Below are 56,089 nucleotides of genomic sequence, written 5' to 3' on the forward strand. Positions count from 1 at the left end.
AACAACGAGGTGCAGGTCATCTACCCGCAGCCGCAGGTCGACCTCGTGCAGCAGGTGCAGAACATCCCCGGCGTCTCGCAGTACCAGGGGCTCGGGCTCACATGGGAGCACCTCGACCTGAACCTGCAGAACGAGTTCCTGAAGGACGAGCCACTGCGGGACGCGATCTTCGCGGCCACCAGCGTGCAATCGATCATCGACTCGACCGTCGGCCAGTTCAACGAGGACGTCACGCCGCTCAAGAGCCACATGTTCGTCCCCGGCATCGACGGCTACGAGGACTACCTGCCGCCGGAGCAGGGCAGCGGTGACGTCGAGCGCGCACGCCAGATCCTCACCGAGGCCGGCTACACGAACATCGCCGACGGCCAGCAGCTCACCAGGCCGGATGGTCGTGCCGTTCCGTCGTTCCGGATCCGCTACACCGTCGGCAACGCGATCCGCCAGACCACCGTGGAGCTGATCCAGGCGCAGCTGCGCCCGCTCGGTATCAACCTGGAGATCGTGCCGACCGACGACCTCGGGCAGACCACCGACAGCGGCGACTACGACATGATCGTCTTCGCGTGGGTGCAGACGCCTGCGTCGTTCAGCAACGCCGAGCAGACGTGGAACAGCACCTCGTCGCAGAACTTCGGGCAGTACCAGAACCCCGAGGTCGACCGGCTCATGCACGAGGCCGCCACCTCCACGGACCTGGCGGCCGCCCGTGACAAGCTCAACGAGGCCGGCCGGATCCTCGCCGAGGACGCCTACGTGCTGCCGCTCTACCAGAAGCCGACGATCATCGCGGCTCAGGACGAGGTGGCGAACGCCCGGAACAACTCCTCGCTCGACGGCCCCACCTACAACATGGAGGAGTGGGGCCTGCGGGCAGCAGGCTGAGTTCGTCCTCCCGGGGCGGCCGCGCTGTCACCGCGGTCGCCCCGGGAGCGGCGTAGCCTCCCGAGCACCCGCCGTACCCCACCACCCGGAAGATCCCCATGCTCGCCTTCGCCGTGCGGCGGATCGCGGTGTCTCTCCCGATCCTGCTGATCTCGACGTTCATCGTCTTCATGCTCGCGTCCCTTTCGGGGAACCCGCTGTCGCCGTTGCTGACGCGCAACCCGCCGCCCCCGCCGGAGTCGATCGCCCTCGAGGCGCAGCGGCTGCGCCTCGACCACCCGATCCTCGAGCGGTACTGGATGTGGCTCACCGGGCTCTTCCGCGGTGACTTCGGCCCGTCGGTCCAGTCGAACCTCGATATCGGTGCCGAGACCGCGGGCCGCTTCATGGTCACGATGCGCCTGATCGCGGTCGCGATGATCCTCGCGCTCGTGCTCGCCGTCGTGGTCGGCGTGATCAGCGCGGTGAAGCAGTACTCCAAGACCGACTACACGGCCACGTTCCTCGGCTTCCTGTTCCTCGCGATGCCGGCGTTCTGGCTCGCGATCCTGCTCAAACAGGCGGGGATCGACTTCAACAACGCCGTCGACGAGCAGGTCATCTACACGATCGGCGATTCCTCGGTGCCGCTCCCGCAGGGCTTCGGGGCGCAGGTCGCCGACATCGCTGGGCACATGGTCCTGCCGACGATCTCCCTCGCCCTGATCTCCTACGCGTCGTGGAGCCGCTATCAGCGCTCGTCGATGCTCGAGGTGATGAACAGCGACTACGTGCGGCTGGCCAGGGCGAAAGGGCTGTCGCGGCGCCGGGTGATGATCAAGCACGCCCTGCGCAACGCGCTGATCCCGCTCACCACCGTCACGGCCCTCGACCTCGCCTCGATCATCAGCGGCGCGGTGCTCACCGAGTCCGTGTTCCAGTGGCGCGGGATGGGTGACCTGCTGCTCAACGCGATCCGTACCGACGACGTGTACGTCGTGATGGCATGGCTGCTGGTCACCGCCACCGTGGTGATCGTGTTCAACCTGCTCGCCGACCTGCTCTACGCCGTCCTCGACCCCAGGATCCGCTATGCCTGATCCACTGGCGCCCGAGACGCCGGTGACGGCCCCGCAGGCCGGCCCCGGTACCCGGGCGGCGGCCGACCGCGAGTTCACCGTCGCCGAGCGCAGCCAGTTCCAGCTCGTGCTGCGCCGGTTCCTGCAGCACCGGCTCGCCGTGGGCAGCCTCGTCGTGCTCGTGCTGCTGATCCTGCTGGCCTATGTCGGCGGCGCCTTGTGGAAGTACGGCTTCGGCGAGTTCACCCCGGACAAGTCGGATGCACCGTCGCTCGACCACCCGTTCGGCACCGACGCCGCCGGCAAGGATCAGTTCGCGCAGGTGCTGCGCGGCACCCAGATCTCGCTGCAGATCGCCGTGCTCGTCGCGCTGTTCTCCACGGTCGTCGGCACGGTGTGGGGCGCGGTCGCCGGGTACTTCGGCGGGCTCACCGACACGATCCTCATGCGGATCTCCGACCTCGTCCTCACGCTGCCGCTGCTGGCCGTCGCGGCCATGCTCGCGCACAACTTCGGCGGCTCGTGGTGGCTGATCTCCGTGGTCATCGCCGGCCTGTACTGGGCGTACGTGTCCCGCGTGGCTCGCGGGGTGGTGCTGTCGCTGCGGGAGAAGGAGTTCATCGAGGCGGCCAAGGCGCTGGGCGCCAGCGACGCGCGGATCATCTTCCGGCACCTGGTGCCCAACGCGCTCGGGTCGATCATCGTGAACGCCACGGTGCTCGTGGCGATCGCGATCCTGCTGGAGACGTCGCTGTCGTACCTCGGCTTCGGCGTGCGCCCGCCGGACACGTCGCTCGGCATCCTCGTCAGCGAGGCGCAGACGGCGCTCACCACCCGGCCGTGGCTGTTCTACTTCCCGGGCCTGTTCATCATCTTGATCGCCCTGACCATCAACTTCGTCGGCGACGGCCTGCGGGACGCGCTCGACCCGCAGCAGACGAAGGTGCGCGCATGACCCCGGAGGAGGATCTGCTGGCGGTGGCGCAGACCGACGGCGAGACCGCCCGCTCATCTCACGACGTGGTGCTGGAGGTCGACGGCCTCACCGTCGGGTTCCTCACTGACGACGGCCTCGTCCAGGCCGTCCGCGGCGTGAGCTACCAGCTGCGCCGGGGCGAGGTGCTGGGCATCGTCGGCGAGTCGGGCTCGGGGAAGTCGGTCACGTCGATGGCCGTGATGGGGCTCCTGCCCGGATCGGCGAAGGTCGCGGGATCCGTGCGGTACGGCGGCAAGGAGCTCCTCGGCGCCCCGGACGCGGAGCTGGCGAAGATCCGCGGCCGCCGCATCGCGATGATCTTCCAGGACCCGATGACTTCGCTGAACCCGGTCTACACCGTCGGGTACCAGATCGCGGAGGCCGTGCGCGCCCACCACGACATCAGCAAGGCCGCCGCGCTGAAGCGGGCGGGTGAGCTGCTGGAGATCGTGCGCATCCCCAACGCGAAGGCGCGGCTGGCCAGCTACCCGCACGAGCTCTCCGGCGGCATGCGGCAGCGCGTCGTCATCGCGATCGCGATGGCCAACGACCCGGACGTGATCATCGCCGACGAGCCGACCACGGCACTCGACGTGACCGTGCAGGCGCAGATCCTCGACGCGCTCGACACCGCCCGCGAGGAGACCGGTGCCGCGATGGTGCTGATCACCCACGACCTCGGCGTGATCGCCGGGCGGGCCGACCGCGTCCTCGTGATGTACGCGGGCAGGCTCGTCGAGAGCGGCAGCGCGGAGGACGTCTTCTACACCCCGCGCATGCCGTACTCGCTCGGGCTGCTGGGCAGCCTGCCGCGGCTCGACCGCCCGTCGGAGCGACTCACCCCGATCCCCGGCGCACCGCCGTCGCTGGTCAACATGCCTCCCGGGTGCCCGTTCACCCCGCGCTGCCCGCTGGCCCGGGAAGTGTGCGACGAGGTGGAACCGCCGCTGGAGCCCACCACTGGCCCGGACCACACGGCCGCGTGCCACTTCTCCGATGAGCTGACGGGAGCCGAGGCAGGACAGCTCTTCCGCACGACTGTCGCCGACACCGCGGCGCTCGCCGAGTTCGTGCGCGAGACCGCCGATCTCGAATCGCAGGACAACGCATGACCGCCGCTTCCGTCGCCGCGCCGCCCGTGCTGAGCGTGCGCAACCTCGTCAAGCACTTCCCCGTGCGCTCCCGCGGGCTGCTGCGCCGCCAGGTCGGGGAGGTGCACGCGGTCTGCGGCGTCTCGTTCGAGCTCGCCGAGCGCGAGACCCTCGGCCTCGTCGGCGAGTCGGGGTGCGGCAAGAGCACCACGGCGCGCGTGCTGCTGAACCTGCAGCCCGCCACGTCGGGGGAGGTGTACTACGAGGGCCGCGAGCTCACGGCGCTCTCGCGCTCCGAGATGCGGTCGCTGCGCCGCGACCTGCAGATCGTGTTCCAGGACCCGTACGCGTCGCTCGACCCGCGGATGCCGGTGAACGAGATCATCGCCGAGCCGCTGCGCATCCACGGCCGCTACGGCGACGAGGGCCGCGCCGTCGTGCGCGACCTGCTGCGCACGGTCGGCCTGAAGCCCGAGCACGGCAACCGGTTCCCGCACGAGTTCTCCGGCGGCCAGCGCCAGCGCATCGGCGTGGCGCGGGCGCTCGCGCTGCGGCCCAAGGTGCTCGTGCTCGACGAGCCGGTGTCCGCGCTGGACGTCTCCATCCAGGCCGGCGTGCTCAACCTGCTCGACGAGCTGCAGTCCGAGCTGGGCCTGTCCTACCTGTTCGTCTCGCACGACCTGTCGGTGGTGCGCCACATCGCCGACCGCATCGCGGTGATGTACCTGGGCACGATCGTCGAGACGGGCACCTCCCACGAGCTGTTCGAGGGCCCTGCCCACCCCTACACCCAGGCGCTGATCTCCGCCATCCCGCTCCCGGACCCGCGCAAGGAGCGCGCCCGCGAGCGGATCACCGTGGTCGGCGACGTGCCGAGCCCGGCCGACCCGCCCAGCGGCTGCCGCTTCCGGACCCGCTGCCCGAAGTTCGCGAACGAGCTCACCGAGTCCGAGCGCACGGCGTGCGTCGAGCAGCCTCCCGAGCTGATCGACCGAGGCCACGGCCACCCCGCGGCCTGCCACTACGCGGAGCGCAAGAGCCTGCTCTGACCAGGCTTGCACCGGGAGCGCGCCTGCCCCGGGCTTCACACGGACAAGATCGCGGCGAGTGGTGTGAGCGCGACAGGGCTACGGTCGCCATGGTGGGTGAGCGGGAGTCACTCGGGGCGCAGCTGCGGCGCGCGCGGCTGCGCCGGTTCGTCGGCCGCTCCGGCGAGGTCGAACTGCTGCGGCACGCCCTCGACGGCCGGTCCGCGGCCGGAGATACCGGCGAGCTCGCCCCGTTCCGGGTGCTGTTCCTGCACGGTCCGGGCGGGGTCGGCAAGTCCACCCTGATCGACGTGTTCGCGGACGTGGCAGAGACCGAGGGCGCGCGGGTGGTCCGCATCGACGCCCGACTCGTCCCGCCGACCCGGGCCGCCGTCCTCGACGCGCTCGGCGACCGGCTCGCCGCCCACGACCCGCCGGTCCTGCTCGTCGACACCTTCGAGCTGCTGCAGCCCCTCGAGGACTGGGTGCGCGACGAGCTGCTGGTCTCCCTTCCCCACGACGCTCTCGTCGTGATCGCCGGCCGGCACCCGCCGGGTTCGCGCTGGCTGGCCGACCCGGCCTGGCGGGACCTGCTGCGGGTGGTCTGCCTGCGCAATCTCACTCCCGACGACACCCGCGCCTATCTCGCGGTCGAGGGGATCCCGCCGCAGCTGAACGACCGCCTCCAGAGCCTCAGCCACGGGCACCCGCTCACGCTGTCGCTGCTGGTCGACGCCGTGCGCCGGCGCGGCGTCACGGCCGTGTCCGCCTCGCTGCTCGACGTACCCGATCTCGTCGGGACACTGCTCGCGCACATCGTGGACGCTGCGCCGAGCCCGCTGCACCGAGCCGCGCTCGAGGCAGCGGCGTACGCGCGGTTCACCACCGAGGACCTGTTGCGCGCCGTGCTCGACGCCGGGGACGCCGCGGGTGAGCTGTTCGGTTGGCTGCGCGGGCTGCCGTTCGTCGAGGAGGGGCCATACGGGCTGTACCCGCATGACCTCGTGCGCGACCTGCTCGACGCGGACCTGCGCTGGCGCGACCGCCACGGCTACGCCCAGTTGCATCGCCGGATCCGGGCCGAGGTCGTGACCATGGCCGAACGAGCCGGAGAGACCGACCGGTTGCACCGGGTCGCAGACCTGATGTTCCTCGCGCGCACGCACCCGCCCATGGCGCGGTACTTCGAACGCTTCGACATGGGCATCGACCGCATCGACCACGTTCAACCCGCGGATCGGGAGCCGATCCTGGCGATGACCCGCCGGCACCAGGGCCTCGAGCAGGCCGAGCTGGTCGAGTACTGGCTGCAGCGGCAGCCGGATGGCTTCCGGGTCTTCCGGGGGCCGGAGCGCGACGTCGCCGGGTACGCCGGGCGGCTGGCGCTGCACGAGGCCACCGGGGCCGATCTCGACCGCGATCCCGGGGCGCGGGCGATGTTGGCCTACGCCCAGCGGCACGGCCCGCCGCGGCCGGGAGAGCAGGTGCTTGCGTCGCGGTTCTTCCTCGACGCCGAGTACGGGCACGGGCCGTCCGCATCCCTCGGCCTGATGACGGTCTGGTTCGTCGAGGACGTCGTCGGCCAGCACAGGTGGGCGTGGGACTTCATCGGGACGTACGAGGACGAGCACCTCTGGGCGCCGGTCATGGACTACATCGACTTCGGCCGGGCCCCCGAGGCCGACTACCTGATCGGCCGGCGCCGGTACGTCGTGTTCGCCCACGACTGGCGGCGCCCCGGGCTGCGGGAGTGGCTGGACCGCACCGCGGACCGCGAGCTCGGCCTGCCCACCGCGCCGCCACACCCGCACACGTCCGAGGTCGTGCTCTCGCAGCCCGAGTTCGCCGCGGCCGTCCGGGCCGCGTTGCACGACCTGCACTCCCCCGACGCGCTCAGCCGCAACCCGCTGCTGCGCTCCCGGCTCGTCCGGGACCGAGCCTGCGGTGGGGAGGCCACGTCCGCCCTCCGCGACCTGATCATCGAGGCCGTCGAGACGCTGCGCGCCGATCCTCGCGAGCATGGCCTCTTCGACGTCGTCAACCGAACTTTCCTGCGCCCCGCTCCGACCCAGGAGCGAGCCGCCGAGATGCTGCACCTGTCCTTCAGCACCTACCGCCGCCACCGCAACCGCGCCGTCGACCGAATCGTCGAGTGGATGTGGCGGCGCGAGCTGCACGGCCCCACTCCGTGAGCCGATCGCCTGAGAGCTGACCAGCGAATGGACAGCATCCGGCCTCCTGCCTGAACACCGCCACGGCGCATCGTCGGCCCTCCCGACACGAGGAGGTGCTCGATGCCACGCAACGGACACGCCGTCGTCCTGGGTGCCTGGATCGCCGGCCTGCTGGCCGCCCGGGTGCTCACCGACTCCCACGACCGCGTCACGGTCATCGAACGGGACCGGATCCCCGCCGCGGACGACCCGCGACGCGGTGTGCCGCAAGGCGGTCACACGCACGGCCTCATGCCCCGCGGCGCACACGCGGTCGACCAGCTCCTCCCCGGCGTCCTCGACGAGCTGACCCGTGCCGGTGCCGTCCCCGTCGAGCCGCTCGTGGACATCCGCGCCGTCATCGGAGGCCGGCGCCTGCTGCGCACGCCGATCGGCGCCGCCGCCGTGCAGGCGACCAGGCCGTTCCTGGAACGGCACATCCGCGAGCGGGTCCGGACGCTGTCCGGTGTCGAGCTGCTCGCCGGCTGCGACGTCGTCGGCCTGCTCGCCGACGGGACCGGCACCCGCATCACCGGCGTGCGGGTACTGCGTCGTGACGCGGGCAGCGCGGTGGAGTCCGTCCCGGCCGAGCTCGTCGTCGACGCCACCGGGCGCGCCTCCCGCACTCCGGTCTGGCTGGAGGCCCTCGGCTTCGACCGCCCTGTCGAGGACCGCCCGAGGATCGACCTCGGCTACGCCTCCCGCCATCTCCGGTTGGCCCCCGGAGCGGACGTCGAGGCGTCGGTCATGGTCGGAGCGGTTCCAGGAAACGCCCGTGGCATGGCCTTCAACGCGGTCGAGGGCGGGCTAAGGCTGCTCACCCTCGCCGGGATAGGCCGCGCGAACCACCCACCCGCCGATGACGAGGGCTTCCTCGAGTTCGCCGCCGCCGTCGCCCCACCGGACGTGGCCGCCGCGATCCGGGCGGCCGAGCCGACGTCCGGGATCACCCACTACCGCTTTCCCGCCTACCAGCGACGGCACTACCGGCGGCTGCGCCGGTTCCCGGACGGGCTGCTCGTCGCCGGTGACGCTGTGTGCAGCTTCAACCCGATCTACGCCCAGGGCATGACCGTCGCCGCCGTGGAGGCGCTCGAGCTGCGCCGGTGCCTCGCCGATGGCCGCGCCGGGCTCGCCCGCCGCTACTTCGCCGCCGTCGACCGGATCGTGCATCGGGCGTGGCAGATGAGCCTCGGATCCGACCTCGCCCTCCCGGAGGTCGCGGGGAAGCGGACGCTCGGGATCCGGTTGATGAACGCCTACATGGCCCGCCTGCTCGTCCTTGCGGAGCGGGACCCGGTCGTCGCGCGGCAGTTCGGTCGTGTCATCGGCCTGCTCGACGCCCCGACCGCGCTGACCCGGCCTGCAATCCTGCGCCGCGTCCTGTCGGCCCGCGGCGAGCCGGCACCCGGGCGCAATGCGATCGGCCCGGCTACCGCCGGCGACGTAAGCCAGGTGTCGCCGTGAGCAGGACGTGCCCACGGGGCCACTTCCCCATCCTGGCATCCACCTCGAACGACAGGAGTGAGCGATGAACACATCCACCCGGGCCCTGTCCCGCAGCACACCCGGCGTCGGCGTGCTCGCCGCCATCGGCTTCCTCGGCGCCTACCTCGCGGTGGGCCCGGTGTCCGGGGCGTTCGCCGACGGGGAGCTGCCGCTGCCCGGTTCCCCCGCCTCGGAGGTGGCCGCCTTCTACGCGGCCAACCCGACCGCCGTCGCGATCACCGCCGGGCTGCAGATCGTCTCGGTGGCCTGCTTCGCGGTGTTCGTCGCCGGACTCGCCCCCGCCCTACGTGCGGCGGGCGCCGCGTGGCTGCCGCCGGTCGGCTACCTGTCCACGGCCGCCATGGTGGTCTCGTCCGCGCTGTCCGGGACGCTCGCCGTGCTCGCGCCGTCGGCGAGCGACACGACCGTCACGGTCCTGCGCCAGGGGAGCTTCTACGCCGGTGGTGTCGCCAACGTCGTCCTGCTCGGCCTCTTCGTGTTCGGCTCGGCCCTTGTGCTCGGCCGGGAGCGGTTGTTCCGCACGCCGAGCCGCTGGTTCGGCTTCGTCTCCGGCACGCTCGCCGTGCTGTCGGTGCTGTCGTTGGCCATCTACTACGCCAACCTGTTCCTGCCGGTCGGTCGCGTGCTGTCGATGGCTTGGACGATCGTCGCCGCCATTGTCGTGCTCCGCCGGGTGAAGGCGGAGAGCCGATGACCCGGGTGACCACCCGGCGAGTTCGGCGCTCACACCGGGCTGCGCCCCGCCGGTATCGAGCAGCGATCCGCAAGCCATGAAGGTTTCTGCAACTCTTACACAGACCAGGAGACGCACCGTGGAATCGGTCGAGCTTTCGCACGGAGTTGTGAATTTCCGGGCCGCCGGTCCCGCCGACGCGGCCGCACCGCCGGTTCTCTTCGTCCACCCGTTCTTGATGGACGGGTCGCTCTGGTCGGGTGTTGCCGACCTGCTCGCGGCGCAGGGCATTCGCTCCTACGCGCCGGACTGGCCGCTCGGCTCCCACCGCACCCCCATGAAGCCGGGAACCGACCAGTCACCGCGCGGGATCGCCAATCAGATCCTGCTGTTCATCGAGGCACTCGATCTGCACGGTGTCACGCTCGTGGGTGGCGACACCGGTGGCGCGCTGTGCCAGTTCCTGCTCGACACGGACCCGAGTCGGATCGGCCGGGTCGTCCTCACGAACTGCGACGCGTTCGACACATTCCCGCCCTTCCCGTTCAACGTGATGTTCTCCCTGCTCAAGGGCGAGATCAGAATGAAGATCAACCTGCAGCCGATGCGGTGGCGCGCCTTCCGGCACTCACCCATGGGACTGGGACTGCTCGCCAACAAGCTCGACCCCGCACAGACCCGGGCCTGGATCGCGCCGAGCCTCGAGAACAAGGCGATCCGCAAGGACGCCGTCGAGTTCCTGCGAGCGGCCAAGCGCAAGGACCTGCTCGACGTGTCGACCCGACTCGACCGGTTCGCCGGCCCGGTCACCATCGTGTGGGGCACCGCCGACCGCGCCTTCACGACCAAGCTCGGCCGCCGCCTGCAGCGCGCCTTCGGCAATGCCCGCTTCGTGGAGGTCCCGAAGGCCAGGACACTCGTATCGCTCGATGCCCCCGAACAACTCGCCGACGCCATCACCGCCACCACGGCGTCGTAGCACGCGAGAGCAGGCAGAACTGATGCGATATTGCTCTGACGCCACTACTGCTGATCACGAATGAAGAGTGACAGGGGTAGTAGGCCCCCTGCGAGGGGAGCCCACACCGCTGTCGGCTGCCGCCCGCTGCGACCACGCTCGCGGTATGACAACGATCGAGATCGCGAGCTCGGCCCGCGACAGCCGGCACGCGCACCCCGGGCGAGCGCTCACCCCGGACCTGGCTCGCGGGGCGATGCTGTTGTTCATCGCGCTCGCCAACAGCGCGAACGTGGTGTTCGCGAGCCAGCCAGGGCTCGACCCCACCCCGGCCGGAGCCGGGAGGATCCTGAACTTCCTCCTCGCCGCGTTCGTCGACAGCCGTGCGTATCCGGTCTTCGCGGTGATGTTCGGGTACGGCCTCGTCCAGCTGGCGCGACGACGTGGGGGCGGAGTCGGGGACGCAAGGCGGGTCCTGCTGCGCCGCAACGGGTGGCTGGTCGGGTTCGGGTTGGTGCACGCCGCGCTGCTGTACTTCGGTGACTTCCTCGCCGCGTACGGCATCGTCGGGATCATCGCCACGCTGCTCCTGCTGAACCGCGGCGACCGGTTCCATCGCGCCGTCCTCTGGGTCTGGGGTGCGCAGCTGGTCTACGTGATCGTCCTGGCCGCTCTGCTCGTCGCGCGGCTCGCTGCCGACACCGGGGGGCACGCGGTGCTGCAGAACTCCCCCAACCCGTCGCTCGCCGCCCCCACCTACCTCCAGTCGGCCGTGGAGCGCCTCGCCGAGTGGCCGGTGCACACCGCGACGGTCATCCCGTTCATCATCGTCGTGTGGCTGGGCATGTGGGCCGCGCGGCGTCGCCTCCTCGAGGACCCGGCTCAGCACCGCAGTCTCCTGGCCTGGACCGCGGCCGTCTGCCTGACCGTGACGGTGGCGGGAGGCCTGCCTTACGCGCTGCTGTCCGCCGGGGTTCTCGACGTGAGCCCGGCCGCCGTCGAGCAGATGGCGATCCTGCACGCCGTGAGCGGTGGCTACGGAGGCCCGGGTTACGTCGCCCTGATCGCGCTCGTCGGAATGTGGCTGTCCACCAGGGACGCCGCGAGCCCGGTGGGACGGGCCACCGCGGCCGTCAGCGCCCTGGGGCGCCGTTCGCTCTCGGGCTACCTGTTCCAGTCCGTCGTCTGGGCGGTTCTGCTGGCCCCGTGGGGCATGGCGCTCGGTGGGCCTGCCGGGGATGCGTTCGTCGCCGCGGGCATCGCGGTCCTCACGTGGGCTGCCTCGGTGGCCGCCGCGTCCTGGCTGGAGGAACGGGGAATGGCGGGCCCTGCCGAGCGGGTGCTGCGCCGGCTCACCTACGGCCGTCGCCCCGCGAACCACACCGCCCGTTCCTGAGGATCCGAACAGTGGCACCATCCGGGGTGCTGTGTCGGCGGGGGGAGACGACGATGACGCGCGGCCGGTCATCCGTGCCCCCCGCCATACCTCTGCGCGCCGCCCTGGAGAATCGATCGCTGCGGTGGGAGATCGGGCTCGCGCTGGCTGCCGGCACCGCGGCGACCGTCATCTGGGCCATCGGCGGTAGCGACCCGGAATGGCTGCGCTGGGTCTGGTTCGGCTTGATCACCGCCATGGCGGCCGACATCGGGTTGCGCCTTGCCTGGCGCACGCCGTCCGGCAGGCGCCGGTGGTTCGCCGTCCACGTCGCCGTTTTCTCCGTGCTCGCCCCGCTCGAGATCGTCGTCTGGCTGCTCACCGGCGGTGGCTTCTTCTGGCCGGTCTGGCCGTTGCTGATCCTCACCGCCGCCTTGAGCACGCACGCCTGGATCCTCTCCCGGCTCCCGCCGTCGCGTGAGCAGGAGCTCGCCCGCCGCGTGGAGACGCTCACCCGGACCAGACGCGGTGCCGTCGACCACCAGGCTGCCGCGCTGCGTCGGATCGAACGCGATCTCCACGACGGCGCCCAGGCCCGGCTCGTGTCGCTGCGCGTGACCCTCGGGCTGGCCGAGCAGCTCGTCCGCACCGACCCGGACGCGGCACTTTCGCTCCTCGCGGAGAGCCGCGGCACCGCGGGGTCGGCACTCGAGGACCTGCGCGCCGTCATGCAGCAGATCCATCCCCCTGTCCTGGCCGACCGCGGTCTCGCCGGCGCCATCGACGCACTGGCGCTCGACCTGCCGATGCCGGTCACCGTGCACACCGAGCTTCCTGTGCAGCTGCCCGACGCCGTGGAGGTCGCGGCGTACTTCGCGGTGGCCGAGTGCCTGACGAACGTCGTGAAGCACAGCGACGCGAGCACCGCGGCGGTGACGGTGACCCTCGCCGACGGGGTGCTCACGGCCCGGGTCACCGATGACGGTTGCGGGGGTGCGTCCGTGGCGAAGGGGTCGGGGCTGCGCGGTGTCGCGGAACGCGTCGAGGTGTTCGACGGGCGCGTCGTCGTCGACAGCCCGCCCGGAGGCCCGACCGCGGTGACGATCACGATCAGGTGCGACGAGAAAGGGTAGGGGTGGCGTGCGGATCGTATTGGCCGAGGATCTCGGACTGCTGCGCGACGGGCTCGTCCGGCTCTTCGAGTCGCGCGGGATCGAGGTGGTCGCCGCGGTCGACAACGGGCCGCAGCTGCTGCACGAGCTGCTGACCCGGCGGCCCGACCTGGCCGTCGTCGACGTCCGGCTCCCGCCCACCTTCACGGACGAGGGTCTGCGGGCCGCCCTGGAGGCCCGTAGGCAGCTTCCGGAGCTGCCGGTCATGGTGCTGTCCCAGTACGTCGAGCAGCTCTACGCCCGTGAGCTCCTCGCCGACACGCGGGGCGGCATCGGGTACCTGCTCAAGGACCGGGTGTCGGACTTCGACGAGTTCCTCGACGCGGTCCACCGGGTGGCAGGCGGCGGAACCGCGCTCGACCCGACCGTCGTCGCGAAGCTGCTGGGCCGCCAGCTCCGCGATCCGGGCCTCCAGCGCCTCACCGACCGCGAGCTCGAGGTGCTCGCGCTCATGGCGCAGGGACGCTCCAACGCCGCCATCGGCGAGGCGCTCGTCATCACGGAGAAGTCGGTGGGCAAGCACACCAACTCGATCTTCGCGAAGCTGGGGCTGACCATCGCCCCCGACGCCAACCGCCGCGTGCTCGCCGTTCTCGCCTAACTCCAGCAGCCACCTGCCGCCGCCCCGCGGTAGCCCGCACCCCCGGTGCGGCCGGGGGTGGTAGACCCCCCACGTCGGGAGTCCACGCTGCTGCCGCGGCCCCTTCCACCAGGCGAAGCTCTAGTCATGACGAACATCGACCACATCACCACAGCACCGACCCACACGAGCCCGGTGTACCAGGGCCTGCGCAGCCGGTTGAGGCGCAACGCCGCAGTCGCACTGGCCGCAGGCTCCGGCCTGACCCTGATCTGGATGCTCACCGGAGGTGGGACCTTCTGGCCGGTGTGGGCCTGGATCGGCCTCGGCGGCGCGCTCGCCGCGGACGCGGGGCTGCGCCTGGCATTGCGGACGCCGCCCGGCATGCCCCGCTGGATCGCCATCGGCACGGTCGCCTGCGCGGTGCTCGCCGGGGTCGAGATCGCCGTCTGGGCGTTCGCGGGCGGCGGCTACTTCTGGCCGATGTGGGCACTGCTGATCCTGGCCGCGGCTCTGATCGTGCGTACCCGCGCCGTCGCGAGCGCGTGATCCGCAGGCCCCGGAGATGTGGCGCCACCCGCACCGCGGGTGGCGCCGGCGCTCGCGCTGCGACCCTCCTAGCTGACGAAGGTGCCGTTGGTCAGGCGTGCCATCATCGCGAACCTGCGCCGGCTCGGCGCGGGCACCGGACTCGCTCGCACGCTCGGGGTCCTCGAGCTCCTGGGCGTACTCGCCAACCAGAGCACAACCAGATCCAGGTTCTCGCTGGGTGCGCCGGACGGCGGGCCTCGTACTGGACGTACTCGGCCCGTCGGCCGGTGCGGCCAGCGTGGGCCTGGGCCGCCGAACTATTCGGCGGACTTCCGGCGGGGGACACTAGCCCGGTGCCTCCCCTGGCGAGGTCGTTTCAGCTCGGCAGCAGGTGCTGCTCCTCCGCGTGATGACAGGCGCTCGGGTGGTGCCCGCTGCCGCGAACGACGAGGGCGGGCTCCTCGTCCGCGCAGATCTCCGTGGCCTTCCAGCACCGGGTGCGGAAGCGGCAGCCGCTGGGCGGGTCCACCGGGCTCGGGACGTCGCCCGTGAGCCGGATCCGGGCCCGCGCGGCGCGCACGGCCGGGTCGGGAACCGGCACGGCCGAGAGCAACGCCTGCGTGTACGGATGGGCCGGGCGGTTGTAGATCTCGTCCTCCGTGCCGATCTCCACGATCTTGCCCAGGTACATGACGGCCACCCGGTCGGACAGGTGGCGCACCACGGAGAGGTCGTGGGCGATGAAGAGGTAGGAGAGGCCGAACTCGCGCTGCAGCTCGTCCATCAGGTTCATCACCTGGGCCTGGATCGACACGTCGAGCGCCGATACCGGCTCGTCGCAGACGATCACCTCGGGCTTCAGCGCGAGCGCGCGGGCGATCCCGATGCGCTGGCGCTGGCCCCCGGAGAACTGGTGTGGGTAGCGGTTGATGTGCTCCGGGTTGAGCCCGACGACGTCGAGGAGCTCCTGCACCTTCTTGCGCCGCGCGCCCTTCGGGGCGACGTCGGGGTGGATGTCGAACGGCTCACCGACGATGTCGCCGACGGTCATGCGCGGGTTCAGCGACGTGTACGGGTCCTGCAGCACGATCTGGATCGACCGGCGCAGCGCCTGCAGCGCCTTGCCGCGCTTGGCGAAGACGTCCTCACCGCGGAAGCGGACCCGGCCCGAGGTCGGCGGCTCCAGCCGCATCAGCACCTGGGCCAGCGTCGACTTCCCGCAGCCGGACTCGCCGACCACACCGAGGGTCTCGCCCTTGCGCAGCTCGAACGACACGCCGTCGACGGCCCGCACGTGCCCGACGGTGCGCTTGAAGACGATGCCGACCTGTACCGGGAAGTGCTTGACGAGGTTCTCGACCTCCAGAATGGGTGTCATCGCGCCACCAGCTCCTCGGCGAACAGGCACGCGGACGACCGGCCGCCGGGCAGCACCTCGAGCGGCGGTACGACATCGGAGCAGATATCGGCTGCCATCGGGCACCGCGGGTGGAACGGGCAGCCGGGCGGGATCCGGGTGAGGCTCGGCGGCAGGCCGCGGATGGCCCTGAGGGTGGTGCCCTTCGTGTCGACCCGCGGGATCGACTCCAGGAGCGACCGGGTGTACGGGTGGCACGGGTTGGCGTAGAGCGAGTGCACGTCCGCGTGCTCGACGATCCGGCCCGCGTACATCACGGCGATCCGGTCGGCCACCTCCGCGACCACGCCGAGATCGTGCGTGATCAGGATCAGGCCCATGTGCCGCTCTGCCTGGATCTCGGCGAGCAGGTCCATGATCTGGGCCTGCACGGTGACGTCGAGCGCGGTGGTCGGCTCGTCGGCGATGAGGACGTCGGGGTCGAGCGCGAGCGACATCGCGATCATCACGCGCTGCCGCATGCCGCCCGAGAACTGGTGCGGGTGGTCGCGCACCCGCTGCCGTGCGGCCGGGATGCCGACCATGTCGAGCAGCTCGACCGCCCGCTTCTCCGCGTCGCGCCTGCTCATCCCGCGCCGGGTGCGCAGCTGCTCTCCGATCTGGAACCCGACGGTGAACACCGGGTTCAGCGCCGACAGCGCATCCTGGAAGACCATCGCCATGTGCTCGCCGCGCAGCTCCCTGCGCCGCTGCGGAGTGGCGGTGAGCAGCTCCTCCCCGCGGTAGCGCACCACACCCCCCGTGACGACCGCGGGCGGGGCCGGCAGGATCCCCATGATCGTGTTGGCCGTGACGCTCTTGCCGGACCCGGACTCACCGAGCACGGCGAGGGTCTCCCCGGAGTCCACGTGGTAGTCGACGCCGTTGAGCACGTGCGCCACCCCGTCGCGGGTGTGGAACTCCACGCGGAGGCCGTCCACCTCCAGCAGGGGATTCGACATCAGCGGCCCTTCGGGTCGAACGCCTCGCGCACCGCGTCGCCGAGCATCACGAACGCGAGCACCGTGACGGCGAGGAACGCGGCGGGGAACAGCAGCAGGAACGGCGCGACGCGCAGGTAGTCGCGCGCCTCGCTGATCATCACGCCCCACGACACGACGGGCTCGCGCAGCCCGATGCCGAGGAACGACAGCGTGGCCTCCACGCCGATGAAGGCGCCGAGCGCGATCGTGGCGTAGACCAGCACGGGGGCGAGGCAGTTCGGCAGCATGTGCCGCCAGATCACCCGCGCGGGGCTCGCCCCGAGCGCGCGGGCGGCGCGGACGTAGTCCTGGTCGCGGGCCGCGATCGCGGCCGACCGCGTGATCCGCATGGACACCGGCCACGACAGCGCGGCCATCGTCAGCACCACGAGCGCGGTGATCCCGGCGGCGCCCTCGCCGATCGTCTCGCGGAAACTCGAGAGGATCACGATCGCGCCGAGCACGAACGGCAGGCCGAAGACGACGTCGGTGAGCCGGGAGACGAGGCTGTCCAGCCATCCGCCGTAGTAGCCGGCGAACATGCCCAACGCACCGCCGATGAGCACGGTCAACGTCGTGGCGAGCACCCCGACGACGATCGACACCCGCGTGCCGTAGACCGTGCGCGCGAACACGTCGCGGCCGAGCAGGTCGTAGCCGAACCACGCCTGCGCCGACGGTGGCTGCCGGCTGCGGGCGAGGTCGCCGACGGTCGGGTCGACGGAGGTGAACAGCTGCGGGAAGGCCGAGAGCACCAGCAGGAACGCGATCAGCGTCGTCGCGATCAGGAAGAGCGGGCGCCTGCGCAGGTCGTGCCATGCGTCGGAGGCGAGGCTGCGCGCCCGGTCCGGGCCCGCCGCGGCCAGCACGCTGGGGTCAGACATAGCGGATCCTCGGGTCCAGTACGGCGTAGATCACGTCCACCAGCAGGTTCATCAGCAGGTAGACGATCACGAGCAGGACGACCACCCCGGTGACGGTGGCGCCCTCCCGCAGCGCGATGGAGCGGAAGATCAGGCCGCCGACGCCGCGGATGTTGAAGATGCCCTCGGTGACGATCGCACCGCTCATGAGCGAGCCGAGATCGACACCCAGGAACGTGACGACCGGGATCAACGAGTTCCGGAGCAGGTGCACGCCGACCACGCGGCGCGGTTCGAGGCCCTTCGCGACCGCGGTGCGGACGTAGTCGGAGCGCCGGTTCTCCGCGATGGAGGTGCGGGTGAGCCGGGCGACGTACGCCATCGACAGGCTGCCGAGCACGAAGCCGGGCACGATCAGCTCCCCGAAACCGGCGCCTGCGGAGACGGTCGGCGAGATGATCCCCAGCCGCAGCCCCAGCACGGTCTGCAGCACGTAGCCGGTGACGAACACCGGGATCGAGATCAGGAAGAGCGTCGATACCAGCACGAGGTTGTCGAGGAAGCCACCCGAGCGCAGGCCGGTGAGCACCCCGGCGAGCACCCCGATGATCCCCTCGATCAGCAGCGCGACGATCGCCAGCCGCAGCGTGACCGGGTACGCGGCCGCGATCAGCTCGCCGACCGACGTGCCGGAGAACGTCTCGCCGAAGTCGCCCTGCGCCAGGTTGCCGAGGTAGCGCAGGTACTGCACGACGATGTTCTCGTCCAGGTGGAACTCCTCGCGCATGCGGGCGACGTACGCGTCCGGGCAGGCCCGTTCGCCGCACTTGCCGGCGAACGGGTCGCCCGGCAACGCCCAGACGAGCAGGTAGATGAGGAACGTCGTCCCGAGGAACACCGGGACGAGTTGGAGGAGCCTGCGAAGGACGTAGCGCCCCACGGTCCTACCGTCCTACTCCGAGACCGTGACGCTCTCCAGGTCGAGCTCGCGGAACGGTGTGACCGTGACGTTCTGCAGCCGCTCCGACCAGCCCGCCTGGAACGACTGGAAGTACACCGGGATCGCCGGCATGTCCTGGATGATCATGCGCTCGGCCTCCTGGTAGAGCGTGTTGCCCTCCTCGATGGACGGAGCCGCGTCCGCGCGGGCGAGCAGTGCGTCGACCGCCGGGTTGGAGTACTCGCCGTCGTTGGTGGCGCCACCCGTGCGGTACAGCGGGTTGAGGAAGTTCTCGATCGACGGGTAGTCCGCCACCCAGCTGCTGCGGTAGATCCGGGTCAGCTGCCGGGCGTTGATCGCCGAGCGGTGCTCGCCGAAGGTGGGCACCGGGACGAAGTTGCACTGCACGCCGAGCGCGTTGCTGATGGAGACGCACGTGGCCTGCATCCACTCCGCGTTGCCGGAGTCGGCGTTCGAGGTCAGCTCGATCGCCCCCTGGTACCCGGTCGCCTCGAACATCTGCCGCGCGCGCTCCGGCTGGTATGTGCACAGCTCGCCGCACTGGTTGGCGACACGGCCCGGCACGTCGGGTGCCACGAGCCCGTCCGCGGGTGGCCGGGTGCCGCCGAAGATCCGCTGGTTGATCTGCTCCCGGTCGATCGCCATCGAGATCGCCTGCCGCAGCTGCGGGTTCTGGTAGCGCGCGTCGTAGAACGGGAAGCCGAGGCGCTGCACGCCGAGGAAGGTGCGCGACACGCTGCGGTTCGCGAGGTCGGTCTGGTAGAGGTTGCCCGCCAGCCCGGAGGGCGGAATGACCTCGATGAAGTCGAGGTTGTTCGCCACGACATCGGCGTAGGCCGCCTCCGCGGACTCGTAGAAGCGGAACTCCACCCCGGAGATGCTCGGCCTGGGCGCGCCTGCCCACTGCTCGTTGCGCTCGACGAGGACGTTGACGCCCGGCTGGCGGGAGACGAAGCGGAACGGTCCGTTGCCGATCGGGTGGGCCTCGAACGCCGCCGGGTCGGTGAAGAACGCGTCCGGAAGCGGCGAGAACGCCCGATAACCCAGCATGATCGGGAACACCGCGAACGGTGCGGACAGGGTGACCTCGAAGGTCCGGTCGTCCACGACGCGCAGGCCGGACATCTCCTGCGCGGCCGGCTGCGGTGCCGTCTGCGGTCCGCCGGTGCCGTCCGGGTCCTCGGTGTGGACCTGGTCGTAGCCCTGGATCTGGGAGAAGAAGGCGCCGTTCTGCTGGCCGTTGGGGGAGTACGCGACGTAGTTCCAGGCGCGGACGAAGCTCTGCGCGGTGACCGCGGTGCCGTCGTGGAACGTCCAGCCGTCCTTCAGGCGGATCGTGTAGACGCGCGAGTCGGTGGTCTCGATCGACTCGGCCACCATGTTGGCGGGCTGCGCGGTCTGCGGGTCGTACTCGACGAGCGGGCTGAACAGCGCGTCGATGATCTTCCCGCCACCGGTCTCGTTGGTGTTGCCGGGCACGAGCGGGTTCTCCGGCTCGGTGCCGTTCACGCTGATGGTGGCGCCGCTCGCTTCGGTCGCGCCCCCACCGGGTTCGCCACCCCCACCGCACGCGGCGGTGACCATGGCGATGGACACCGATACCGCCGTCCAGGCAGCTGCTCGTCGCGCGCGCATGTCCCCCCATATCGTCCGAACGGGCGACGCGGATGGCGCGTCTGCCGCATTTCCGGTGATGTTGGGGACGGACAGTATCTGTCCGGATCGTGTCTGTTGACCCCGTCGAGGTCACGAAAGGGTTGCGTAGATCCGCCCACGTAGAGTGCGAGCGTGATGCCACCCCCGGCCCGGCGGAGGCTGCTCTTCGTGCACGCCCACCCCGACGACGAGACGCTCTCCACGGGCGGAACGCTCGCGCGCTACGCGGCCGAGCCCGACACGGCCGTCACGCTCGTCACCTGCACCCTCGGGGAGCAGGGCGAGGTGATCCCCGCCGAGCTCGCGGAGCTCGCCCCCGACCGCGGCGACCAGCTCGGCGGTTACCGCGCGGGGGAGCTCGCCGCCGCGTGCGACGCACTGGGTGTCGGCGACCACCGCTACCTGGGCGGCATCGGCCGCTGGCGCGACTCGGGGATGGCGCTCGCGGGGCACGGCGTGCGCGCGGCCATGCCGCAGCGGCTGCACCCGCGCGCCCTCGCCCGGCCGGACGCGTTCGACGAGCAGGTCGACCAGCTCGTGGCGGTCATGGAGGAGCTGCGACCGCAGGTCGTCGTCACATACGGGCCCGACGGCGGCTACGGGCACCCCGACCACGTGCGGGCGCACGACATCACCGCCGCCGCCGTCCGCCGGGTACCGGCTCGGATGCTCTGCACGGTCGTCGGCCGGTCGACCCTCGACGCGGGGCTCGCGAAGCTGGCCGGCCGCGACGGCCTGCCGTTCCGGATGCCCGAGCCGGACGAGCTGCCCAGCGTGCCGGACGAGGAGATCCGAGTGCGGGTGGACGTCTCGGCACAGCGCGCGGCGCGGGTCGCCGCCATGCGCGCGCACGCCACCCAGGTGGCGGTGTGGCAGGACGGCGAGGTCACGGCGTTCGCGGTGAGCAACTTCGTCGCGCAGCCCCTGCTCGACGTGGAGGAGTTCGTGCCGGCAGACGGGGTGAGCATGGCGGCGCACGACCTGTTCGGGGAGACCGTGGATGCCTGAGAAGACCGTGGACGAGACCGCCGAGGACATCATGGCGCCGGATCGGGAGCAACCACTGCTGCCCGACGGCGCACTGATCGTGCTCCTCGTCGTCGACGGGCTGTTGCTCGGGGCGTTCGGGCTGATGTTCACCCCGCTCTACACGAGCGGCATCCCGGTGCCGATGGGCATCGTGCTGTCGGTGCTCGTGTTGCCGTGGCTGGTGCGCCAGGCGGGCGAGATCGACGCACGGCCCGCTGTGGCGGGCGCGCCACTCATCGCGTGGGTGGCGGCCGTCGGGGTGCTGGGGCTGTTCGGCCCTGGCGGCGACGCGATGCTGCTGGCCAACTGGCAGTCGCTGTTGCTGCCCGTCGGCGGGATCGGCGCGGGCCTGTGGGGTCTGCGTGCCGTGATGGAGCGGGAGTACCGCGGGAGGGATGGTGGCTGACGCCATCCCGGACCGGGTGATCGTCGCGATCCTCCGCCCGTTCGTCCGGGCCACGCGCCCCGTGCTCGACGGGCTGCGGGAAGCCGACCCGTTCGGCCTTCATACCCGGGCCGCCGGCCACCAGGACGTGCCGGTCGAGGAGCGCGGGCTGCGCGACAAGGTGCTCGACGCACTCGCCGCCGTCGAGCTCCCGGGCACGCCGGCGTGGGCGGCGATGGACGTGCCGGCCCGCACGCGCTGGTGGGTGCGCAGGGTGGGCCGCTTCACCACGCTGATCGCCGCCGTGCCCGGGCTTGGCGGGGCGCTCGCGAACCGGCTGCCCGTCTCCAAGGCCGTCGGTGCTGCCGGGCAGGGCATGCTCCTGGTGGCCATCGCGGGCGAGCACGGCGTCCGGGACGAGGACGAGCTGGTCAACCTGCTCGGGGCGGTGCTCTTCCGCCGCGATCTCGCCGTGTCGACGGCCACCGCCACCGAGAACGCGGCCGCCGACGCCCGCGCTGCCGAGCTCACAGGTGACCTGGCGAAGCCGTCGACCACTCCCACACTCGCCAAGGTGGCCCGTGCCGTGTGGCGGCTCGGCCGCGCGCTCTTCGCCGTGGAGGACGAGCTCGACAAACGCCCGCACGGCAACGTCCTGCACGAGGGCCTCGGGATGCTCCCCGTGGTCGGTGTTGTCGGGAAGTATCTCGGCGAGTGGTCGGGGCTGAAGAAGGCGGCCCGCGAGGCCGAGGCCCGCCTCGCGAAGCCCAGTCGCTGACGCGCTGTGTTTCCGCCGATGCACCAGTTGTGCGGTGGCGCGACGCGTCGATGGGTGGCGTGGGCGGAGAAGGGGTGCGTGGGCCGGGTCAGGCAGGCGGCACCAAGTAGCGGTAGCGGTGGTGCTCGACGTAGCCGAGGCGGTCGTAGAGCGCCCGTGCGCCGCCGTTCTGCAGGGCCACCTGCAGCACCGCCCACCTCGCGCCCCGCTCGCGGCCCCACACGGCGGCGGCGGCGAGCAGCGCGGTGGCGTGGCCGCGCCTGCGGGCGGCGGGCACGACCTCGAGCATCGAGACGTGCACGTGGTCGTCGACCACGGTGGCGCGCACCTGACCGAGCACCCCGCCGTCCTGGTCGCGCAGCGTGCCGAACGCGGTGTCCGGGGCGCCCGCGAGCACCCGTTCCTGCGCCGGGGTCGGTAGCCCGCCGACGGCGAGCCGCCACCAGTCGTCCGATGGCCGGGTCGGCAGCTCGATGAGCAGGCCGGACGGCGGTACCAGGTCGGCGACCTCCGCCACCAGCACCGATACCTCGGCGCCCTTGGCGTGGCCGACGTTCAGCACCCAGCCCTCGGCCGCCACGGCGCGGTCCCATGGCGAGCCGACGGGCACGTGGACGCGGGGCGGCACACCGTGTTCGCGGGCGAAGCGGCGCACCTCGTCCAGTGCCGCGGCGATCGGCAGACCGGGGTCGCCGAGCGCGAGGGCCGCGTTGGCCCGCGCGGTGTAGCCGCCGGCGGCACGCAGCCGCCACGTCCCCAGCGGCCGGTCGACCACGGCGGGCCATGCGTCGGCGCAGATCCCTTCCAGTCGGACGACCGCGGCGAGCGGGGCACGGCGCGGCGGTGCAGGCGGGACGGCGCGCACGGCGACGACGGCGGAGCGCTCGACGCGCACCGGCCCGCGCCGCGTCCGCACCACCACGGTCTCTGCGCCGTCGGCGGCGAGGTCGCCGACGGCATCGGTGAAGAGCGGCCGGCCGTCGCGCTCCCCGATGCGGTGCCGCAACGCGACCCGCGCACCGACCAGCTCCTCCGGGATCTCCACATACCCATCGTGCGCCCGTCCTACGGCAGGATTCACACCCGCCCCGGCTCCCACGGTGCCCGGAGCGCGATACATACTGTGGGAAGTTCCTGTTCGCCCGCGTGGAGGACCCCCCGTGACGTACGTGATCGCCGAGCCCTGCGTCGACCTGCTCGACAAGGCGTGCATCGAAGAGTGTCCGGTGGACTGCATCTACGAGGGCGGGCGGATGCTCTACATCCACCCCGACGAGTGCGTCGACTGCGGTGCGTGTGAGCCGGTCTGCCCCGTCGAGGCGATCTACTACGAGGACGACGTGCCCGAGCAGTGGAGCGCCTACACCAAGGCCAACGTCGACTTCTTCGACGAGCTGGGCTCACCCGGCGGCGCCTCGAAGGTCGGCAAGGTCAACCGGGACGTCGAGCCGGCCCTGAGCCTGCCGCCCCAGCAGCACGACGAGTGAGGTTCGCGCTCCCGGACTTCCCGTGGGACAGCCTCGCCGAGGACAAGGCGCTCGCGGGCGCTCACCCCGGCGGGATCGTCGACCTCTCCGTCGGCACCCCGGTGGACCCCGTCCCCGCCGTCGTGCGCGCCGCTCTCGCGGGCCCGGCGGCCGACGTCCCGGGCTACCCGACCACGCACGGTCCCGCGTCGTTGCGCGAGGCGATCGCCGGGTCGCTGCAGCGGCGGTTCGGCGTCACCGTCGATCCGGTCCCGGTGCTGCCGACCATCGGCTCCAAGGAGCTCGTCGCGTGGCTGCCCACGCTGCTCGGGCTCGGCGCCGAGCACACGGTGGTGATCCCGGAGCTCGCCTACCCCACGTACGAGGTCGGGGTCCGGCTCGCGGGGGCGCAATTCGTCCGGTCCGACTCCACCACGGCGCTCGGTCCACGCCGCGTGGCGCTCGTGTGGCTGAACTCGCCGTCCAACCCGACGGGCCGCGTGCTGCCGGCCGAGCACCTGCGCAAAGTCGTCGACTGGGCGCGCGAGCGGGGCGCCGTGGTCGCCTCCGACGAGTGCTACCTGTCGCTGTCCGACAGTGCCCTCTCGGTGCTGCACCCTGACGTCTGTGGTGGCTCCCACGAGGGGCTGCTCGCCGTCCACTCGATGTCGAAGTCGTCCAGCCTCGCCGGCTACCGGGCCGGGTTCGTCACGGGCGACCCCCGGCTCGTCGCCGAACTGCTGGAGGTGCGCAAGCACGCCGGGATGATGGTGCCCCGGCCGGTGCAGGCGGCGATGGCGGCCGCGGCTTCCGACGACGCGCACGTCACCGAGCAGGCGCAGGTCTACGCCCGGCGCCGTGTGCGGCTGCGTGCCGCGTTCGAGGCGGCCGGCTACCGGATCGACCACTCCGATGCGGGCCTCTACCTGTGGGCCACGGCCGGCGAACCGGGCCGAGTGACGGTCCGGCGCCTGGCAGAGGCCGGCATCCTCGTGGCGCCAGGTGAGTTCTACGGCCCGACCGGGATCCAGCACGTGAGGGTGGCCCTGACGGCGACGGACGAGCGGATCGAGGCCGCGGTGGAGCGCCTGAAGGCCTGACGGCGGGGAGCGCGGTCCGCCTCCGCGTCAGTTCGCGTGCAGCGCCTCGTTCAGCGCGATGCCCTCGCCGGTGCGGGGGAGGGCCTCCACCGCGCCCGTCACCGAGTTGCGGCGCAGCAGGACGCCGTTCTGGCCGGACAGGGTGCGGGCTGCGGCCGTGCTCCCGTCCGGGAGCGTGACCTTCGTGCCGGCCGTGACGTACAGGCCCGCCTCCACCACACAGTCGTCGCCGAGGGAGATCCCGATCCCGGCGTTGGCGCCGATCAGGCACCGCTCGCCCACCGAGATCACCTCCTTGCCGCCGCCCGAGAGCGTCCCCATGATCGACGCGCCGCCGCCGACGTCGGAGCCGTCGCCGACGACGACGCCTGCGGAGATGCGCCCCTCGACCATCGACGCGCCGAGCGTGCCGGCGTTGAAGTTCACGAAGCCCTCGTGCATCACCGTGGTGCCGGCGGCGAGGTGGGCGCCGAGCCGGACGCGGTCGGCGTCGGCGATGCGGACCCCTTCCGGCACCACGTAGTCGGCCATCCGGGGGAACTTGTCCACGCCGTACACGGCCACCGGGCCGCGGACGCGCAGGCGGGCGCGGGTGAGCTCGAAGCCCGCCGCGGGGCAGGGGCCATGACTGGTCCATACGACGTTGGCGAGCACGCCGAAGATGCCGTTCATGTTCGCCTCGTGCGGGGCGATCAGCCGGTGGCTCAGCAGGTGCAGCCGCAGGTAGGCGTCGTGGGCGTCGGCGGGCGGGTCGGCGAGCGACGCGATCGCGGTGCGCACGACGACGGTCCGCACGCCGCGGGCATCATCAGTGCCCTCGAGCGGCTCCAGGTCGGCCGTCACATCCGGGGCCTCGGGTCCCAGCGCCGGGCTGGGGTACCAGGTGTCCAGGACGGTGCCGTCGGCGGCGATGGTGGCCAACCCGGTGCCGGAGGCACCCTCGATGCGAAGTGCGCTGCTCACGGCCCCACGCTAACGGCCGCTGCCCCCGCCGGAGGACGGGGGCGGAGCGACTTCACACATCCAGCCCCGACTTCACACAGAGCCGGCCTTGTGTGAAGTCAGTCCAAGGTCTGTGAAGTGCGCCCAGTAGCGTCGTGGCGTGCGATCCCTCGACCTGGCCGGTGAACCCGTCGAGCTCTGCGCCGCGCTCGTGGACGTGCCCAGCGTCTCGGGCGACGAAGGGGAGCTCGCCTCCGCGCTCGAGGCCGCCCTGCGTGCGCAGGCGCCGCACCTGCGGGTGCAGCGGTCCGGCCACGCGGTGCTGGCCCGCACCGAGCTGGGCCGGGACAAGCGGGTGCTGCTGGCCGGGCACATCGACACCGTGCCGATCGCGGGCAACGTCCCCAGCCACCGCGACGGTGGCCTGCTCTACGGCTGCGGTACCTCGGACATGAAGGCGGGCGACGCCGTGTTCGCCCACCTCGCGGCCGCGTTGCCGGACCCGCGCCACGACCTCACGTTCGTCTTCTACGACTGCGAGGAGGTGGAGGCCGTCCGCAACGGGCTGGGGCGGATCGAGCGCGAGCACCGCGACTGGCTCGCCGCCGACCTCGCGATACTCGGCGAGCCGACGAACGGCGCCGTCGAGGCGGGCTGCCAGGGCACGCTGCGGGTGGACGTCGCGGTCCGCGGGCGGCGGGCCCATTCGGCGCGCTCATGGCTGGGGGACAACGCCGTCCACAAGGCAGAGGCCGTGCTGCACCGGCTCGCCACCTACCCGGCCCGCGAGGTCGACATCGACGGCTGCCGCTACCGGGAGGGCCTGCAGGCGGTGCGGATCGCGGGCGGGGTGGCGGGCAACGTTGTGCCCGACGAGTGCGTGGTGACCGTCAACTTCCGGTTCGCACCCGACCGGGACGCTGCGGCGGCCGAGAAGCACGTGCGCGAGGTGTTCGACGGTTTCGAGGTCGTCCTCACCGATCTCTCACCGGGCGCGTTGCCCGGTCTCGGCGAGCCCGCGGCGCAGGAGTTCCTCGCCGCAACGGGCACCGAACCCACCGCCAAGCTCGGCTGGACCGACGTGGCGCGGTTCGCCGCACTCGGCATCCCGGCGTTGAACTACGGCCCCGGCGACCCGAACCTCGCCCACACCCGTGACGAGCACGTCGACCCGCGGAAGATCACGGAGGCCGTGGACGTCCTCCGCCGTTTCCTCGGCTGACACGCGGGCTCACTACCCTGGCCTGCATGAGCACGGACGGGGTCCGACGACCCGAGGAGAAACAACGCGGCCCCGTGGTGCTGCGCCGCGAGCGGCGCAACGAGCCCACCACCACCGACCAGCGGCTGCTCGACTCGCGTGGCCCGAGCGACTGGGTGCACACCGACCCATGGCGGGTGATGCGCATCCAGGCCGAGTTCGTCGAGGGCTTCGGGATGCTCGCGGAGCTGCCGCGCGCGGTCACCGTGTTCGGCTCGGCGCGCACGGCGCGTGACCACATCGAGTACGCACAGGGCCGAGCGCTGGGTACGGCGCTCGCGGAGGCCGGCTTCGCGGTGATCACCGGTGGCGGCCCCGGCGCGATGGAGGCGGCCAACAAGGGCTGCTCGGAGGCCGGCGGGTTCTCGGTGGGCCTCGGGATCGAGCTGCCGTTCGAGCAGGGCCTCAACGACTGGGTCGACCTGGGCATCAACTTCCGCTACTTCTTCGCCCGCAAGACCATGTTCGTGAAGTACTCGCAGGCGTTCGTCTGCCTGCCCGGCGGGTTCGGCACCCTCGACGAGCTGTTCGAGGCGCTCACGCTGGTGCAGACGAAGAAGGTCACCAAGTTCCCGGTGGTCCTGCTGGGCAGCGAGTACTGGGGCGGGCTCTACGACTGGATCAAGACCACGGTGCTCGGCCACGGAAAGATCGGCGAGAAGGACCTCGCGCTGCTGCACCTCACCGACGACGTGGACGACGCGGTGAAGATCGTGCAGGAGGCGTGGCGGGCGTGGGAGGAGGCACATTGACCGGGCCGCGGTCCGTATGCGTGTACTGCGGGTCGATCGAGGGCCTTCCCGAGCGCTACCTGCACCTCGCCGCCGATGTCGGCAGCCAGATCGCCGCCCGCGGCTGGCAGCTCGTGTCCGGCGGCGGGAAGGCGGCGATGATGGGCGCCCTCGGCGCGGCGGCCCGTGCCGGCGGGGCGCGCACCACCGGGGTGATCCCGCAGGCGCTGGTCGACCTGGAGTGGGCGGACCACGACTCCGACGAGCTGCTCATCGTCGAGACGATGCGCGAGCGCAAGGCGCTCATGGAGGCGCACGCCGACGCGTTCCTCGCGCTGCCCGGCGGTGTGGGCACCTGCGAGGAGCTGTTCGAGGTGTGGACGGCGGGCTACCTGGGCATGCACGGCAAGCCGGTGGTGCTGCTCGACCCCGACGGCCACTACTCCGGGCTGCTGGAGTGGGTGCGCGGGCTGGGCGAGCGAGGGTTCGTGCGCCCAGAGGCGATCGATCGGCTCGTCGTCGCCACCGACGTGTCCGAGGCACTCGACGCGTGCGCGAAGCCCCTGGATTCTTGACGTGTACCTCGGCGCACGCGCCTACGACGAATCCGCCCGGCTCGTCATGGGGATCGTCAACGCAACGCCCGACTCGTTCTACGACCGGGGGCGCGCGTACGCGTTGACGCCTGCGCTGGAGCAGGTCGCGGAGATGGTGGCCGACGGCGCCGACGTCATCGACGTGGGTGGGGTGAAGGCGGGCCTTGGCCCCGATGTCCCGCCCGCGCAGGAGATCGCCCGCATCGAGGCGCTGGTGGGATGCGTGCGGGAGAGACACCCCGACGTCGCGATCAGCGTCGACACCTGGCGCGCCGAGGTGGCCCGCGCCGTGCTGCCGGCCGGAGCCGACCTCGTGAACGACGCATGGGGCGGTCACGACCCGCGGCTCGCCGAGGTGGCCGCGGAGTTCGGGGCAAGCCTCGTGTGCACCCACACCGGCGGGCTCGCCCCGCGCACCTACGCCCGCCGGGTGCGGTACCCGGATCTCATCGGCGACGTCACGCGGTTCCTCGACGCGCTCGCCGAGCGGGCGATCGCCGTGGGGGTTGCGCCGGACCGGATCGTGCTGGACCCGGGGCACGACTTCAACAAGAACACCTGGCACTCGCTCGAACTCACCCGCCGCCTCGACGAGCTCGTGCGGCTGGGCAGGCCGGTGCTGGTCGCGCCCTCCAACAAGGACTTCGTCGGCGAGACGCTCGGCCTGCCCGTGGACGAGCGCCTCGAAGGCACGATGGCCACGATCGCCGTCTGCGCGTGGCTGGGTGCGCGCATCTTCCGGGTACACGAGGTCCGGCAGGCGCGCCGGACGGTGGACATGGTCACATCGATCATCGGAGATCGCCCACCCGCACGCGTTGTGAGGACCCTCCCGTGAAGGAGTGAGGCCCGTGGACCCGGTCATCGAGGAGTGGTTCGCCCGGCGGACGTGGCAGGACCCCCGCTGGAGCGTCGAGGAGCTGGTTGCGGCGAAGTCGGGCCGCCGGGTGTCGGTGGTGCTGCCTGCGTTGGACGAGGAGGCCACGGTCGGGGCGATCGTCGCCGCGATCGTGCCCCTGACCAGGGGACCGGCATCGCTCGTCGACGAGCTGGTGGTCGTCGACTCCGGCTCGACCGACCGCACGATCGAGGTCGCGGCGGCCGCCGGTGCGCGGGTGGTGCTGCGCACCGACGTGCTGCCGGAGCTCCCGCCCGTGCCGGGCAAGGGCGAGGTGCTGTGGCGTTCGCTCGCCGCCACCACCGGCGACATCGTCTGCTACCTCGACTCCGACCTGGTCGACTTCGATCCCGGCTTCGTGCCCGCGCTGCTGGGCCCGCTCCTCACCGAGCCCGGCGTGGCGCTGGTGAAGGGCTTCTACCGGCGCCCGCTGCGCCTCGAGACCACCATGGCCGACACCGGCGGAGGACGCGTCACGGAGCTGCTCGTGCGCCCGCTGCTCGCCGCGCTGCGCCCCGAGCTCGCCGGGATCGTGCAGCCGCTCGGCGGCGAGTACGCCGGCACCCGGGAACTGCTCGAATCGGTGCCGTTCGCGCCGGGGTACGGGGTGGAGATCGGGCTGCTGCTCGACACGTACGCCCGGCTCGGCCTCGACGGGCTCGCCCAGGTCAACCTCGGCGTGCGCAAGCACCGCAATCGGTCGCTGCTGCAGCTGGGGGTGATGGCCCGTGAGATCCTCTCGGCGGCGCTGCTGCGCTGTGACGTCCCCGACGCGGGAGGCGCGCTCACCCAGTTCGTGCAGGTCGAGGGGGAGTGGCTCCCATCGACCAGCCCGGTGGGTGCCCCCGATCGACCCCCGATGAGACAGGTGCTCGTGCGTTGATCTCCCGCGCGTGATGGGATCAGCGGGGTGGGGACCGCGCTGATCTACCTTCTGGTCGTCGCGGCAGTCGGGGCCGCGCTCTTCGGGCTCGCCGCGCTCGTGTTCGGGCGGGGCGAGGAGCTGGCGCCGCTGCCGCCCGGCGCGACGCCCACCCGGTTGCCTGCTGGCGAGATCGACGGCGACGACGTACGCGAGCTGCACTTCCAGCAGGCGCTGCGGGGTTACCGGATGGACGAGGTGGACTGGGTGCTCGACCGCCTCGCCGATCAGTTGGACCGCGCGGGTGTGCAGCGTGACGGCCTACTGGCGAGGGTCGCCGAGCTGGAGTCCGCGCTCGCGTCGGCAGCGCCCGGCCCCGAGGTGAGGGCGGAGGGCGAGCGGTGACCCGCGTCGAGGTCGGCGAAGCGGTCGAGGTCGGAGCGCCCGCCGAGGTGGTCTGGCACACGGTGACCGACTGGGCGAGTCAGGGTGAGTGGATGCTCGGCACCCGTGTCCGGCCGACGAGCGGAGGCGACGGCAGGCGGCTCGGCGCCATCCTCGAGGCGGTCACCGGTTTCGGGCCGCTCGGGGTCACCGATCGCATGGAGATCGTCGAATGGAGCCCGCCGCGGCGCTGCGTGGTGCGCCACCTCGGGCGGGTGGTGCGCGGAGACGGCGTGTTCGAGGTGTTGCCCCTCGGCCCGGAGCGCGCCCGGTTCAGGTGGTCGGAGCTGCTCGACCTTCCGCTGGGGCGGCTCGGTGCACTCGGCTGGGCGGTGGTGCGGCCCGCGTTCCGCGCCGGGCTGGTGTTCTCGCTGCGACGCCTGGAGCGTCGGTGCGAGGCGGTATACCGTTCCGGTGCTTGAGCCCACTACCGACGGCCGCGCTCGCTGCGGCTGGGCCGGTTCCGCGCCGGAATACATCGCGTATCACGACGACGAGTGGGGTCGCCCGCTCCACGGCGTCACCGCGTTGTTCGAGCGGCTGAGCCTCGAAGCGTTCCAGTCCGGCCTGTCGTGGCTGGTCATCCTGCGCAAGCGCCCTGCGTTCCGCGCCGCGTTCTCCGGGTTCGACCCGGCCGCCGTCGCCGCCTTCGACGAGTCCGACGTGCAGCGGCTGCTCGGCGACGCCGGGATCGTGCGCAACCGGGCGAAGATCGAGGCCACGATCCACAACGCGCGCCACGTCCTCACCTTGGACCAGCCGCTCGACGAGCTGCTCTGGTCGTTCGCCCCCGACCCGGCCTGCCATCCGCGGCCCGCGACGCTCGCGGACGTGCCTGCCACCACCCCGGAGTCGGTGGCGATGGCCCGCGCGCTCAAGCGGAAGGGGTTTCGGTTCGTCGGACCGACGACGTGTTACGCGCTCATGCAGGCGGCCGGGCTGGTAGATGATCATGTCGCGGACTGCTGGCGAGCAGCGACGGCCTGACTGCGGACGGTGAACGACCTGGCTGGTTGATCGCTCCGGTTGCACCCCTGTCCGTCGGATGAGGAAAGATGTTCCCAGCATCCTCGCCGCGCGCTACGCCCGCGCAGCGGCAACGAACCCCGCGATGCCAACGGCTCTGGCCACTAACGACGACGGAGGAGGCAGGAGATGGCGGCGATGAAGCCCCGGACCGGCGATGGTCCCCTGGAGGTGACCAAGGAGGGTCGGGGCATCGTGATGCGCGTCCCCCTCGAGGGTGGCGGCCGCCTGGTCGTCGAGATGTCGGCGGAAGAAGCGAGTGACCTCGGCGACGCACTCAAGGCCGCCTCCGGCTGAGCGCACACGCCCCTGACCCCGGGGCAGTCGGTACCGACCAACGGCACCGACGGACGGCACGCGCCGCCCGTCGGTGCCGTTCGTCGTTTCCCTAGTGTTCCGGTTCGGGACACTAGAGCGCACTCTCGGCCGGTTCGCGCACGGCTTCGACCTCCGTGCCCACGGCCGGGGCGAGCGTCACGAGCTGGATCGTGACGTCCCCGCACACGCACCGCCGGTACCGCACCCACCCCTGTGACGTGTGGTGCGTCGACAGCACCGTCGCCTCGTTGCTCGGCCACCCACACCGCGCGCACCGCATGGCTGCGCCCTCCCCTCGGTAATAACCGTTGCTGCTTGGCATCTTACAGGGTGCGGCTGTGGTAGTAATAGCCCAATGGACTTCATCGGTTACCGCAGCGACGCTCTCGGAGCTGCCGTCGACTTGGTGAACGCCGTGATCGAGGACCCGGAGGGCCGGGCGCCCGACCAGCTGCGGGGCGTACTGGTCGCGCACTCCTACCGCGCTCTCGACGCTCCGGACAGCATCGAGCCCGCGCTGCGCGCATGGGCGCGCCGGCTACGCACCGTGTTCGACGTCGCGAGCGACGACGAGGCCGCCGCCGCGCTCAACGCGCTGCTCGTCGACGTGCGGATCGAGCCGCACCTCACCAACCACGACGGTGTGAGCTGGCACCTGCACTACACCCCGCCGGAGGCCGGTCTCGTCGACCGGATCCGCGCCACCACCGCGTTCGCGCTGGCGATGCTCGTGTCCGAGTACGGCATCACCCGCCACGGCCGCTGTGCCGCGGAGGGCTGCGCGAAGGTGTTCGCCGACACCTCCCGCAACGCCGCGCGCCGCTACTGCTCGTCCTCGTGTGCCAACCGCTCCGCCGTGGCCGCGCACCGGGCGCGCGTCAAGGCACGAGCTCAGCAAGCGCTCCCGACCAGCCCGCGGTAGATCTCCACGGTCCGGGCCGCCGCCTCTTGCCAGCTGAACTCCCGCTCCGCCCGCACCCGGCCCGCCTCGCCCATGGCGGCGGCGCGGGCCGGGTCGGCGAGCAGCGAGTTGACGGCCGCGGCGAGTCCGGCGCGGAACGTGTCCACCTCGTGCTCGTCGAAGTGGGCGAGCAGCCCGGTCTTGCCGTCGGCGACGACCTCGGGGATCCCGCCGACGTCGGAGGCGACCACCGCGGTGCCGCACGCCATGGCCTCGAGGTTGACGATGCCGAGCGGCTCGTAGACCGACGGGCAGACGAACACGGTGGCCGCGGACAGGATCTGGCGCACCGCCGTGGTGGGCAGCATGCCGCGCACCCACACCACGCCGGAGCGGGCCGCGCTGAGCTCGGCCACCGCGGCCTCGGTCTCGGTGGCGATTTCCGGCGTGTCCGGCGCCCCCGCGCACAGGACGATCTGCGCGTCGTGGTCGATGTGGTGGGCGGCGGCGATCAGGTGCGAGAGCCCCTTCTGCCGGGTGATCCGCCCGACGAAGACCACGCTCGGCCGGTCCGGATCGATGCCTGCGGCCCGCACGGCGTCCCGTGCGGGGTCCGGGTGGTAGAAGCCGGTGTCGATCCCGTTGTGCACGACGTGGACGCGGGCGGCGTCCAGCGCGGGGTAGCACTCCAGGACGTCCCGTCGCATCCCCGCGCTCACCGCGATCACGGCGTCGGCCGCCTCGTATGCGGTGCGCTCCACCCACGACGAGAGCCGGTAGCCGCCGCCGAGCTGCTCGGCCTTCCACGGCCGTCGCGGTTCTAGCGAGTGCGCCGTGGCGACGTGCGGCACCCCGTGCAGCACCTTCGCCAGGTGGCCTGCCATGTTGGCGTACCAGGTGTGGGAGTGGGCGAGGTCGACCCCGCCGAGCGCGGCCACCATCGACAGATCCGCGCCGAGCGTCTGCAGAGCCGGGTTCGCGTCGTCGAGCGACAGCGGCGGCCGGTGCGCATAGGTGTCCGGCGCATCCCGCGGCTCGCCGAAGCAGTGCACGTCGACGTCCACCAGCTCGCGCAGTGCCGGAGCCAGGTGTTCGACGTGCACGCCGGCCCCGCCGTAGACGTCCGGTGGGTACTCGCGGGTGAGCAGGCCGATGCGCACGGGCGAACGGTAGGGCATCGGCGGAGGCGGCGGGGTGTGCGGATCACAGGTGTAACCCGGCGTTCCGCTGGCCGAGGTCTCTTATCGGGCACTAGGGTCGGAACTTGTGACGACGCTGCCGGTAGGTCCGGCCCGTATCGGGGCGACGCCATGACGGGGGCGCGGATGTCCCCTGCCTCTCCGCTGGCGATGGGGGCCAACGTCCTGGGGGTGGTGCTCGCGGGCGGCGAGGGCAAGCGGCTGTGGCCGCTCACCGCCGACCGCGCGAAGCCGGCCGTCCCCTTCGGCGGTAACTACCGCCTCATCGACTTCGTGCTGTCCAACCTGGTCAACACCGGGATGCACCGCATCTGCGTGCTCACCCAGTACAAGTCCCACTCACTGGACCGCCACATCTCCACCACGTGGCGCCTGTCCAACGTGCTGGGGCAGTACATCACCACCGTCCCCGCCCAGCAGCGGCTCGGCAGGCGCTGGTACACCGGCAGCGCCGACGCGATCTTCCAGAGCCTCAACCTCGTCTACGACGAGCAGCCCGACTACATCGCGGTGTTCGGCGCCGACCACGTGTACCGGATGGATCCGGGGCAGATGATCGCGCGGCACATCGAGAGCGGCGCGGGTGTCACCGTCGCGGGCATCCGGGTGCCCCGGGCGGAGGCGAAGGCGTTCGGTGTGATCAACTCCGAGGCCGGCGGGAAGATCACCGAGTTCCTCGAGAAGCCGTCCGACCCGCCGTCGGTGCCCGACGACCCGGACGTGACGTTCGCCTCGATGGGCAACTACGTGTTCACCACCGAGGTGCTGCTCGAGGCGCTGCGGGCCGACGCCGAGGACGGCGACTCCGACCACGACATGGGCGGCGACATCATCCCGCGGCTGGTCGCGCAGGGCGACGCCGCGGTGTACGACTTCGCCGACAACGTCGTGCCCGGCGCCACCGACCGCGACGCCGGGTACTGGCGCGACGTCGGCACGATCGACGCCTACTACGAGGCACACACCGATCTCGTGTCGGTGCACCCGATCTTCAACCTCTACAACCAGCGCTGGCCCATCCGCACCGCGATGCCGCCGCTCCCGCCCGCGAAGTTCGTGGAGGGGGGCATCGCGCAGGACTCGATCGTCGGCTCCGGCACGATCATCTCCGGTGCGATCGTGCGCCGGTCGGTGATCAGCCACAACGTGCGCATCGAGGCCGGGGCCGAGGTGTCCGACTCGGTCGTGCTGCCCGGCGCGAGGGTCGGGCGCGGCGCGATCGTCCGTGGCGCGATCCTCGACAAGAACGTCGTGATCCCCGACGGTGCGCTGGTGGGGGTCGACCTGGGTCTCGACCGCGCCCGCTACACGGTGAGCCAGGGCGGCGTGGTCGTGCTGGGCAAGGGCGCCATCGCCCTCTGAGCAGCCCGGCGACCCGCCGGCTGCGTCAGCCTGTCTTGAGAGCGGCCAGCAGGCCGTCGCCCAGCGGGAGGAGCACCGGCACAAGGCGGTCGTCGTCGCGGATCAGGCGGCTCACATCCCGCAGGCCGGCCGTGCTCGCGTCGGAGGCGTCCGGGTCCACCACGCCCGCGCCGAGCGCGCCCGCGAACACCACGATCCCGCCGTCGCGCAGTAGGCGCACGGCCTCCTCGAGGTAGCGCGGGTAGTCGGCAGGCGCGGCGTCGACGAACACGAGGTCGTAGCCGGCGTCGGTGAGCCGGGGCAGCACCTCGAGAGCCATCCCGTTGATGAGGCGCAGGCTGGTGGGCCCGTAGCCTGCGGCGAGGAACACACCGCGGGCCGCGCGCTGGTGCTCAGGGTCGATGTCGATCGAGGTGAGGGTGCCGTCCTGCACCATTCCGCGCAGCAGCCACAGCCCGCTGACGCCCGTGCCGGTGCCGATCTCCACAACGGCGCGCGCCCCGATCGTGGCCGCGAGGAACCGCAGGCCGGCGCCGGCATCGGGCCCGACGGGCACGCAGCCCGACCGGGTGGCGTCGGCGCGCGCGGACGTGAGCACGTCGTCCTCGGCGAGATAGGATTCGACGTGGTCACGCAGCGCCCACAGATCGGTTGCGGCGTCCGGCTCCCACATGAGGCGGAAGGCTACTTGGCTCGTTCTATCAGGCTCCTCTCAGCCGGTTCTCACCCCTGTTTCACGGGCATCGGGCACGGTATGTGTCAGGCGGTCGGGGTCGTCGGCCGTGGGGAGTACCGGGAACACAGAGCACCGGTTCTCCGTTGGCCAGAGGCACGACCCGCCGCAGGAGGTGCGACGCGACGATGAGCGAAGGCTCAGCCACACTGCCGAGCAGCACGCTGCTGCCCGGTGAGGAGGCCGGCTGGACTCCGCCGAGCTGGGACGACGTGGTGCGTGAGCACGCCGACCGCGTGTACCGCCTCGCGTACCGGCTCACCGGCAACCCACACGACGCGGAGGACCTCACCCAGGAGACGTTCGTGCGGGTGTTCCGCTCCCTCGCCTCCTACAAGCCGGGCACGTTCGAGGGCTGGCTGCACCGCATCACCACGAACCTGTTCCTGGACATGGTGCGCAGGCGCTCGCGCATCCGCATGGAGGCGCTCCCCGAGGACACCGACCGGCTCCCCGGCACGGGTCCGCAGCCGGAGCAGGTGTTCTCCGACACCCACCTCGATCCGCAGCTGCAGGCGGCGCTCGACGAGCTGGCGCCCGAGTTCCGCGCCGCGGTCGTGCTGTGTGATGTCGAAGGTCTCTCCTACGAGGAGATCGGCGCCACGCTCGGCGTGAAGCTGGGTACGGTGAGGAGCAGGATCCACCGCGGCCGGGCCGCCCTGCGCGGCGCGCTCGAGCGCCGCAGGGCAGCCGAGGTCCGCGGGGCGGAGCTGGAGGAGGTACACGGGTGACTTCAGGGCGTTGGCGCATTTCGGTGACCACCCCGGACTGGGGCCATGATCACCTGTCGTCCGACGCCATCGTCGCCTTCGTCGACGACGAGCTCGCGGCGGGTCCGCACCTGCGGGCCACCCAGCACATCGCCCAGTGCCACGAGTGCGCCGCCCAGGTCGTCGCGCAGGGGCAGGCCCGCGCCGCGCTGCGCACCGCGGACTGTCCGAGCCTCCCCTCGTCCCTGTTGTCGAGCCTGCGCTCGATCCCGCAGGACACCGATCTCCCGGCCCCGCCCGCCGGGCTCGCGGTCACCGCCGACGGTCAGCTCGTCTCGGTGCTGCGCCCCGAGCGCGCGGCGCGTGGAGCCACGCGCGCCGGCTCCGCAGCGCCGCAGGGCGACCGCACGCACCGCAGGATGTGGCTCGGCACCGGCGTCGCCGTCACCGGCCTCGCCGCTGGCGCCATCGCGTTCGCCGTGCCGGCCGCCGTCAACGGCTCGCCTGTACCGGCCCCTGCGGAGGCCGACATGGTGCAGCGGCCGGTCCTCGGCGGCACCACCACCCCGGTCGACGCCCGCCTGCAGCTCACCCCGCAGCCCGCGGCTGCCACCAGCGCGCCACCGTCGGCGGCACCCGCGTCAGCGCCTCCCGCCGAGGGCCACCGACCGCGCTGAGCTACGCGGACTTCACCGCCCCTGAGGCACGCTGAGGGGGTCCGATCCGCACAGTCCAGGAGTCTGCCGAGGGATGAGCGATCCCAACACCCCTGCCGAGCCGAGCTCGGTGGAGCGAGGAAACGGCGCCGAGGGCCCTGGCGAGGATCGCACGATCGAGATCCCGCGGCAGTCCGACGCGGCGGATGCCACGCAGTCCGACGCCACGGAGTCCGACGTCACGCAGTCCGACGTCACGCCGCCGCGCCTCGGGCCGCGCCCGCTCGAGCGGCCCGCCGTCGACGACGAGTCCGCCGCGGCGTTCGGCCGCCCGCAGGGCGTGGACGGTGGTTTCGCCGCAATGCGCAACGGCGCCGCACCGCGGTCCACCACGCTCGTCGCCCCGCCGCCTGCCGCCCTGGCCAGCGCGTTCGGCCGTCCCGACCCTGCCGCCCCGTCCTTGCAGCGACCGACGGAGAACGGTGCGGGCAATGGCGCGGTGCAGGAGGACTCCTTCTGGTCCGACGGCGCGGAGCGCGATCCGTGGCGCGACCCCGAGAGCGCCGCGGCGCTGGGCCCGCCTGCCGGTGCGTCGAAAGGCGCGAGCGAGCCCCTGCGCGGCGAGGGGGCCCGGCTCAGCCTGCGCGAGGTGCTCTTCGGTCGCCGCGTCGAGCCGAGGGCACTCGCGCTGCTCGCTGTGGTCGCGCTGCTCGTTGGGGCCGCGGGGGGCATGGTCGGCCGCTACACGGCGGAGGGAGCGGCCGGCCTCACCGATCCGGATCCCTCGATCACCCAGACCGTCCCCGGGCGGGAACGCCCGCCCGGCTCGGTGGCCGACATCGCGGCCCGCACGGTGCCCGCCGTCGTCTCGTTCGAGATCAGGGTGGGCGAGGAGGGCGGTACGGGATCCGGCGTGGTCATCGACCCATCCGGCTATGTCCTCACGAACAACCACGTGGTGGCGCCGGCCGCTGAGGTCACCGGCGCCCAGATCGAGGCGATCTTCCACGACGGCACCCGCGCCGCGGCCCAGATCGTGGGACGCGACCCGAAGACCGACCTCGCGGTCGTGAAGGTGGAGGTCGCCAACCCGGTGGTGGCCACGTTCGGGTCGTCGGCAGGGCTCGTCGTCGGCGACGGGGTGATCGCGATCGGCTCCCCGCTGGGCCTGGTCGGCACCGTCACCGAGGGCATCGTCAGCGCGGTCAACCGCCCGGTGCGCCTGGACGGGGCAGGCACCGACACCAACGCGGTGATCGACGCGATCCAGACCGACGCGGCGATCAACCCCGGCAACTCGGGCGGCCCGCTCGTCGACTCCACGGGTGCCGTCGTCGGGATCAACACCGCGATCCGCAGCATCGGGATGGGTGAGGGCGGCTCGATCGGCCTCGGATTCGCCATCCCGATCGACGACGCCCGCGGCATTGCGGAGGAGCTGATCCGCACCGGGGCGGTCACCCACGCCGAGATCGGCGTCAACTCCCGCTCGATGACCGACGGCACCACCGACGGCGCCCAGGTGCAGAACGTTCAGCAGGGCGGGGCCGCGGAGGCGGCAGGCATCATCGAGGGCGACGTGATCACCCGAGTCGGAGACCGCTCGATCGCGGGGGCGGACGAGCTCGTCGTCGCCGTGCGCGAACGCAATCCCGGCGACACGGTGGAGGTCCAGCTGATCCGCGAGGGGCGCCCACTCACGGTGTCCGTCGTCCTGGCATCGGATTAGGCGCCGACTAGACGTAGGGTGGCAGCGTGTTCGACAGCGTCGGCTGGGGCGAGATCCTCGTGTTGATCGTGGCCGGCCTGTTCATCCTCGGCCCGGAACGGTTGCCGTCCGCGGCGGCGTGGGCGGGCCGGGCCATCCGCCAGGTCCGCGAGTACGCCACCGGCGCGCGTGAGCAGCTGCGCGGCGAGCTCGGCCCGGAGTTCGACGAGCTGCGCAAGCCGCTCGAGGAACTGCGTGGCCTGCGGAACTTCAACCCGCGCACGGCCGTGGCGCGCACGCTCTTCGACGACGAGCAGCCCAAGCCGAACGGCTACACGCCTCCGAAGCCGAACATGACGAAGACCCCACCCCCGGCGCCCGCGCCGGAGCGGCTGGCGAAGAACGAGGTCCCCCCGGTCGACCCGGACGCCACCTGAGGCACAGCCTTCCGACGAACGGCGCGTTCGTCGGATAGGTTCCGACCAACGCGCCGTTCGTCGGAATCAGGGGCGGCGCTTGTGCCAGTCCGTCGCCTGCTGGAACGCGTGAGCCGCGGCCAGCACCGCGTTGTCCGCGTGGCGGGGTCCCACGATCTGCAGGCCCACCGGGAGTCCCTCCGCGAAGCCGCAGGGGACGCTCGCGGCGGGCTGCTGGGTCATGTTGAACGGGTAGGTGAACGGCGTCCAGGTCGTCCACCGCTCCCGCGGCCAGCCGGCCGGCACCTCGATGCCTGCCTCGAAGGCCGGGATCGGGAGCGCCGGAGTGAGCAGCAGGTCGTAGCGGCTGTGGAAGTCGCCCATGCGGGTGCCCAAGTCGTTGCGCACGGCCATCGCGGTGAGGTAGTCCAGCGCGGACGCCCGCGCGCCCTGCTCGCTGATCGCCACCAGACCGGGGTCCATCAGCGCGCGCTGCTCGGGCCCCAGGTGCTCGATCGACTTCGCCGCGCCGCTGAACCACAGCGTCTCGAACGCCTCGATGGGGTCGGTGAAGCCGGGGTCCGCCTCCTCGACGTGGGCGCCGAGGTCGGCGAACACCCGCACCGCCGCCGCGAACGCCGCCGCGACCTCCGCGTGGACGTCGACGTAGCCGAGCGTGGGGCTGACCGCGATCCGCAGGCCCGCCACACCCGCGTCGAGCGCGGCGACCGCGGTGCCGGTGGGGGACAGCGCCCACGGGTCGCGGGGGTCGGCGCCGGACACGACGTCGAGCAGCAGTGCGGCGTCGGCCGCGGTTCGCGTCATGGGGCCGACGTGGGCGAGGGTGCCGAACGGGCTCGGCGGGTAGTGCGGCACGCGCCCGTAGGTGGGCTTGAGCGCGGTGGTGCCGGTGAAGGCCGCGGGGATGCGCACGGAACCGCCACCGTCGGTGCCGAGGCTCAGCGGCCCCATCCCGCAGAGGACGGCCGCCGCGCTACCGCCGGACGAGCCGCCCGCGGTGCGGGTGGGGTCCCACGGGTTGCGGGTGACGCCGGTGAGCGGGTTGTCCGTCACGCCCTTCCACCCCAGTTCTGGGGTGGTGGTCTTGCCCAGCAGCACGGCGCCCTGCTCGCGCACGCGCGCGACGTGCGGCCCGTCGACGTCCCACGGCCCGGTCGGGTCCACCGTGCGCGAGCCGCGCAGCGTGGGCCAGCCGCGGGTGAGCAGGATGTCCTTGATGGAGATCGGCACACCATCGAGGGCCCCGGCGGGCTCACCGCGCCGCCAGCGCTCCTCGGACTCCTTGGCGGCGCCGAGCGCGGTGTCCGCGTCGACCAGGCAGAACGCATTGACCTGCGGGTCGTGGCGCCGGATCCGCTGCAGCGCCGCCTCGGTGGCCTCGATGGGCGAGAGCTCCCCGGAGTGGTAGGCCGCGAGTAGTTCGGTCGCGGTCAGGTCGGCTGTCACGTCCCACCTCCGGTGGTCACGTAGCCCAACGTCTTGTCCACGACGTTGCGCAGCGGCTCGCCCGCCTGGTAGCGGGCGAGGTTGTCGCGGAACACCTCCACCAGTTCCTGCCGCCAGCCGATCAGGTCGCCGGACATGTGCGGCGAGACGATCACGCCGGGCTGGGTCCACAGCGGTGAGTCGGCCGGGAGCGGTTCGCGGGCGAACACGTCGAGGGCCGCGCCGGCGATACGTCCTTCCCGCAGCGCGTCGACGAGGTCGGGTTCGACGACGAGCGCGCCCCGGCCCACGTTGATCACGCGGGCCGACGGGCGGAGCAGCGCAAGCGTCGCGGCGTCGAGCATGCCGCGGGTCGCGTCGGTGAGCGGTGCGGCGAGCACGAGCCAGTCGGCGCCGGGAAGGAGGCCGGGCAGGCCGTCGAAGTCGCGGCGGCCGACCAGCTCGACGTCCATCCCGACGGCGCCGAGCAACCCGGCGATCGCGTGCCCGATCGGGCCGCCGCCGACGACCACGGCGCGGCGGCCGGCGATCGGCTCGGTCTCGCGGTGGTGCCACTCGCCTCGCGTCTGCGCGGCGAGCGTGCCCGGGAGGTCCTTGGCCATCGCGAGTACCAGTCCTAGCACGTACTCGGCCATGGGCCGGTCGAACACGCCGCGGGAGTTGGTCAGCGTCACGTCGGAGTTGAGCAACCCGGGGAACGTCAGCCGGTCGACGCCGGCGCTCGCGGTGTGCACCCACCGAAGCGAGTCGGCAGCCGGCCATGCGTCGCGCACTGCGTCGGAGAGGAAGTCCCATACGAGGAGCACCTCGGCGCCGGGCAGCGCCTCGGCGAGAGAGGAGGCGTCGGACGCTAACCGCATGTCGTCGAGCGCGAGGCCCGGCGGTCGATCGTCACCGTGCAACACCGTGATCGTCGGAACGGCTCGCTGACCAGCGGGAACGGGCAATTCGACGGGACCTTCCCGAGTGGGGGGCGAGGATTGACACGCTAGGAAGCGCTCGTACTATTGTCAACAATCCGCGGCGCCGCGGTATCCCCCTCTGACGCCGGGAGCGGCCCTATGTCGAAGTTCCTCCGCATCAGCCTCGCGCGTCGTGGCGTGTCCTGCGTGGCTGAGCTGCTGGAGAAGGAGGCACCGCGCACCACCTCCGCGGTGTGGCGCGCCCTCGAGGCCGGCCCGCTGGCCGGCGACGCTCAGCACGCCAAGTACGCGCGCAACGAGGTGTACACGATCGTGCCTCGCTTCGCGGAGATCGGCAGGGAGAACCCGACCGTCACGCCGATCCCCGGCGACGTCGTGCTGTTCGACTTCGCGGGTGGCGTGCTCGACTCCGCGTTCAAGGCCGACCAGGGGATCGACGAGGACGCGGGCGGGATCGACCTGGCGATCTTCTACGGCCGCAACAACCTGCTGATCAACGGGGACGTCGGCTGGGTTCCGGGCAACGTCTACGCCTCCATCACCGAGGGCCTCGACGCGATGGCCGAGGCCTGCCACGACGTGTGGCGCTCCGGCAGTGTCGGAGAGCGCCTGGTGTACGAGCGGCTCGGGTAGCCGGCCGTGCCCACCGAGCTCTCGGTCGGTCTCACCGAGCCCGACCACCAGCAGGGGATCGGAGTGGTCGCCCCGTTCGACTTCGCCCTCGACCGCGAACTGTGGCGATGGGCACCGGAGGACGTGTCGCTCTACCTCACCCGCCTGCCGTTCTTCACCACGCCGGTCACGGTCGAGATGGCCGTGGCGTGCGGCGACCGCCGAGCCGTCCGTCGCGCCACTCGCGACGTGCTCACCCCCGAGCCCGGCGTGGTCATCTACGCCTGCACGTCCGGCAGCTTCGTAGAGGGTGCCGCGGGCGAAGAGGTGCTGCGCCGCACGATGGAGGACGCGGGCGCCCCGGTCGCGCGGACCACGTCCGGTGCATTGATCGCCGCGCTCAAAGTGCTCGGCGTCTCCCGGCTGGCGATCGCCACCCCGTACGTCGAACCGGTCACGCGCCGCCTGGTCGCCTACCTCGCCGAGCACGGCGTGAGCACCGTGTCGAGCGAGGGACTCGGCCTGCTCGGCAACATCTGGCGGGTCACGTACTCGCAGGTGGTCGAGATCGTGCGCGCCGCCGACAACCCCGCGGCCGAGGCCCTGTTCATCAGCTGCACCAACCTGCCCACCTACGACCTCATCGAGCCCCTCGAGCAGGCGCTCGGCAAGCCGGTGCTCACCGCCAACCAGGTCACCATGTGGGCCGCACTGCGCGCCATGGGCCGCGATGCAGTGGGCGGCGGCAGCCTGCTCGCCAGCCACGACCACCTCACCCCAGGAGCCGCATGACCGCCCCCACCGTCGGGATCCTCTACCCCGGCTACTCCGCGGAGGACGACTATCCGCTCGCCGAATCGCTGCTCGGCGGCCCGCGGTTGCCGCTGGTGCACACCCTCATGCGCGAGGACGCGCACCGCGTGGACGCGCTGCTCGACATCGGTGGCGACGACGTGCTGGCCGACGGCGTGCGGACGCTCGGCGCCTCCCTCGACTCCGTGGTGTGGGCCTGCACGAGCGGGAGCTTCGTCTTCGGCTGGGACGGCGCCACCGCCCAGGTCGAGGCGCTCGGCGCGGTGGCCGGCGTGCCGGCGTCCAGCACGTCGTTCGCGTTCGTCGACGCGTGCGCGCGGCTGGGCGTCAGCAGGGTCGCGGTGGGCGCCACCTACCCCGACGACGTCGCGGAGCGGTTCGTCGCATTCCTCGGCGTCGCCGGGATCGAAGTGCTCTCGCTGTCGGCCAAGGGGATCATCACCGCCGCCGAGGTCGGCACCCTCCCGCGGGAGACCGTGCTCGAGTTCGCTGCGGCCGCCGACCACCCGGACGCGCAGGCCGTGCTGCTGCCCGACACCGCGCTGCACACGATCGGGCTGCTCGACGCGCTGGACGCCCGCGTCGGCAAGCCGGTGCTCACGGCCAACCAGGTGAGCATCTGGCAGGGCCTTCGCCTCGCAGGGGCGGACGCGCCGCGTCCCGGCTTCGGTGCGCTGTTCGCCGGTTGATCAGGGGGATCACTTGGACCTCAGTGAGCTGGAGCCGGTCGAGCGACGATCCACCGCCGCCATAGTCGCCGAGCGGATCCGCACGGCGATCATGCGTGGCACCTTCCCGCCGGGCACCCAGCTCGGCGAGGTGGAACTCGCCGCCCGGCTCGGGGTGAGCCGCGGCCCGCTGCGGGAGGCGATGCAACGGCTCGTGGCGGAGGGGCTGCTGCGCAGCGAGCGCCACCGCGGGCTCTTCGTGCGGGAGCTGGACGCGGCCGACGTGCGTGACGTCTACACCGCCCGCACCGCGATCGAGCGGGCCGCAGGGCTGCTGCTGCTCGCGGGCGACCGGGCGGCCGCGGCGGAGCGCCTGACCGCCGCGCTGGCCCGGATGGAGGCCGCCGCGGACGACCCCGTCGCGCTCGCCGACGCCGACCACGCCTTCCACGCCGAGTTCGTGGCCGCGTCGGGCAGCCCGCGGCTGCGCCGCATGGCCGACACGCTGCTCGTCGAGACCCGGATGTGCCTCGCCGCCCTGCAGGAGACCCTCCCGCCGGCCGCCGCGCTGATCTCGGAGCACCGCGAGTTGCGCGACGCCGTGCGCGCCGGCGACGCCGAGCGGATGACGGCCGTGCTGGAGGCGCACATGGCCGATGCCGTGGAGCGGATACTGGCGCCGGAACCATCGATCCCGCCGGCGGTACCCGCCTAGCCGCGGACCTCCGGCGGGAGCACCATCTGAGGGCATGACCGCTCCAGCCGTACTCAGTTTCCTCGTCGACGGTGCCATGACCGGCCAGTTCGCCGGTCGCGACCACGGCGCGGCCGTCTCGGTGATCCTCGTCGACACCGATCGGCCGGGCGCAGGCCCACGCCTCCACCAGCACCCCTACGACGAGACGTTCGTGATGCACAGTGGCGAGGCGGAGTTCACGGTCGCCGGTGAGCGGCTGACCGCCCGCGCCGGCCAGGTGCTCGTCGTGCCGCCGTGGACGCCGCACAAGTTCGTGAACACCGGCCCCGACCGGCTGGTGATGACGAACATCCACGCCAACGACGAGTTCGTCACGGAGTGGCTCGAGTAGTGGCCCTTGCCCCCGGACCGCTCTGCATGCTTCCATCGAGCAGGATTGTCGACAATCAGACAACACCTGAGGAGTAGGCATGGCCCATCTGTCCCCGGCGCTCAAGCAGGCGACGCCCGTGCAGGTCGCCCGTGGCGAAGGCGTGCACGTGTACGACCTCGACGGTCGCCGCTACCTCGACTTCACCGCCGGGATCGGCGTCACGAGCACCGGGCACTGCCACCCCCGGGTCGTCGCGGCCGCCCAGGAGCAGGTGGCCACGCTCATCCACGGCCAGTACACGACCGTCATGCACCAGCCGCTGCTACGGCTGGCCGAGCGCCTGGGCGACGTGCTCCCCGCCGGCCTCGACAGCGTGTTCTTCCTGAACTCGGGCAGTGAGGCCGTGGAGGCGTCGGTGCGGCTCGCCCGCCACGCCACCGGCCGCCCGCTCGTCGTCGCGTTCGACGGCGGTTTCCACGGGCGGACGATGGGAGCGGCCGCGCTCACCACATCAGGGGCGAAGATCCGGGCGGGGATCGGGCCGATGATGGGCGGGGTCGCCTTCGCGCCGTTCCCGTACGCGTTCCGGTACGGCTGGAGCGAGGAGGAGACGGTCGCGTTCTGCCTGCGCGAGCTGGACCGGCTGCTCGTCACCGCAGCCCCTGCCGCCGACGTCGCGGCGTTCGTCATCGAGCCGGTGCTGGGCGAGGGCGGCTACGTGCCCACCTCGCCCGCGTTCCTCGCCGGGCTGCGCGAGCGAGCCGACGCGCACGGCATCCTGCTGATCGCCGACGAGGTGCAGACCGGTTTCGGGCGCACCGGCCGGTTCTGGGGCCACCAGCACACCGATGGCCTCACCCCGGACATCCTGATCACGGCGAAGGGGCTGGCCAGCGGCTTCCCGCTGTCCGGCATCGCCGCCCGCGAGGAGCTGATGGCCACGGCGTGGCCGGGCTCGCAGGGCGGCACCTACGGCGGCAACGCGGTGGCCTGTGCTGCCGCGCTCGCCACGCTCGACGTCATCGAGGGGGAGGGGCTCGTCGCGAACGCTGCCGAGCAGGGCCTGCGCCTGCGCGACGGCCTGCAGAAGGTGGCGGCCGACCACCCGGGCATCGCCGACGTCCGCGGGCTCGGCCTGATGGTCGGCAACGAGTTCTGCACGCCGGACGGCACCCCGGACACCGCCGCCGCCACCCGTGCCCACGCGGCCGCGGCGGAGAAGGGCCTGCTCCTGCTCACGTGCGGGCCGCACGGCAACGTCGTGCGGATGATCCCGCCGCTGGTCGTCACGGCCCAGCAGGTGGACGAGGCGGTGGCCATCTGGGACGAGGCGCTCCGCGCCTGACGACGCTCAGGGGATGGTCGGGCTCCGCCAGATCGGCGGCGGGAGCGGCCTCCGCGCGGCGGCGCGCTTGGTCAGCACGACGATCGTGACCACAGCGGCGATCACCACCGCCGCGAAGATGACGGCCGGCGGCCCGAAGATGCGGGTGAGGAAGCCGTCCGGCAGGTCGCGCCCGACGCCGAACTGCACACCATCGCCCTCGCACCGGACCACGTACATGTCGTAGGCCCGGGGTGCGTCGATCAGCAGGATCTGGTGCCACTCGACGCCGTCCGCCGTGAGACTGACCGTCCGTTCGGGCTGGACGAGGCTCGGGTCCTGACCATCGCCGGAGATCCTGCAGCTGGCGTCGACCGGGCTGGAGAACGGCTGCCCGACGTTGAACCCGAAGTCGCGCCCAGGGGCGTCGATCCCGACGTAGATCGCAGGCGCCTCCGCCGGGTCGAGACCGATGATGACGATCTCGCCGCTGGCGAACGTCCGGATCGGGAGCGCGGTGGTGATCCCTGATTGCAACCCGAGGAAACCCCAGGTCGAGATCGACGCCGTCACGGCCGCGAACAGCACCCAGGTGAGCACGACCCAGACCAGCCGTGGCCGGGTCGGGCCGGCCGGTGGCACGGGCGGAGGCGGGCCGTACCAGACCGGGGCGCCGTAGCCGGGGAACGGGCCATGGCCCGGCTGCGGTTGGTAGGGGCCGGGCCGCTCGCTCGTCACGATGTCACCTCTCGCTCACGGGCTCGGCGTTCTCCTCGCCGCCGCCCATGGTTCTCGACGCGACGGGGAGGGGTCCCCAGCTCCGGAATCCCGCTACCGTGGCCGCCATGTGTGAGGGCGGCGACGCGGCCGAGGTGTTCGCGAGCGTTCCGCGGAAGGCGGAGGGCGTCGCGGTCGACCCGATCGCGCTGCAGCCCGTCGACGAGGTGCGCATCACCACGCTCGTCGACAACGTCTTCGACGGCCTGCTCACGAGCGACGACCGCGTCACGCGGGCGGACTTCGGGAACGGCCGGGTCACCGCTGCGCAGTTCGAGGGCGGGAGCACCGACGTCGGGCTGCGCGCCGAACACGGCTTCGCCGCGCTCGTCACCGTGCGCCGGGGGACGAGCACGACCAGCCTGCTGTTCGACACCGGCCTGTCGCCGGACGGCATGGTCGTCAACGCCGACCGGATGGGCGTCGACCTGTCCGAGGTGCACGGGGTCGTGCTCAGCCACGGCCACTTCGACCACGCCGGTGGCCTCGCCGGGCTCGCCGCCCGCCGCTGGCGAGCAATGCCGATGGTGTTACACCCCGTGGCCTGGACGCGCAGGCGGCTCGCCCCGCCGAACCGCGAGGTGTTCGAGCTCCCGACGCTCTCCAAGCGCGCCCTGGAGGGCGAGGGCTTCGAGGTGATCGAGCGCCGCGAGCCGTCGCTGCTGGTCCACGGCAGCGTGCTGATCACCGGCGAGATCGACCGCACCACGGAGTTCGAACACGGGATGCCACCGCCGCACCAGGCGTGGACCGGCTCCGGCTGGGAACACGACCCCCTCGTGCAGGACGACCAGGCACTCGTCGTGCACGTCCGGGGCCGGGGGCTGGTCGTGCTCACCGGCTGCGGTCACGCCGGCGCGGTGAACATCGTTCGACACGCGCGGCGGCTCACCGGCGTCGACCGGCTGTGCGCGCTGCTCGGCGGGCTGCACCTGTCGGGCCCCGCGTTCGAGCCGGTGATCCCGCCGACGATCGTCGCGCTCACCGAGCTGGCTCCCGACATGGTGGTGCCTGCTCACTGCACCGGCTGGCGCGCGCAACACGCGCTCGCCGCCGCGCTGCCGGACGCGTGGCTGCCCGGGAGCAGCGGCAGCACCTACCGCCTCGCCGCCCCTCCGCTGGTCGAGTAGGGACGGCGCTACTCGACCTGCGGGGTCTCGGGGCCTGCGCGGCTCGCCCGCGGGTGGACTACTTGCGGACCGGGGAGATGTTCAGGCTCATCCCGGCGAGCCCACGGGAGCGCACGGTGAGCTTCTCCGCCACCGCCCGCAGGGCCGTCGCCGCCGGGCTGTCCGGCTCGGACAGGACGATCGGGGTGCCGGCGTCGCCGCACTCGCGCAGCTGGGGCTCCAGCGGCACCTGGCCGAGCAGCGGCACCGGGGCGCCGATGATCCGGGTGAGCGAGTCGGACACCGCCTGCCCGCCGCCCGAGCCGAACACCTCCATGCGGGTGCCGTCGGGCAGCTCCATCCAGGACATGTTCTCGACCACGCCCGCGAGCCGCTGGCGGGTCTGCAGGGCGATCGAGCCGGCCCGCTCGGCCACCTCGGCGGCGGCCGTCTGCGGAGTGGTGACGACCAGCAGCTCCGCGTTGGGCACGAGCTGCGCGGTGGAGATCGCGATGTCGCCGGTGCCGGGGGGCAGGTCGAGGAGCAGGACGTCGAGGTCGCCCCAGAAGACGTCGGCGAGGAACTGCTGCAGCGCGCGGTGCAGCATCGGCCCGCGCCAGACCACGGCGTCGTTGCCCGGGGTGAACATGCCGATCGAGATGACCTTCACGCCGTGCGCCTGCGGCGGCATGATCATGTCGTCGACCTTGGTGGGCTTGTCGGCGGTGCCGAGCATCCGCGGCACCGAGTGGCCGTAGATGTCGGCGTCCACCACGCCGACCTTCAGGCCCTTCGCGGCCATCGCCGCGGCCAGGTTGACCGTGACCGACGACTTGCCGACCCCGCCCTTGCCCGACGCCACGCAGTAGACGCGGGTGAGCGAGCCGGGCTGGGCGAACGGGATCACCGGGTCGGCCGCGTCACCGCGGAGGCTGCGGCGCAGCTCGTGGCGCTGCTCGTCGCTCATCACGTCGAGCTCGACCTCGACCGCGGTGACACCCGAGACCTTCGAGACGGCCTCCGTGACCCGCGAGATGATCGTCGAGCGCATCGGGCAGCCCGCGACGGTGAGGTAGACGCCGATGTGGGCGCTGCCGTCCTGCGCGATGTCGACGCCCTTCACCATGCCGAGGTCGGTGATCGGCTTGTGGATCTCGGGATCGTCGACGGTGGCGAGCGCGGCCCGGACGGCCTGCTCGATGGTGGTGGTGCTCTCGGTGGTGGACATCAGAGGTTCCGCTGGACCTTCCATCGACGGCGCGACCCTGCCAGGCGCGGCAGCCGCGCCCATTTCGTCCACTGTACGTCCGGTCGCTGAACGTCTGTCCTCTTGTCGGCGGGGCTCCGTAGCATGATTCCCTGTGACGGACACCGCGGCGACCAGAGCGCCCGACGCGGGACGATCGCGATCGGCCCCCACCAGTGCGCAGCTGGCGGCGTGGCGGGCGTTCCTACGGGCCCACGCGGCTGTCACGCGGGCCCTCGAAGCCGAGCTGATCGCCGAGCAGGATCTCCCGCTCGCCTCCTACGACGTGCTCGTGCAGCTGGCCGAGGCCCCGGACCGGCGGCTGCGGATGACCGAGCTCGCCGACGCCGTGCTGCTGTCGCGCTCCGGTGTCACCCGCCTCGTCGACCGGCTGGAGAAGGGCGGGCTCGTGGCTCGCTGCCCGGTGGAGAGCGACGGGCGCGGGGTCGCCGCCCGGCTCACCGACGCGGGCCTCGACCGCCTGCGCACCGCATCGCGCACCCACCTGCGTGGCGTCGCCCGCCACTTCGTCAACCGGCTCGACGAGGCCGAACTGCGGGCGCTTGAGCGGATCAGCAGCCGCCTCGTCTAGTCTAGTGTCCCGAACCGGAAGTCCGGTGCATAAATCGGCGGATCCAGGTTTCCGCTGGGTGTGCCGGCGAGCCGGCCTCGTACCGGGCGTACTCGGCCGGTTCGCCGGTGCGCCCAGCGGGAAGCTGGGCCGTCGAGTTATGTGGTGGATTTTCGGTTCGGGACACTAGCTGCCGGCTTCCCGCACCGCGCGCCCGCGAACCTTGGCGCGCTCGGTGGCCGGGTCGGGGCCGCCGCCGAGCCGGTCGCACAGCTTGTCGAGCTCGCCTCGCAGGTAGTCGCGGGTGGCCACCTCGCCGACCGCGATGCGCAGCGCAGCGAGCTCCCTGGCCAGGTACTCGGTGTCGGCCTTCGTCCGCTCGGCCCGGGCGCGGTCCTCCTCCAGCGATATGCGGTCCCGGTCATCCTGCCGGTTCTGCGCGAGCAGGATGAGCGGCGCCGCGTACGCGGCCTGTGTGGAGAAGGCCAGGTTGAGCAGGATGAACGGGTAGGGGTCCCAGCTCCCGATCCACGCCGTCAGGTTCAGGATGATCCACACGATGACCAGGACGGTCTGGATCGCGAGGAACCGACCGGTGCCGAGGAACCGGGCGACCTTCTCGGACAGGCGGGCGAACCACTCCGGGTCGACCTCGAACCGGGTCCGGCCGAGTAGGGGCTGGTCGAGCCGCCGACTCGTGGTGATCTCAGGCATCCGACGCCTCCCTTGTCATGTCGTCCGGTTCGGTCAGGCGGTCCCGCCAGTCGGGTGGGAGCAGGTGGTCGAGGACGTCGTCCACCGTGACGGCGCCGAGCAGGTGGTCCTCCGCGTCGACGACCGGCCCCGCCACCAGGTTGTACGCCGCGAAGTAGCGGGTGACCTCGCCGAGGGTCGCGTCCGGCGAGAGGCGGGCCAGCTCGGTGTCGACGACGCCTGCCACGAGCTCGAACGGCGCCGCCCGCAGCAGGCGCTGGGCGTGCGCGCACCCCAGGTAGCGGCCGGTGGGCGTCTCCGACGGTGGCCGGCAGACGAACACCATGCTGGCCAGCGCGGGCGGGATGTCGGGGTTGCGGATCCGCGCGAGTGCCTCGGCCACGGTGGCGTCCGGGCGCAGGATGACCGGCTCCGGGGTCATGAGGCCGCCCGCGGTGTGTGGCGAGTAGCTCATCAGCCGCCGCACCGGCTCCGACTCCTCGGGCTCCATCAGGGCGAGCAGCGCGTCCGACTCGGCGTCGGGCAGCTCGTGCAGCAGGTCCGCGGCGTCGTCGGGTGCCATGGCCTCCAGGACGTCCGCCGCGCGCTCAGGGGACAGGTGCGCGAGCAGTGCGCGCTGGTCGGCCTCGGACAGCTCCTCGAAGACGTCGGCGAGCCGCTCGTCGTCGAGGCCGTCGACCACCTCGTGCTGGCGCTTCTCCGGCAGCTCCGACAGCGCGGCCGCGACGTCGGCCGGCCGCATCGACTCGAACACGGCGAGCAGGCCCTCGGTGCCCTGCCGGTCGGTGAGCGAGAGCCCCGTGACGGCCCGCCACGGCAGCACCTGTACCGGCTCGCGCCTGCCCAGCCGGTGGCGGCGGACGCGCACGGCGAGGCGCCCGACCACCCAGTCCCTCGAGCGGGTCGGCTCGATCGCGGCGTCGACGACTACGGCCTCCTCGCCGGTGTCGACGAGCCGGACCCGTGCGTCGAGCAGCTGGCCGACCAGTAGACCCTCGTTCGGGCGCTGCGCGAAGCCGCGGAGGCTGACTGAGCCCGTCGCGAGGGTGACGGCGGCGGGGTCGATCGCGGTGACCCGCAGCATCGGCACGAAGATGCGCCTCCGGGTGGCGAGCTCGACCACAGCACCGAGCACCCGCGGCGGGTTCGCGTCGACGCGCAGTGAAGCGACGAGGTCACGCACCCTGCCGATGCGCTCCCCGTCCGGCCCGAACACGGCGAGACCGACCAGGCGCGCGACGAAGACCCGGTCAATGCCCATGGCCGAGAGCCTAGGCTGAGAGACCCATCACCTCAGGGATCGTCGCCGCCCACGCCCGTGTCAGCATCGGCGCAGCCCGTGCCGCACTCGACGAGGAGTCGCCGAAGTGACCACCTCCCAGCTCCGCGCCCGCCGGTCCTGCCTCGCCGTGCCGGGATCGAGCCAGAAGTTCATCGACAAGGCCCGCACCCTGAACGCCGACCAGGTCTTCCTCGACCTGGAGGACGCCTGTGCGCCGCTGGCCAAGCCGGGCGCCCGCAAGACGATCGTCGAGGCGCTGAACGAGGGCGGCTGGGGCGAGAGGATCCGCGTGGTCCGGGTGAACGACTGGACCACCGAGTGGACCTACCGCGACGTCACCGAGGTCGTCGAGGGCGCGGGCGCGAACCTGGATGCGATCATGCTGCCGAAGGTGCAGACGGCCGAGCAGGTCATAGCACTCGACCTGCTGCTCACGCAGATCGAGAAGACGATGGGCTACGAGGTCGGGAAGATCGGCATCGAGGCGCAGATCGAGAACGCGCTGGGGCTCGTCAACGTCAACGCGATCGCCACGGCGTCACCGCGGGTCGAGACGATCATCTTCGGTCCCGCCGACTTCATGGCGTCGATCAACATGAAGTCGCTGGTGGTGGGGGAGCAGCCGCCCGGCTACGACGTGGGCGACGCGTACCACCACATCCTCATGAGCATCCTCATGGCTGCCCGCGCCCACGACAAGCAGGCGATCGACGGGCCCTACCTGCAGATCAAGGACGTCGACGGCTTCCGCAGGGTGGCCGGCCGATCGGCCGCGCTCGGCTTCGACGGCAAGTGGGTGCTGCACCCCGGCCAGATCGACGCCGCGAACGAGACCTTCAGCCCGCGGCAGGAGGACTACGACCACGCCGAGAACATCCTCGACGCCTACGACTGGTACACGTCCGAGGCGGGCGGCAAGCGCGGTGCGGCGATGATCGGCGACGAGATGATCGACGAGGCGAGCCGCAAGATGGCGCTCGTCATCGCGGGCAAGGGCCGGGCCGCCGGGATGGGGCGCACCGATCGTTGGACACCGCCAGAGGGCTAGTGTCCCGAACCGGCAGTCCACCACATAACTCGACGGCCCAGCTTCCCGCTGGGCGCACCGGCGATCCGGCCGAGTACGCCCGGTACGAGGCCGGCTCGCCGGCACGCCCAGCGGAAACCTGGATCCGCCGATTTATGCACCGGACTTCCGGTTCGGGACACGCGCCGAGCGGGCGCTTACTCCGGACAGGCGTAACTCGCTCATCCGTTCGCACCACTGGACGCGGTCGCTGACCGTAGGTGGACCGCTCGTCGCTGGTAAGGCGAGCCTCATCGCATCGCCCGTTAGTGTGAACGATCCGGGGTTGCACGCGACTGTGCGTGTTGGAACGGTGGCGCGGTTGGTGTACGACCCATCCCCCATATGGAGTTCCCCGCATGACGGACGTCATCGATCCGGCGGCGGTTCCGCCCCGGATCCATGAAAAGCCCGACCCTGCGGCAACGATGCCCTCCCGCCCCCCGCTGCTCGACGACACCGCTCCCCTGCAACGTGTCGCGGCACCGGCACACCCAGCTCTGCGTTCCCACTCCGAGTGGTTCCAGGAGGCCGGGCACGTCCTTGCACGTCCGCGACGCAGCCGCCGCCCCGCGGCGATCGTCGCGTTGCAGCTGGTCGAGCGCGACCGGATCGAGTCGCGATTCGGTCGCCGCGGCCTCGACGAGCTGATCGGCCAGGTCGCCTGGATGGTCGACGGCGAGCTGACCGACGCCGACCGCATGGGTTCCGACGGCCGCGGCGGTCTGCTCGTGCTGCTGTGGAACACGGCGCGAACCCATGTGCACGAGCGCCTTGAACGCGTGATCGGCAGGCTCGCCAAGCGCGAGCTGGTTGTCTACGGCGAGTTGGTGCGCGTCACGCCCGTCATCGGCTGGACGAGCGCGGTGGACGGGCCGCCCGCGCAGCGCCGCGACCTCGCGGCGATGGCGGGACGCGCGGGAGCCGCCGCCGACGCCGCCACGCAGCAGATGGACCTGGTGCCACGGCGGTGGACGCCGGCCCTGTCGGCCCCGCCGCACGAGGACGGCGCTCGTAAGAACACGCAGCTACGGACGGCGCTGCAGGTGATGGCGACGTTCGCGATCGGCATCGGGGTGCCGCTGGCCGTGCTGCTGGGCGCCGACCTGCTCGGCGTCGACCTGGCCATGCCCGCCTACTACGCCGTGATGGCGGCGCTCGTGTTCACGGCGACGGTCATCTGGATGGAGAACTTCCGGGCCCTCGACCCGCCGCGGCCACCCGAACGGCCCGCGTCGGCGTACCCGAGGGCGTCGGTGGTGATCCCGGCATACCTCCCCAACGAGGCGGCGACGATCATCGAGACCCTGCGGTACGTCCTCGCCCAGGACTATCCGGGTCAGCTGCAGGTGATCCTCGCCTACAACACGCCGCGCCCGATGCAGGTGGAGGAGGAGCTGCAGGCGATGGCCGCCACCGACCGGCGGCTGGTCGTGATGCGGGTGCCGTTCTCCACCTCGAAGGCGCAGAACGTCAACGCCGCCATGCAGGTCGTGAACGGCGAGTTCACCGCGATCTTCGACGCCGATCACCACCCGCGTCGGGACGCGCTCACCCGCGCGTGGCGCTGGCTCTCCCACGGCGCGGACGTCGTGCAGGGCCACTGCGTCGTCCGGAACGGGCAGGCGTCGCTGGTGGCGCGCACGGTGGCAGTGGAGTTCGAGTCGATCTACGCCGTGAGCCATCCCGGGCGGGCCAGCCTGCACGGGTTCGGCGTGTTCGGCGGATCGAACGGGTACTGGCGCACGAGCGTCCTGCACGGGACGCGGATGCGCGCCGAGATGCTCACCGAGGACATCGACTCGTCGATCCGGCTGATCCTGCACGGGCACACCGTCGTCAACGACCCGGGGTTGCTCTCCTACGAGCTGGCCCCCGCGACGTTCGGCGCGCTGTGGCACCAGCGCATCCGGTGGGCACAGGGCTGGTTCCAGGTGGCGCGGCGCCACCTGGAGGACGGGCTGCGCAGCGACAACCTGACGGTGCGCAACCGCTTGGGCATGGCGTTCCTGCTCGGGTGGCGCGAGGCCTACCCGTGGATCTCGCTGCTCATCCTCCCGGTGCTCGCGTTCATGGCGTGGCGGGCGGGCGGCGTCACTGAGCTGGACTTCCTCGTGCCGAGCCTGGTGCTGTCCTCGATCTACACGTTCTCGATCGGCCCGGCGCAGGCGCTGTTCGCGTGGCGGCTGGCCGCGCCCGAGGTCCGTCGGCACCGCCGGTGGTTCCTCGGCTACCTGCTGCTGGCGCCGGCCTACACCGAGCTGCGCAACACCATCGCCCGGGTGGCACAGCTCAAGGAGCTCACCGGTGAGCGTCGTTGGGTGATCACGCCCCGCCCGGTCGCCGAGGCGAGGTCGTGACGGCTCCGGCTCCGGCGGCGAAGAAGAGTTCCGAGCGGTTCGCCCTCGACGGGTACCGCGCCGTGGCCGCGGTCGCGGTGCTCACGTTCCACGCCTACCAGTACAACCGCCTCCGGTACTGGCCGCTCGAGGGCACCGTGTGGCACGACCTGATGCTCTACAGCGACCTCGCCGTGGACATGTTCTTCGTGCTCTCGGGCTTGCTGCTGGGGTTGCCGTTCGCGCGGGCCGCGCTGGGCATGGGTTCACAGCGCTCGGCGAAGATGTTCGTGCTGCGCCGGCTCGCGCGGCTGATGCCGCTGTACCTGACCGTGGTGCTGCTCGTCTGGTCGATCACCAACCCGGAGTTCCCCGGTGACCTGCGCGACCTCGTGCTGCACCTGACGTTCACCCACGTCTACAGCGACGACCGGATCTTCTACACCAATGGCCCGGCCTGGACGCTGGCGTGCGAGATGCACTTCTTCGTGCTGCTCGGGGTGCTGGGCAGCCTGGCGCAGCGGTATGTCCCCCGGATCGGATCGATGGGCGTCCGCTACCTCGTGCTGGTCGCTGGGGTCGTCGCGCTGATGCTGCTGAGCATCGGCTACCGCGTCTGGGCCGCCTACGTCCGGCACTTCCCGCACGACTCGTGGTCGGCGTGGTTCAACCCGCTCGC

General features: G+C 71.9%; 60 protein-coding genes (2 of these 60 cut by a window edge). 44 read left to right on the top strand and 16 right to left on the bottom strand.

Features of this window, described 5'->3' with window-relative positions; all coding sequences use genetic code 11:
* From K1T35_RS05345 to K1T35_RS05405, 13 genes are all read left to right on the top strand, one after another.
* A protein-coding gene (locus K1T35_RS05345; RefSeq protein WP_370645310.1) for an ABC transporter family substrate-binding protein crosses the window boundary here: on the top strand, window positions 1–885 show its 3' portion. The gene continues 825 nt to the left of window position 1, outside the view; 885 of the gene's 1,710 nt are visible here — the last part of the coding sequence; the start codon falls outside the window, past its left edge; it ends in the stop codon at window positions 883–885.
* Window positions 886–983: 98 nt separating this feature from the next.
* Window positions 984–1,964 carry an ABC transporter permease gene (locus K1T35_RS05350; RefSeq protein ID WP_220259068.1) on the top strand — a complete coding sequence of 327 codons (981 nt, stop codon included), beginning with the start codon at window positions 984–986 and terminating at the stop codon, window positions 1,962–1,964.
* Window positions 1,957–2,898, top strand: a complete 942-nt coding sequence (locus tag K1T35_RS05355; RefSeq protein WP_220259069.1) for an ABC transporter permease — start codon at window positions 1,957–1,959, stop codon at window positions 2,896–2,898. The genes K1T35_RS05350 and K1T35_RS05355 overlap by 8 nt, the downstream gene beginning before the upstream one ends.
* On the top strand, window positions 2,895–4,031 hold the full coding sequence (locus tag K1T35_RS05360) for an ABC transporter ATP-binding protein (protein WP_220259070.1): 1,137 nt from the start codon (window positions 2,895–2,897) through the stop codon (window positions 4,029–4,031). Before K1T35_RS05355 ends, K1T35_RS05360 begins: the two co-directional genes overlap by 4 nt.
* Window positions 4,028–5,059, top strand: a complete 1,032-nt coding sequence (locus K1T35_RS05365; protein ID WP_220259071.1) for an ABC transporter ATP-binding protein — start codon at window positions 4,028–4,030, stop codon at window positions 5,057–5,059. Before K1T35_RS05360 ends, K1T35_RS05365 begins: the two co-directional genes overlap by 4 nt.
* 92 nt (window positions 5,060–5,151) lie before the next feature.
* On the top strand, window positions 5,152–7,230 hold the full coding sequence (locus K1T35_RS05370) for an ATP-binding protein (protein WP_220259072.1): 2,079 nt from the start codon (window positions 5,152–5,154) through the stop codon (window positions 7,228–7,230).
* A 102-nt stretch (window positions 7,231–7,332) separates the two neighbouring features.
* Entirely contained in the window at window positions 7,333–8,718 is a 1,386-nt protein-coding gene (locus tag K1T35_RS05375) for an NAD(P)/FAD-dependent oxidoreductase (protein WP_220259073.1), read from the top strand.
* A 64-nt stretch (window positions 8,719–8,782) separates the two neighbouring features.
* The gene (locus K1T35_RS05380; protein WP_220259074.1) at window positions 8,783–9,454 is read left to right on the top strand and encodes a hypothetical protein; all 672 of its coding nucleotides are present in this window, start codon (window positions 8,783–8,785) and stop codon (window positions 9,452–9,454) included.
* Window positions 9,455–9,530: 76 nt separating this feature from the next.
* A complete protein-coding gene (locus K1T35_RS05385) occupies window positions 9,531–10,412 on the top strand; it encodes an alpha/beta fold hydrolase (RefSeq protein WP_220259075.1) in 882 nt (293 codons plus the stop codon).
* Window positions 10,413–10,557: 145 nt separating this feature from the next.
* The gene (locus tag K1T35_RS05390) at window positions 10,558–11,787 is read left to right on the top strand and encodes a DUF418 domain-containing protein (protein WP_220259076.1); all 1,230 of its coding nucleotides are present in this window, start codon (window positions 10,558–10,560) and stop codon (window positions 11,785–11,787) included.
* A gap of 53 nt (window positions 11,788–11,840) precedes the next feature.
* Window positions 11,841–12,899, top strand: a complete 1,059-nt coding sequence (locus tag K1T35_RS05395) for a histidine kinase (RefSeq protein ID WP_220259077.1) — start codon at window positions 11,841–11,843, stop codon at window positions 12,897–12,899.
* A gap of 7 nt (window positions 12,900–12,906) precedes the next feature.
* Window positions 12,907–13,539: a response regulator transcription factor gene (locus K1T35_RS05400; protein ID WP_220259078.1), complete on the top strand. Its 633-nt coding sequence runs from the start codon at window positions 12,907–12,909 to the stop codon at window positions 13,537–13,539.
* 126 nt (window positions 13,540–13,665) lie between these two features.
* Window positions 13,666–14,067, top strand: a complete 402-nt coding sequence (locus K1T35_RS05405; RefSeq protein WP_220259079.1) for a hypothetical protein — start codon at window positions 13,666–13,668, stop codon at window positions 14,065–14,067.
* Window positions 14,068–14,425: 358 nt separating this feature from the next.
* Here K1T35_RS05405 and K1T35_RS05410 read toward each other — a convergent pair whose 3' ends face one another.
* From K1T35_RS05410 to K1T35_RS05430, 5 genes are read right to left on the bottom strand one after another with little or no spacing between them, the layout of a single operon-like run.
* Window positions 14,426–15,427 carry an ABC transporter ATP-binding protein gene (locus K1T35_RS05410; RefSeq protein ID WP_220259080.1) on the bottom strand — a complete coding sequence of 334 codons (1,002 nt, stop codon included), beginning with the start codon at window positions 15,425–15,427 and terminating at the stop codon, window positions 14,426–14,428.
* Window positions 15,424–16,407, bottom strand: coding sequence for an ABC transporter ATP-binding protein (locus tag K1T35_RS05415; protein WP_220259081.1), 984 nt, complete (start codon window positions 16,405–16,407; stop codon window positions 15,424–15,426). Before K1T35_RS05415 ends, K1T35_RS05410 begins: the two co-directional genes overlap by 4 nt.
* A complete protein-coding gene (locus tag K1T35_RS05420; RefSeq protein WP_220259082.1) occupies window positions 16,407–17,312 on the bottom strand; it encodes an ABC transporter permease in 906 nt (301 codons plus the stop codon). The genes K1T35_RS05415 and K1T35_RS05420 overlap by 1 nt, the downstream gene beginning before the upstream one ends.
* Complete coding sequence (locus tag K1T35_RS05425; protein ID WP_220259083.1) at window positions 17,305–18,231, bottom strand: ABC transporter permease; 927 nt, start codon at window positions 18,229–18,231, stop codon at window positions 17,305–17,307. Before K1T35_RS05425 ends, K1T35_RS05420 begins: the two co-directional genes overlap by 8 nt.
* A gap of 12 nt (window positions 18,232–18,243) precedes the next feature.
* A complete protein-coding gene (locus K1T35_RS05430; protein ID WP_370645311.1) occupies window positions 18,244–19,848 on the bottom strand; it encodes an ABC transporter substrate-binding protein in 1,605 nt (534 codons plus the stop codon).
* 195 nt (window positions 19,849–20,043) lie between these two features.
* On the opposite strand from K1T35_RS05430, the gene mshB reads away from it, so the two are divergent.
* Genes mshB through K1T35_RS05445 form a run of 3 tightly spaced genes read left to right on the top strand, consistent with a single transcriptional unit; the run spans window position 20,044 to window position 22,100 of the window.
* A complete protein-coding gene (mshB, locus tag K1T35_RS05435; RefSeq protein WP_220262406.1) occupies window positions 20,044–20,916 on the top strand; it encodes an N-acetyl-1-D-myo-inositol-2-amino-2-deoxy-alpha-D-glucopyranoside deacetylase in 873 nt (290 codons plus the stop codon).
* Window positions 20,909–21,343 (top strand): hypothetical protein, encoded by a 435-nt coding sequence (locus K1T35_RS05440; RefSeq protein WP_255621604.1) that lies wholly within the window; start codon window positions 20,909–20,911, stop codon window positions 21,341–21,343. The genes mshB and K1T35_RS05440 overlap by 8 nt, the downstream gene beginning before the upstream one ends.
* Window positions 21,333–22,100 (top strand): hypothetical protein, encoded by a 768-nt coding sequence (locus tag K1T35_RS05445; protein WP_370645312.1) that lies wholly within the window; start codon window positions 21,333–21,335, stop codon window positions 22,098–22,100. The genes K1T35_RS05440 and K1T35_RS05445 overlap by 11 nt, the downstream gene beginning before the upstream one ends.
* An 88-nt stretch (window positions 22,101–22,188) precedes the next feature.
* On the opposite strand, the gene K1T35_RS05450 is transcribed toward K1T35_RS05445, so the two are convergent.
* On the bottom strand, window positions 22,189–23,145 hold the full coding sequence (locus tag K1T35_RS05450; protein ID WP_255621605.1) for a GNAT family N-acetyltransferase: 957 nt from the start codon (window positions 23,143–23,145) through the stop codon (window positions 22,189–22,191).
* 115 nt (window positions 23,146–23,260) lie between these two features.
* Between K1T35_RS05450 and fdxA the strand changes: the two genes are divergently transcribed.
* Together fdxA and dapC are read left to right on the top strand one after the other, a co-directional pair.
* Window positions 23,261–23,587: a ferredoxin gene (gene fdxA / locus K1T35_RS05455; RefSeq protein WP_075952372.1), complete on the top strand. Its 327-nt coding sequence runs from the start codon at window positions 23,261–23,263 to the stop codon at window positions 23,585–23,587.
* Window positions 23,584–24,666, top strand: a complete 1,083-nt coding sequence (gene dapC, locus K1T35_RS05460) for a succinyldiaminopimelate transaminase (protein WP_220259085.1) — start codon at window positions 23,584–23,586, stop codon at window positions 24,664–24,666. The genes fdxA and dapC overlap by 4 nt, the downstream gene beginning before the upstream one ends.
* Window positions 24,667–24,693: 27 nt before the next feature.
* Here dapC and dapD read toward each other — a convergent pair whose 3' ends face one another.
* Entirely contained in the window at window positions 24,694–25,629 is a 936-nt protein-coding gene (dapD, locus tag K1T35_RS05465) for a 2,3,4,5-tetrahydropyridine-2,6-dicarboxylate N-succinyltransferase (RefSeq protein ID WP_220259086.1), read from the bottom strand.
* A gap of 139 nt (window positions 25,630–25,768) precedes the next feature.
* Here dapD and dapE point away from each other — a divergent pair, with 139 nt between their 5' ends.
* The 9 genes from dapE (at window position 25,769) to K1T35_RS05510 (ending at window position 31,723) form a co-directional block, all read left to right on the top strand.
* Window positions 25,769–26,830 (top strand): succinyl-diaminopimelate desuccinylase, encoded by a 1,062-nt coding sequence (gene dapE / locus K1T35_RS05470; RefSeq protein WP_220259087.1) that lies wholly within the window; start codon window positions 25,769–25,771, stop codon window positions 26,828–26,830.
* 26 nt (window positions 26,831–26,856) lie between these two features.
* The gene (locus K1T35_RS05475; RefSeq protein ID WP_220259088.1) at window positions 26,857–27,621 is read left to right on the top strand and encodes a TIGR00730 family Rossman fold protein; all 765 of its coding nucleotides are present in this window, start codon (window positions 26,857–26,859) and stop codon (window positions 27,619–27,621) included.
* Window positions 27,618–28,175, top strand: coding sequence for a TIGR00730 family Rossman fold protein (locus K1T35_RS05480; protein ID WP_220259089.1), 558 nt, complete (start codon window positions 27,618–27,620; stop codon window positions 28,173–28,175). Before K1T35_RS05475 ends, K1T35_RS05480 begins: the two co-directional genes overlap by 4 nt.
* Window positions 28,168–29,034 carry a dihydropteroate synthase gene (gene folP / locus K1T35_RS05485; RefSeq protein WP_370645496.1) on the top strand — a complete coding sequence of 289 codons (867 nt, stop codon included), beginning with the start codon at window positions 28,168–28,170 and terminating at the stop codon, window positions 29,032–29,034. Before K1T35_RS05480 ends, folP begins: the two co-directional genes overlap by 8 nt.
* A 13-nt stretch (window positions 29,035–29,047) precedes the next feature.
* Window positions 29,048–29,977 carry a glucosyl-3-phosphoglycerate synthase gene (locus K1T35_RS05490; RefSeq protein WP_220259090.1) on the top strand — a complete coding sequence of 310 codons (930 nt, stop codon included), beginning with the start codon at window positions 29,048–29,050 and terminating at the stop codon, window positions 29,975–29,977.
* A gap of 27 nt (window positions 29,978–30,004) precedes the next feature.
* Window positions 30,005–30,361, top strand: coding sequence for a DivIVA domain-containing protein (locus K1T35_RS05495; protein ID WP_220259091.1), 357 nt, complete (start codon window positions 30,005–30,007; stop codon window positions 30,359–30,361).
* Window positions 30,358–30,822 (top strand): SRPBCC family protein, encoded by a 465-nt coding sequence (locus tag K1T35_RS05500; protein ID WP_220259092.1) that lies wholly within the window; start codon window positions 30,358–30,360, stop codon window positions 30,820–30,822. The genes K1T35_RS05495 and K1T35_RS05500 overlap by 4 nt, the downstream gene beginning before the upstream one ends.
* Complete coding sequence (locus K1T35_RS05505) at window positions 30,815–31,387, top strand: DNA-3-methyladenine glycosylase I (protein ID WP_220259093.1); 573 nt, start codon at window positions 30,815–30,817, stop codon at window positions 31,385–31,387. The genes K1T35_RS05500 and K1T35_RS05505 overlap by 8 nt, the downstream gene beginning before the upstream one ends.
* 168 nt (window positions 31,388–31,555) lie before the next feature.
* Complete coding sequence (locus tag K1T35_RS05510; RefSeq protein ID WP_084211001.1) at window positions 31,556–31,723, top strand: DUF3117 domain-containing protein; 168 nt, start codon at window positions 31,556–31,558, stop codon at window positions 31,721–31,723.
* A 112-nt stretch (window positions 31,724–31,835) separates the two neighbouring features.
* On the opposite strand, the gene K1T35_RS05515 is transcribed toward K1T35_RS05510, so the two are convergent.
* Window positions 31,836–31,982: a hypothetical protein gene (locus K1T35_RS05515; RefSeq protein WP_220259094.1), complete on the bottom strand. Its 147-nt coding sequence runs from the start codon at window positions 31,980–31,982 to the stop codon at window positions 31,836–31,838.
* 117 nt (window positions 31,983–32,099) lie between these two features.
* On the opposite strand from K1T35_RS05515, the gene K1T35_RS05520 reads away from it, so the two are divergent.
* On the top strand, window positions 32,100–32,666 hold the full coding sequence (locus K1T35_RS05520; protein WP_220259095.1) for a CGNR zinc finger domain-containing protein: 567 nt from the start codon (window positions 32,100–32,102) through the stop codon (window positions 32,664–32,666).
* On the opposite strand, the gene glgA is transcribed toward K1T35_RS05520, so the two are convergent.
* Window positions 32,636–33,805, bottom strand: coding sequence for a glycogen synthase (glgA, locus tag K1T35_RS05525; RefSeq protein WP_220259096.1), 1,170 nt, complete (start codon window positions 33,803–33,805; stop codon window positions 32,636–32,638). The two genes, K1T35_RS05520 and glgA, sit on opposite strands and share 31 nt — an antisense overlap.
* 165 nt (window positions 33,806–33,970) lie before the next feature.
* Between glgA and glgC the strand changes: the two genes are divergently transcribed.
* A complete protein-coding gene (gene glgC, locus K1T35_RS05530) occupies window positions 33,971–35,206 on the top strand; it encodes a glucose-1-phosphate adenylyltransferase (RefSeq protein WP_255621607.1) in 1,236 nt (411 codons plus the stop codon).
* A 25-nt stretch (window positions 35,207–35,231) separates the two neighbouring features.
* Here glgC and K1T35_RS05535 read toward each other — a convergent pair whose 3' ends face one another.
* A complete protein-coding gene (locus tag K1T35_RS05535; protein ID WP_220259097.1) occupies window positions 35,232–35,879 on the bottom strand; it encodes an O-methyltransferase in 648 nt (215 codons plus the stop codon).
* 188 nt (window positions 35,880–36,067) lie between these two features.
* On the opposite strand from K1T35_RS05535, the gene sigE reads away from it, so the two are divergent.
* The 4 genes from sigE to tatB all read left to right on the top strand — a co-directional run bounded on the left by sigE (window position 36,068) and on the right by tatB (window position 39,450).
* On the top strand, window positions 36,068–36,670 hold the full coding sequence (gene sigE / locus K1T35_RS05540) for an RNA polymerase sigma factor SigE (RefSeq protein ID WP_220259098.1): 603 nt from the start codon (window positions 36,068–36,070) through the stop codon (window positions 36,668–36,670).
* On the top strand, window positions 36,667–37,326 hold the full coding sequence (locus K1T35_RS05545; RefSeq protein ID WP_255621608.1) for a hypothetical protein: 660 nt from the start codon (window positions 36,667–36,669) through the stop codon (window positions 37,324–37,326). Before sigE ends, K1T35_RS05545 begins: the two co-directional genes overlap by 4 nt.
* A gap of 73 nt (window positions 37,327–37,399) precedes the next feature.
* A complete protein-coding gene (locus K1T35_RS05550) occupies window positions 37,400–39,034 on the top strand; it encodes a S1C family serine protease (RefSeq protein ID WP_220259099.1) in 1,635 nt (544 codons plus the stop codon).
* Window positions 39,035–39,060: 26 nt separating this feature from the next.
* Window positions 39,061–39,450 carry a Sec-independent protein translocase protein TatB gene (tatB, locus tag K1T35_RS05555; RefSeq protein ID WP_220259100.1) on the top strand — a complete coding sequence of 130 codons (390 nt, stop codon included), beginning with the start codon at window positions 39,061–39,063 and terminating at the stop codon, window positions 39,448–39,450.
* A gap of 66 nt (window positions 39,451–39,516) precedes the next feature.
* Here tatB and K1T35_RS05560 read toward each other — a convergent pair whose 3' ends face one another.
* Complete coding sequence (locus K1T35_RS05560) at window positions 39,517–40,896, bottom strand: amidase (RefSeq protein WP_220259101.1); 1,380 nt, start codon at window positions 40,894–40,896, stop codon at window positions 39,517–39,519.
* Window positions 40,893–41,756, bottom strand: a complete 864-nt coding sequence (locus K1T35_RS05565; RefSeq protein WP_220262413.1) for a D-2-hydroxyacid dehydrogenase — start codon at window positions 41,754–41,756, stop codon at window positions 40,893–40,895. The genes K1T35_RS05560 and K1T35_RS05565 overlap by 4 nt, the downstream gene beginning before the upstream one ends.
* Window positions 41,757–41,957: 201 nt before the next feature.
* Here K1T35_RS05565 and K1T35_RS05570 point away from each other — a divergent pair, with 201 nt between their 5' ends.
* The 6 genes from K1T35_RS05570 (at window position 41,958) to K1T35_RS05595 (ending at window position 46,327) form a co-directional block, all read left to right on the top strand.
* Entirely contained in the window at window positions 41,958–42,452 is a 495-nt protein-coding gene (locus tag K1T35_RS05570) for a DUF3830 family protein (protein ID WP_220259102.1), read from the top strand.
* 6 nt (window positions 42,453–42,458) lie between these two features.
* Window positions 42,459–43,223: an Asp/Glu racemase gene (locus K1T35_RS05575; protein ID WP_220259103.1), complete on the top strand. Its 765-nt coding sequence runs from the start codon at window positions 42,459–42,461 to the stop codon at window positions 43,221–43,223.
* A complete protein-coding gene (locus tag K1T35_RS05580; protein ID WP_220259104.1) occupies window positions 43,220–43,933 on the top strand; it encodes a maleate cis-trans isomerase in 714 nt (237 codons plus the stop codon). Before K1T35_RS05575 ends, K1T35_RS05580 begins: the two co-directional genes overlap by 4 nt.
* A 13-nt stretch (window positions 43,934–43,946) precedes the next feature.
* Entirely contained in the window at window positions 43,947–44,627 is a 681-nt protein-coding gene (locus tag K1T35_RS05585) for a GntR family transcriptional regulator (RefSeq protein ID WP_220259105.1), read from the top strand.
* A gap of 34 nt (window positions 44,628–44,661) precedes the next feature.
* Window positions 44,662–45,000: a cupin domain-containing protein gene (locus tag K1T35_RS05590; protein ID WP_255621609.1), complete on the top strand. Its 339-nt coding sequence runs from the start codon at window positions 44,662–44,664 to the stop codon at window positions 44,998–45,000.
* A gap of 79 nt (window positions 45,001–45,079) precedes the next feature.
* Window positions 45,080–46,327: an aspartate aminotransferase family protein gene (locus K1T35_RS05595; protein ID WP_220259106.1), complete on the top strand. Its 1,248-nt coding sequence runs from the start codon at window positions 45,080–45,082 to the stop codon at window positions 46,325–46,327.
* Window positions 46,328–46,333: 6 nt separating this feature from the next.
* Here the strand turns inward: K1T35_RS05595 and K1T35_RS05600 are convergent, their stop codons facing one another.
* Window positions 46,334–47,044, bottom strand: a complete 711-nt coding sequence (locus K1T35_RS05600) for a hypothetical protein (RefSeq protein WP_220259107.1) — start codon at window positions 47,042–47,044, stop codon at window positions 46,334–46,336.
* 107 nt (window positions 47,045–47,151) lie between these two features.
* Here K1T35_RS05600 and K1T35_RS05605 point away from each other — a divergent pair, with 107 nt between their 5' ends.
* Window positions 47,152–48,213 (top strand): MBL fold metallo-hydrolase, encoded by a 1,062-nt coding sequence (locus K1T35_RS05605; RefSeq protein ID WP_220259108.1) that lies wholly within the window; start codon window positions 47,152–47,154, stop codon window positions 48,211–48,213.
* A 58-nt stretch (window positions 48,214–48,271) separates the two neighbouring features.
* Here the strand turns inward: K1T35_RS05605 and K1T35_RS05610 are convergent, their stop codons facing one another.
* Window positions 48,272–49,420 (bottom strand): Mrp/NBP35 family ATP-binding protein, encoded by a 1,149-nt coding sequence (locus tag K1T35_RS05610; protein ID WP_220259109.1) that lies wholly within the window; start codon window positions 49,418–49,420, stop codon window positions 48,272–48,274.
* Between the two features lie 133 nt (window positions 49,421–49,553).
* Between K1T35_RS05610 and K1T35_RS05615 the strand changes: the two genes are divergently transcribed.
* A complete protein-coding gene (locus K1T35_RS05615) occupies window positions 49,554–50,030 on the top strand; it encodes a MarR family winged helix-turn-helix transcriptional regulator (RefSeq protein WP_255621612.1) in 477 nt (158 codons plus the stop codon).
* A 165-nt stretch (window positions 50,031–50,195) separates the two neighbouring features.
* On the opposite strand, the gene K1T35_RS05620 is transcribed toward K1T35_RS05615, so the two are convergent.
* Window positions 50,196–50,723 carry a DUF1003 domain-containing protein gene (locus K1T35_RS05620; protein ID WP_220259110.1) on the bottom strand — a complete coding sequence of 176 codons (528 nt, stop codon included), beginning with the start codon at window positions 50,721–50,723 and terminating at the stop codon, window positions 50,196–50,198.
* Window positions 50,716–51,984, bottom strand: a complete 1,269-nt coding sequence (locus K1T35_RS05625; protein ID WP_220259111.1) for a magnesium transporter MgtE N-terminal domain-containing protein — start codon at window positions 51,982–51,984, stop codon at window positions 50,716–50,718. Before K1T35_RS05625 ends, K1T35_RS05620 begins: the two co-directional genes overlap by 8 nt.
* Window positions 51,985–52,090: 106 nt before the next feature.
* Between K1T35_RS05625 and K1T35_RS05630 the strand changes: the two genes are divergently transcribed.
* The 3 genes from K1T35_RS05630 to K1T35_RS05640 all read left to right on the top strand — a co-directional run.
* Complete coding sequence (locus tag K1T35_RS05630; protein ID WP_220259112.1) at window positions 52,091–53,053, top strand: CoA ester lyase; 963 nt, start codon at window positions 52,091–52,093, stop codon at window positions 53,051–53,053.
* Between the two features lie 377 nt (window positions 53,054–53,430).
* Complete coding sequence (locus K1T35_RS05635; RefSeq protein ID WP_220259113.1) at window positions 53,431–55,431, top strand: glycosyltransferase family 2 protein; 2,001 nt, start codon at window positions 53,431–53,433, stop codon at window positions 55,429–55,431.
* On the top strand, window positions 55,428–56,089 hold the 5' portion of the coding sequence (locus K1T35_RS05640) for an acyltransferase (protein WP_220259114.1). It continues 538 nt past the right edge of the window; the window shows 662 of its 1,200 coding nt (coding positions 1–662); the start codon lies at window positions 55,428–55,430; the stop codon falls past the right edge of the window. Before K1T35_RS05635 ends, K1T35_RS05640 begins: the two co-directional genes overlap by 4 nt.

The sequence above is a fragment of the Pseudonocardia sp. DSM 110487 genome (genome assembly GCF_019468565.1).
Lineage (GTDB): Bacteria > Actinomycetota > Actinomycetes > Mycobacteriales > Pseudonocardiaceae > Pseudonocardia.

Coding starts and splice junctions, on each gene's coding strand:
- K1T35_RS05350 (WP_220259068.1), top strand. CDS start 984: ATGCTCGCCTTCGCCGTGCGGCGGATCGCGGTGTCTCTCCCGATCCTG.
- K1T35_RS05355 (WP_220259069.1), top strand. CDS start 1,957: ATGCCTGATCCACTGGCGCCCGAGACGCCGGTGACGGCCCCGCAGGCC.
- K1T35_RS05360 (WP_220259070.1), top strand. CDS start 2,895: ATGACCCCGGAGGAGGATCTGCTGGCGGTGGCGCAGACCGACGGCGAG.
- K1T35_RS05365 (WP_220259071.1), top strand. CDS start 4,028: ATGACCGCCGCTTCCGTCGCCGCGCCGCCCGTGCTGAGCGTGCGCAAC.
- K1T35_RS05375 (WP_220259073.1), top strand. CDS start 7,333: ATGCCACGCAACGGACACGCCGTCGTCCTGGGTGCCTGGATCGCCGGC.
- K1T35_RS05380 (WP_220259074.1), top strand. CDS start 8,783: ATGAACACATCCACCCGGGCCCTGTCCCGCAGCACACCCGGCGTCGGC.
- K1T35_RS05385 (WP_220259075.1), top strand. CDS start 9,531: ATGAAGGTTTCTGCAACTCTTACACAGACCAGGAGACGCACCGTGGAA.
- K1T35_RS05390 (WP_220259076.1), top strand. CDS start 10,558: ATGACAACGATCGAGATCGCGAGCTCGGCCCGCGACAGCCGGCACGCG.
- K1T35_RS05395 (WP_220259077.1), top strand. CDS start 11,841: ATGACGCGCGGCCGGTCATCCGTGCCCCCCGCCATACCTCTGCGCGCC.
- K1T35_RS05405 (WP_220259079.1), top strand. CDS start 13,666: ATGACGAACATCGACCACATCACCACAGCACCGACCCACACGAGCCCG.
- K1T35_RS05410 (WP_220259080.1), bottom strand. CDS start 15,427: ATGACACCCATTCTGGAGGTCGAGAACCTCGTCAAGCACTTCCCGGTA.
- K1T35_RS05415 (WP_220259081.1), bottom strand. CDS start 16,407: ATGTCGAATCCCCTGCTGGAGGTGGACGGCCTCCGCGTGGAGTTCCAC.
- K1T35_RS05420 (WP_220259082.1), bottom strand. CDS start 17,312: ATGTCTGACCCCAGCGTGCTGGCCGCGGCGGGCCCGGACCGGGCGCGC.
- mshB (WP_220262406.1), top strand. CDS start 20,044: ATGCCACCCCCGGCCCGGCGGAGGCTGCTCTTCGTGCACGCCCACCCC.
- K1T35_RS05440 (WP_255621604.1), top strand. CDS start 20,909: ATGCCTGAGAAGACCGTGGACGAGACCGCCGAGGACATCATGGCGCCG.
- K1T35_RS05445 (WP_370645312.1), top strand. CDS start 21,333: ATGGTGGCTGACGCCATCCCGGACCGGGTGATCGTCGCGATCCTCCGC.
- K1T35_RS05475 (WP_220259088.1), top strand. CDS start 26,857: ATGAGCACGGACGGGGTCCGACGACCCGAGGAGAAACAACGCGGCCCC.
- K1T35_RS05510 (WP_084211001.1), top strand. CDS start 31,556: ATGGCGGCGATGAAGCCCCGGACCGGCGATGGTCCCCTGGAGGTGACC.
- K1T35_RS05520 (WP_220259095.1), top strand. CDS start 32,100: ATGGACTTCATCGGTTACCGCAGCGACGCTCTCGGAGCTGCCGTCGAC.
- glgC (WP_255621607.1), top strand. CDS start 33,971: ATGTCCCCTGCCTCTCCGCTGGCGATGGGGGCCAACGTCCTGGGGGTG.
- K1T35_RS05535 (WP_220259097.1), bottom strand. CDS start 35,879: ATGTGGGAGCCGGACGCCGCAACCGATCTGTGGGCGCTGCGTGACCAC.
- sigE (WP_220259098.1), top strand. CDS start 36,068: ATGAGCGAAGGCTCAGCCACACTGCCGAGCAGCACGCTGCTGCCCGGT.
- K1T35_RS05550 (WP_220259099.1), top strand. CDS start 37,400: ATGAGCGATCCCAACACCCCTGCCGAGCCGAGCTCGGTGGAGCGAGGA.
- K1T35_RS05565 (WP_220262413.1), bottom strand. CDS start 41,756: ATGCGGTTAGCGTCCGACGCCTCCTCTCTCGCCGAGGCGCTGCCCGGC.
- K1T35_RS05570 (WP_220259102.1), top strand. CDS start 41,958: ATGTCGAAGTTCCTCCGCATCAGCCTCGCGCGTCGTGGCGTGTCCTGC.
- K1T35_RS05580 (WP_220259104.1), top strand. CDS start 43,220: ATGACCGCCCCCACCGTCGGGATCCTCTACCCCGGCTACTCCGCGGAG.
- K1T35_RS05590 (WP_255621609.1), top strand. CDS start 44,662: ATGACCGCTCCAGCCGTACTCAGTTTCCTCGTCGACGGTGCCATGACC.
- K1T35_RS05595 (WP_220259106.1), top strand. CDS start 45,080: ATGGCCCATCTGTCCCCGGCGCTCAAGCAGGCGACGCCCGTGCAGGTC.
- K1T35_RS05605 (WP_220259108.1), top strand. CDS start 47,152: ATGTGTGAGGGCGGCGACGCGGCCGAGGTGTTCGCGAGCGTTCCGCGG.
- K1T35_RS05610 (WP_220259109.1), bottom strand. CDS start 49,420: ATGTCCACCACCGAGAGCACCACCACCATCGAGCAGGCCGTCCGGGCC.
- K1T35_RS05620 (WP_220259110.1), bottom strand. CDS start 50,723: ATGCCTGAGATCACCACGAGTCGGCGGCTCGACCAGCCCCTACTCGGC.
- K1T35_RS05625 (WP_220259111.1), bottom strand. CDS start 51,984: ATGGGCATTGACCGGGTCTTCGTCGCGCGCCTGGTCGGTCTCGCCGTG.
- K1T35_RS05635 (WP_220259113.1), top strand. CDS start 53,431: ATGACGGACGTCATCGATCCGGCGGCGGTTCCGCCCCGGATCCATGAA.